At 36.1% G+C, this 42,363-nt stretch carries 41 protein-coding genes and 1 riboswitch; of the genes, 6 read left to right on the top strand and 35 right to left on the bottom strand.

The genetic code is table 11. The features are described from left to right. From BAU17_RS07435 to BAU17_RS07390, 10 genes are all read right to left on the bottom strand, one after another. Positions 1-608: glycosyltransferase family 2 protein (locus BAU17_RS07435; protein ID WP_161902179.1), on the bottom strand; the 608-nt coding region annotated here is incomplete at its 3' end. Between the two features lie 6 nt (positions 609-614). Continuing rightward, entirely contained in the window at positions 615-1,925 is a 1,311-nt protein-coding gene (locus BAU17_RS07430; protein WP_161902178.1) for a glycosyltransferase, read from the bottom strand. After that, positions 1,922-3,115, bottom strand: coding sequence for a beta 1-4 rhamnosyltransferase Cps2T (cps2T, locus tag BAU17_RS07425; RefSeq protein ID WP_161902177.1), 1,194 nt, complete (start codon positions 3,113-3,115; stop codon positions 1,922-1,924). Before cps2T ends, BAU17_RS07430 begins: the two co-directional genes overlap by 4 nt. 26 nt (positions 3,116-3,141) lie before the next feature. Next, a complete protein-coding gene (locus tag BAU17_RS07420) occupies positions 3,142-3,789 on the bottom strand; it encodes a sugar transferase (protein ID WP_420022104.1) in 648 nt (215 codons plus the stop codon). Between the two features lie 54 nt (positions 3,790-3,843). Then, positions 3,844-4,608 carry a tyrosine-protein phosphatase gene (locus BAU17_RS07415; RefSeq protein WP_161902175.1) on the bottom strand — a complete coding sequence of 255 codons (765 nt, stop codon included), beginning with the start codon at positions 4,606-4,608 and terminating at the stop codon, positions 3,844-3,846. A 30-nt stretch (positions 4,609-4,638) separates the two neighbouring features. Continuing rightward, positions 4,639-5,334, bottom strand: a complete 696-nt coding sequence (locus BAU17_RS07410; protein ID WP_161902174.1) for a CpsD/CapB family tyrosine-protein kinase — start codon at positions 5,332-5,334, stop codon at positions 4,639-4,641. A gap of 9 nt (positions 5,335-5,343) precedes the next feature. Beyond that, a complete protein-coding gene (locus tag BAU17_RS07405) occupies positions 5,344-6,126 on the bottom strand; it encodes a YveK family protein (RefSeq protein WP_161902173.1) in 783 nt (260 codons plus the stop codon). Positions 6,127-6,143: 17 nt separating this feature from the next. After that, positions 6,144-7,091, bottom strand: a complete 948-nt coding sequence (locus tag BAU17_RS07400) for an LCP family glycopolymer transferase (RefSeq protein ID WP_161902172.1) — start codon at positions 7,089-7,091, stop codon at positions 6,144-6,146. 36 nt (positions 7,092-7,127) lie between these two features. Next, positions 7,128-8,207 (bottom strand): hypothetical protein, encoded by a 1,080-nt coding sequence (locus BAU17_RS07395; RefSeq protein ID WP_161902171.1) that lies wholly within the window; start codon positions 8,205-8,207, stop codon positions 7,128-7,130. 208 nt (positions 8,208-8,415) lie between these two features. Next, positions 8,416-9,597, bottom strand: coding sequence for a 3D domain-containing protein (locus BAU17_RS07390; RefSeq protein WP_161902181.1), 1,182 nt, complete (start codon positions 9,595-9,597; stop codon positions 8,416-8,418). A 316-nt stretch (positions 9,598-9,913) separates the two neighbouring features. Here BAU17_RS07390 and BAU17_RS07385 point away from each other — a divergent pair, with 316 nt between their 5' ends. Both BAU17_RS07385 and BAU17_RS07380 read left to right on the top strand, forming a co-directional pair. Continuing rightward, entirely contained in the window at positions 9,914-11,629 is a 1,716-nt protein-coding gene (locus BAU17_RS07385; RefSeq protein ID WP_161902170.1) for an ABC transporter ATP-binding protein, read from the top strand. Next, positions 11,626-13,374, top strand: a complete 1,749-nt coding sequence (locus tag BAU17_RS07380; protein WP_161902169.1) for an ABC transporter ATP-binding protein — start codon at positions 11,626-11,628, stop codon at positions 13,372-13,374. Before BAU17_RS07385 ends, BAU17_RS07380 begins: the two co-directional genes overlap by 4 nt. Before the next feature lie 103 nt (positions 13,375-13,477). Here BAU17_RS07380 and BAU17_RS07375 read toward each other — a convergent pair whose 3' ends face one another. From BAU17_RS07375 to BAU17_RS07265, 23 genes are all read right to left on the bottom strand, one after another. Beyond that, positions 13,478-14,506, bottom strand: coding sequence for an oxidoreductase (locus tag BAU17_RS07375; RefSeq protein ID WP_161902168.1), 1,029 nt, complete (start codon positions 14,504-14,506; stop codon positions 13,478-13,480). 8 nt (positions 14,507-14,514) lie between these two features. After that, positions 14,515-16,353 (bottom strand): BglG family transcription antiterminator, encoded by a 1,839-nt coding sequence (locus tag BAU17_RS07370; RefSeq protein ID WP_161902167.1) that lies wholly within the window; start codon positions 16,351-16,353, stop codon positions 14,515-14,517. A 37-nt stretch (positions 16,354-16,390) separates the two neighbouring features. Then, positions 16,391-17,485 carry a PTS fructose transporter subunit IIC gene (locus BAU17_RS07365; RefSeq protein WP_161902166.1) on the bottom strand — a complete coding sequence of 365 codons (1,095 nt, stop codon included), beginning with the start codon at positions 17,483-17,485 and terminating at the stop codon, positions 16,391-16,393. A gap of 11 nt (positions 17,486-17,496) precedes the next feature. Next, positions 17,497-17,802, bottom strand: a complete 306-nt coding sequence (locus BAU17_RS07360; RefSeq protein ID WP_161902165.1) for a PTS fructose transporter subunit IIB — start codon at positions 17,800-17,802, stop codon at positions 17,497-17,499. A 14-nt stretch (positions 17,803-17,816) separates the two neighbouring features. Further along, entirely contained in the window at positions 17,817-18,257 is a 441-nt protein-coding gene (locus BAU17_RS07355; protein ID WP_161902164.1) for a PTS sugar transporter subunit IIA, read from the bottom strand. Positions 18,258-18,411: 154 nt separating this feature from the next. Beyond that, entirely contained in the window at positions 18,412-18,618 is a 207-nt protein-coding gene (locus tag BAU17_RS07350; RefSeq protein WP_161902163.1) for a helix-turn-helix domain-containing protein, read from the bottom strand. Positions 18,619-18,629: 11 nt separating this feature from the next. Next, positions 18,630-19,103, bottom strand: a complete 474-nt coding sequence (locus BAU17_RS07345; RefSeq protein ID WP_161902162.1) for a DUF2975 domain-containing protein — start codon at positions 19,101-19,103, stop codon at positions 18,630-18,632. Positions 19,104-19,245: 142 nt separating this feature from the next. After that, entirely contained in the window at positions 19,246-20,409 is a 1,164-nt protein-coding gene (locus BAU17_RS07340) for a glycoside hydrolase family 3 protein (RefSeq protein ID WP_161902180.1), read from the bottom strand. Between the two features lie 132 nt (positions 20,410-20,541). Beyond that, positions 20,542-21,069 carry a folate family ECF transporter S component gene (locus BAU17_RS07335; RefSeq protein ID WP_161902161.1) on the bottom strand — a complete coding sequence of 176 codons (528 nt, stop codon included), beginning with the start codon at positions 21,067-21,069 and terminating at the stop codon, positions 20,542-20,544. Positions 21,070-21,107: 38 nt separating this feature from the next. Further along, positions 21,108-21,205, bottom strand: a riboswitch (THF riboswitch). 102 nt (positions 21,206-21,307) lie between these two features. Next, on the bottom strand, positions 21,308-21,874 hold the full coding sequence (locus tag BAU17_RS07330) for a hypothetical protein (RefSeq protein WP_161902160.1): 567 nt from the start codon (positions 21,872-21,874) through the stop codon (positions 21,308-21,310). A 125-nt stretch (positions 21,875-21,999) separates the two neighbouring features. Further along, positions 22,000-22,932: a DUF1177 domain-containing protein gene (locus BAU17_RS07325; protein ID WP_161902159.1), complete on the bottom strand. Its 933-nt coding sequence runs from the start codon at positions 22,930-22,932 to the stop codon at positions 22,000-22,002. A gap of 4 nt (positions 22,933-22,936) precedes the next feature. Next, complete coding sequence (locus tag BAU17_RS07320; protein ID WP_161902158.1) at positions 22,937-23,617, bottom strand: AroM family protein; 681 nt, start codon at positions 23,615-23,617, stop codon at positions 22,937-22,939. Next, entirely contained in the window at positions 23,610-24,710 is a 1,101-nt protein-coding gene (locus BAU17_RS07315; RefSeq protein ID WP_161902157.1) for an S-methyl thiohydantoin desulfurase domain-containing protein, read from the bottom strand. Before BAU17_RS07315 ends, BAU17_RS07320 begins: the two co-directional genes overlap by 8 nt. 51 nt (positions 24,711-24,761) lie before the next feature. Next, positions 24,762-25,592, bottom strand: a complete 831-nt coding sequence (locus BAU17_RS07310) for an ATP-binding cassette domain-containing protein (RefSeq protein WP_161902156.1) — start codon at positions 25,590-25,592, stop codon at positions 24,762-24,764. Positions 25,593-25,608: 16 nt separating this feature from the next. Next, positions 25,609-26,442: an ABC transporter ATP-binding protein gene (locus BAU17_RS07305; protein ID WP_161902155.1), complete on the bottom strand. Its 834-nt coding sequence runs from the start codon at positions 26,440-26,442 to the stop codon at positions 25,609-25,611. An 11-nt stretch (positions 26,443-26,453) separates the two neighbouring features. Further along, entirely contained in the window at positions 26,454-27,317 is an 864-nt protein-coding gene (locus BAU17_RS07300) for an ABC transporter permease (protein ID WP_161902154.1), read from the bottom strand. Positions 27,318-27,344: 27 nt separating this feature from the next. Next, complete coding sequence (locus BAU17_RS07295) at positions 27,345-28,346, bottom strand: ABC transporter permease (RefSeq protein WP_161902153.1); 1,002 nt, start codon at positions 28,344-28,346, stop codon at positions 27,345-27,347. Between the two features lie 93 nt (positions 28,347-28,439). Next, positions 28,440-30,044, bottom strand: coding sequence for an ABC transporter substrate-binding protein (locus BAU17_RS07290; protein WP_161902152.1), 1,605 nt, complete (start codon positions 30,042-30,044; stop codon positions 28,440-28,442). A gap of 21 nt (positions 30,045-30,065) precedes the next feature. After that, positions 30,066-30,791, bottom strand: coding sequence for an IclR family transcriptional regulator (locus tag BAU17_RS07285; protein ID WP_267913777.1), 726 nt, complete (start codon positions 30,789-30,791; stop codon positions 30,066-30,068). 276 nt (positions 30,792-31,067) lie between these two features. Beyond that, the gene (locus BAU17_RS07280; protein ID WP_161902150.1) at positions 31,068-31,796 is read right to left on the bottom strand and encodes a class I SAM-dependent methyltransferase; all 729 of its coding nucleotides are present in this window, start codon (positions 31,794-31,796) and stop codon (positions 31,068-31,070) included. 2 nt (positions 31,797-31,798) lie between these two features. After that, positions 31,799-32,686, bottom strand: a complete 888-nt coding sequence (rsmA, locus tag BAU17_RS07275; RefSeq protein WP_161902149.1) for a 16S rRNA (adenine(1518)-N(6)/adenine(1519)-N(6))-dimethyltransferase RsmA — start codon at positions 32,684-32,686, stop codon at positions 31,799-31,801. After that, positions 32,683-33,249 (bottom strand): ribonuclease M5, encoded by a 567-nt coding sequence (rnmV, locus tag BAU17_RS07270; protein ID WP_161902148.1) that lies wholly within the window; start codon positions 33,247-33,249, stop codon positions 32,683-32,685. Before rnmV ends, rsmA begins: the two co-directional genes overlap by 4 nt. After that, positions 33,246-34,016: a TatD family hydrolase gene (locus BAU17_RS07265; protein ID WP_161902147.1), complete on the bottom strand. Its 771-nt coding sequence runs from the start codon at positions 34,014-34,016 to the stop codon at positions 33,246-33,248. Before BAU17_RS07265 ends, rnmV begins: the two co-directional genes overlap by 4 nt. A gap of 164 nt (positions 34,017-34,180) precedes the next feature. On the opposite strand from BAU17_RS07265, the gene BAU17_RS07260 reads away from it, so the two are divergent. Next, complete coding sequence (locus BAU17_RS07260; protein WP_161902146.1) at positions 34,181-34,825, top strand: hypothetical protein; 645 nt, start codon at positions 34,181-34,183, stop codon at positions 34,823-34,825. 154 nt (positions 34,826-34,979) lie between these two features. Then, positions 34,980-35,834, top strand: a complete 855-nt coding sequence (locus BAU17_RS07255; RefSeq protein ID WP_161902145.1) for a metallophosphoesterase — start codon at positions 34,980-34,982, stop codon at positions 35,832-35,834. 18 nt (positions 35,835-35,852) lie between these two features. Here the strand turns inward: BAU17_RS07255 and BAU17_RS14295 are convergent, their stop codons facing one another. Both BAU17_RS14295 and BAU17_RS07245 read right to left on the bottom strand, forming a co-directional pair. Beyond that, positions 35,853-37,604: a metal ABC transporter permease subunit gene (locus tag BAU17_RS14295; RefSeq protein WP_161902144.1), complete on the bottom strand. Its 1,752-nt coding sequence runs from the start codon at positions 37,602-37,604 to the stop codon at positions 35,853-35,855. Continuing rightward, complete coding sequence (locus tag BAU17_RS07245) at positions 37,597-38,328, bottom strand: metal ABC transporter ATP-binding protein (protein WP_161902143.1); 732 nt, start codon at positions 38,326-38,328, stop codon at positions 37,597-37,599. Before BAU17_RS07245 ends, BAU17_RS14295 begins: the two co-directional genes overlap by 8 nt. A gap of 287 nt (positions 38,329-38,615) precedes the next feature. Here BAU17_RS07245 and BAU17_RS07240 point away from each other — a divergent pair, with 287 nt between their 5' ends. After that, positions 38,616-40,130, top strand: coding sequence for a flavocytochrome c (locus tag BAU17_RS07240; RefSeq protein ID WP_161902142.1), 1,515 nt, complete (start codon positions 38,616-38,618; stop codon positions 40,128-40,130). Positions 40,131-40,266: 136 nt separating this feature from the next. Then, positions 40,267-42,324, top strand: coding sequence for a methyl-accepting chemotaxis protein (locus BAU17_RS07235; RefSeq protein WP_161902141.1), 2,058 nt, complete (start codon positions 40,267-40,269; stop codon positions 42,322-42,324). Positions 42,325-42,363: the final 39 nt, after the last annotated feature.

Genomic DNA, 42,363 nt, shown 5'->3' with positions numbered 1-42,363 from the left:
TAGTTATATAGTTGTTCTTGGATATAAGTACAACTGTTGGCGTATTGCAGATAGTTTAAGTTAAAATCTAGGTCTTCCACTGCTTTCATATTGGGATTAAATTTTATATCATTTTCTATAATAATATGCTTTTTATATAACCTATTCCATACAAACCCTTGTATATCAGAGTTATATAAAGAAGCGTTTAAGACATCATTTTGATTTATATATTCAGTTTCACCTACTAATTTTGGCAATGTATCTGATGTACTAAAATTACAAATAACTAAATCAATATTTTCCATAATTAATTCAGTACTCATTTTAAAATACATTTCTTTATGAATAGTATCATCTGCATCTACAAATCCTACAAATTCGTTTGTTGATAATGATATCCCCACATTTCTTGCATTAGATACTCCACTATTAAAAATTTTATGAATTATTAACTTAGGATACAAGGCTTTTAAGCCACATAATACCTCCCATGTATTATCTGTAGAACCATCATCAATACAAATTAATTCAATATCTATTTTTTCTTGATTCAATATACTTATACAACATTTTTCGATTGTCGTGGCACAATTATAACATGGAACCACAACGGATACTTTGTTCATTAGCATCTACCTCTTCATAATAATATCTGTATATAATCCTTCTATTTCATATGCATGTTCTTTCATAGTCTTAACCATTTCTGTCTGATCAAGATATTCTATTTTATTATCTACTATTTTTTTTAATTTTACTTCTAGCTCTTCAATATCTTCAAATACCCACTCTGAAGGGACCAATTCTTTTGAACCTACATTCGTACTAACAAAAACTATTTTATTGTACGACAATGCTTCTACTACAATCAACCCAAATGTTTCTTTCCATAGACTAGGTACAACTAATATATCAAATGAATTAAATACAGTATCTATATTACTCGAATTGTATCTACCATGTTCAATAACCAACTGATTATCGTTATTTTTCGTAGGCTCATATCCAAAAGTATGAAATTCTACATCATTTTCTGGATATATTTGAGTTAAACGTAAAAAGTCAAAATATCCTTTGTATTTCTTATCTGGACCAATATATGCTACTCTAAGTTTACTTCCTCTAGTATCTTTTGTAATTTTTCTTAATTTGATTTGATTATTGGTAATAGAGATTACTTTATGTGGAATTTCTTGTCGTAAATTAAATCTAAAAACTTCTTTTGCGAGAGTGCTATTAAAATGGAACATATCTACACAATAAAATATTGATTTATAATATTCTTTTAATTCCTGATATTTATTCACTTTTTTCTTATCAAAACTATCTATTTCTTCTTTTTGCAAATTTTGTTTATTCACTTTTGTAATTATTTTTTTGAGTTTTCTTATTAGAGGATAAATTCTTGTCTGAAACATTCTAAGTTTTTTAGTACCTAATGCTCCTCTTGAAGCCAAATACCAATTTTCAGCTGTAGATTCTCTATCATAACTTCTTTCCTTCAAAAAGAAGTTGGGTTCTGGTGCTAAACCAAAGTAATCATGTGAAGTAAAAACTATCTGTATATTCAATTTTTTTGCAACTTCAAAAAATTCTTTATGGACACCTAATAAAGAATGTATATGAATTATATCTGGTTTAATAGTGTTAAAAAATTCATAATAGATAGATGGATCTACTTTGGTCATAAAATCTTCAGGTGTTGCTATCCCTCCAAATAATGCCAAAGGTAAACTATTTATAATTTTATACTTTAAAATTTTTTCTTCTTTTTTCGACTTGATGATATACGTTCTCTTAGTAAATATATTAATTTCTCCAGGATGTAACGATATTACTTGGTGCCCCATTGAAATTTGTTGTTCCATTAAATCGATAGCATATCCTACTAATCCTCCAGTTCGACTGGGAGGATATCCTAAAGTATAGTGAAGAATCTTCATATATATTCTCCTTCATTAAACAATATTTCATATTCCCCTACTATTTTATTCCAATTGTAATTCTCTTTTACTCGGTTACTCGATTTTTCTCCCATCATTTGTCTATCACTTTCATCAATACTATCTATCTTATTAATTAATTCTGAAAGAGAGTTTTGAATTTTTCCCCAATAAAATGCGCTATTTTCAGCAACCTCTTTATTAAACTTAACATCTAATAATAAGTTAAGGTTAGTATAATATAGACTTTCCAATAAAGAAGGATTTGTGCCTCCTACTTCATGTCCATGAAAATAAGCAAAAGCATTTTGACGAATATATTTTAGGAGATCTTGATTATATACAGTACCTACAAATTTTATTCGAGAATCCTGACTGAAATTAGTTTCATTTTCTAATTTTTCATAAAATTTATTCTGTTCCACATTTGTAATTAGTACAAAAGATTTCTTTGTTTTTGATTTCATAAATTCTTTTATCATAATTTCATAATTATTTTCTGGAACAAATCTTCCTACAACTAAATAATATTCATTTTCTTTGACTTTTTTACTACTATACCATTCTTTTACTATGTTATTATCTGATTTCAATGTTGTTGATTGCATGTCTGTTCCATATGAAATATATTTTGTTTTAGGAGCAAATTTTCCATACTCGTTATGAATGTATCCTTCAATATTCGTACTATCACAAACCAACAAATCAGAATCTTTTACCATTAACATTTCCGAGTACTTCCAATATTTTCTAACTGGATAGCTCCATTTTTCACGAAGCCATTCATGTCCATCTGGATTGACAAATAGTTTCCCACCTATATTAGCTACTTTTTTCTTCAATTGAGATATAAATGGACCTATTCTACATGCTAGTACATAAAAAATTGGATTTTTATCTTTATTTTGTGTAGCTAATTGTATCGCATAATTTAAAGACTTTATATCGTAATAGATAGCTTTGGCAGGCCCAATAGAAGGAACTGCTATATTAAAACAATCAGCACCATTATGTTCAAAATGTTTGTCAGTTATATTTGACTTTGCTGAATTTTCTTCCATACAAGCAATATGATATTTTATATTTTCTGATTTTTGGTTTTCAGTCAATTTCTCTACAAAAGTTTCAAATCCACCATATTTTGCTGGTATTCCCTTACTTCCAATAATATATACATGTTGTTTTTCCATAATTTTTTTAATACTCCTACCTAGTTTTAATAAGCACCATTCGGTTTTATCATAACCAAAATAGTCTTAAACATTATCTTAACGTCATTCCAAATGCTTCCATTTTGGATATACTCAATATCCAATTCAACCATCTCATCAAATCCGACTTCATTGCGACCACTCACTTGCCATAAACCAGTACATCCAGGTTTGACTAATAATCTTTGTTTATCGTATTCAGTATACTCTGCTACTTCTCTCAACAAAGGTGGTCTTGGCCCAACTAAGCTCATATCTCCTTTTAAAACATTCCATAATTGAGGTAATTCATCAATACTTGTTTTACGAATAAATTTTCCAACCTTCGTAATACGTGGATCGTCCTTCATTTTGAACATCGCACCTTCAACCTCATTGTGCTTCAATAACTCTGCAAGTTTTTCCTCTGCGTCAACACACATCGAACGAAATTTAAACATTTTAAATTTTGATTCATTTTTCCCCACTCGTGTTTGAGAAAAAAAGATGGGTCCATTAGGTTCTTCTTTTTTCATTAAGATCGCTACAACTAAAAATATGGGTGATAATACAATCAATCCTATTGAACTCCCCAAAACATCAATTATACGTTTAATGAATCGATAAACATATTTTTTCTCTACTTTTTCTCTATCAATAAAGTTTGATTTAATGTCTTTTTTCTCTATATATACGTCTTCTTTTTCTAAGTCCAACAATTTCTCCCCCTAAAATAACCCAAATTTTTTCTTTTTGATTTCTTGATAGTTTGGATAACTTATTGAATCACCATTCAGTAAATCTTTCGAGACTTGCTTCATTAAGTTTACTTTTTCTTGTCCAAATTCTTTTCTGATAATTTCATAGGCTTCTTTCATATAAAACGTTCGTTTTTTTACTCCATGTGCATCTGAAGCTACCATTTGAACTAAATTGTGTTTGACCATTTCTAAAGCAGTCTTTTTAATTGATTTACCAAATACTCCTACGATACTAGGTGCTGTTAGCTGCGCTAAACAGCCCATTTCAAGGAATGAGATTAATAAATTGGGCTCTTCACGGAACTTGGCATTCCGTTCGGGATGAACAATAACTGGAATTTTTCCTGCCGCTCGCAATTCAAAAAATAATTGTTCCGTATAAGCAGGTATATCCATTGTTGGAAATTCGATTAAAATATATGTATCATCCAAATCGGTGAAAAGGATGCGTTCTTGTTGGATTTCTTCCATTAAGTCACCAGTGATTCGGACTTCTTGTCCTTCTAATAAGGTTAAATCTAAATTTCTACGATCAATTTCAGCTTGCAATAAAGAAACCGAATGAATGACAGATTCTTTCGGATTCTCATATCGCCCATTATTATGATGAGGGGTACATAAAATATGGGTAATTCCTTGGCTAATGGCTTTTTCAACCATCGCTAAGCTTGCTTCCATATCTTCGGCTCCGTCATCAATTCCTGGTAAAATATGACAATGTAAATCAATCATTTCATTCGACTCCTTCAAACTTCTTATCTATTAACTTGAATAATAATAATAACCTTGGTCTTTACTTTGTTCAGCACCATTGTAAACAACGCCTAACATTCTGGCTTGTACTAAACTTAACAACTCTTTTGCTTTCATTGCATCTTCTTTTTTCGTGACATTCTCACGAATTACTAACAGTGTACCATCCACTTTTGAAGACATAATCTGTGCATCGGTTACGGCAACAACAGGTGGCATATCAAAAATCACAATATCATATAACCCTTTTACTTCTGTAATCACTTGGTCCATTCGTACAGAACCTAGTAATTCCGATGGGTTCGGTGGTTTTGGTCCACTCGTCAAAACAGTTAAATTGGGTATGGTTGTTTCTTGGGCAACTTCTCGGACGCTTGTCCCTGTACTCAGTACGGTACTCAATCCTGAATGATTAGATAATTGGAAGGTTTTATAGACGGTTGGTTTACGCATATCCGCATCGACTAGTAAAACTCGCTGCCCTGATTTTGCAAAAACCACTGCTAAATTAGCTGAAGTCGTTGATTTCCCTTCCCCCGGTCCTGAAGAAGTAATGACAATTGTTTGCAATCGTTGATCTGCCGATGAAGCAAATTGTAAGTTCGTACGAATCGTACGATATTGCTCGGAAACTGGTGATGAAGGATCAACTAATGTAATTAGACTGACTGGATTGGTTTGATTTTCTTTTCTCTCTCTTGCCATAATTTCCTCCTACACACGTGAGCGCGAACGTCGCGTCGCTGTTTCTGTTTTCTCTAATTTTTTAATTTCTTTTTTAGGCATTTTTTGTGTTGTTGCATTAATTTCTTTTTGTGTCATTTGTGGCACAGTACCTAAAATTGTAAATCCTAAAGTGTCAGTAACAAATTTATTATCTTTTACTGTACGATCAAATAACTGCATTAAGAAGGCTAATCCAATACCAACCATCAACCCTAAAACTAAGCCAATAACTAAGTTTAATTTGTTATTTGGGGAAACTGGCGTTGAACTTGCTGTAGCTTTAGACACGATGGTCGTTTTATCAACTGTTAATACATCTGCAACCGTCTCTTGGAAAACTTCTGCAGCAGTATTAGCAATGTGTTCGGCATTGATTGCACGATCACTCGTTGCTGAAATAGAGAACATTTGCGAATTTTGTGACTGTGTCACTTCTAAAATTGCCTTGATTTCTTTCGGTTCTAATTTAATATCATAATCGTCGGCCAAACGTTTTTGAACTTCTAAAGCTAATGCATCGCCTTCTTTGATGATATCTTTGTAGGTATTCAACATTTGTAAATTATAATTAATATCATTGACGTTACCTGCTGTTCCTTCACTTTGTGGTAACGTAACAATTAACTGAGCCCGTGAACTATATTGCGGTGTAATCACAAAAAAGGTAACTGCACCAGCTAAGCCTAACCCTAAGAACATACTGACAAAAATTGTTGCCAAATGTTTTCGCAAGACTTCAAAAATCTCTTTTAAACTAATCGTCTCTTCCATTATCTCTCCACTTTCTTCTACTTAATATCTAATTGTTGTTTCAAAGTTGATTGCACTTTTTGTAATTCTTCTTCACTGACACGTTGATAAGAAACGCCATCTTGCATGAAGCCCTCACCGGTCATTTGTAGTTGATCCATTTTAGAGAAGGCATCCCGATAATCCAGAGCAATTTTTTGCATGTCACCGAAGCTCATATCAGTCTTCATGTTGCCTTCCATAGTATTCAGAATTCCCTGATATTGCGTCACACCATTTAGAGATAGGGCTTTTTTCATAATTCCTTCAACCACTGCGCGTTGGCGTAATTGACGACCGTAATCTCCACGGCTGTCTTCATAACGCATTCTTAGATACGTTAATGCACGTTCACCTTCTAAATGAATCGGACCAAAGGCAAAGTGTTCGCCACGACTTTCAAACTCCAAATCATTATTCACATCAACTCCACCAACTGCATCAACTAACTCTTTAATCCCCATCATATTAATCGACACATAGTGATCAATGGGAATATCTAAATAGTTCTCAACCGTATCCATTGCCATCGCTGCACCGCCAAAGGCATAAGCATGGTTGATTTTGTCTTGGGTGCCATGACCAACAATCTCCACATACGTATCACGTGGAATACTCACTAAAGTTGTTTTATTTGTTTCTGGATTAACAGTTGCGACCATTAAGGTATCAGAACGGCCTTGTTCAGTCCGACCTAAATCTCCCGTATCAATTCCGAGTAATAAGACACTGAATGGTTCGTTCTTGCTTAAATCAACGGGTGCTTTTCGTTTAGTAGACTCATTGCTTCGCTCCACTGACTCATAGGTTTCTTTAATTGAGCCTGACAAGTCGAAATAAACTTTTGCTCCGACACCTAAACCAATAACCAGCAATCCTACTACAATACTAAAAATCGTCCAAAATATTTTCTTTCCAACAGAACTTTTTCTGCGTCGTCTTGCCATTTTCTATTCCTCCATTAGCTTTACATTTCGTCTATTTTATTCAGTGGTTGTTTCTGGATTATTTATGCTTGGTTCTTGTGTTGGCACTTCTGGTGTTTCTGTTTCCTCAGGGTTTGTTATTTCTTCTGGTGTTGTCGGCTCCTCAGAATTTTCTGGTATCGGTGTAACATTTCCATCAGAATTCCCCTCTGTACTTCCACCACCATTAGTAACTGGTGGTGCAGGTTGCCATTGTTGCTCATATACTGGTTCTTCATAAACCGGTTCTTCATAGCTTTCTGACTCAACCGTTTCTTCAATCACTTCTTCTGATGATTCTGTGACTTCTGGTTCTTCGATGCTCTCTGTTGATTCTTGTACGAGTCCAACCACCATTGAAACTTGGTCTGCTAGTTTCATGAATTTTTCTTTAAGTTTTTCATTACGGATTTTTTCAATATCTGCTAAAACCCCCATATAATCTTCATAAGTGACAACAGCGCCCTCTTTAAGAAGCTCATCGAATTTCTTTTGCAAAGCAGTGGCTGTTTTGACTTGTTCATCTGCTGATTTGACATATTCATCAATTACTTTGCGCCAAGCATCTTCTTTAAAGGAAGATACACGTTCTTTGATTTCTTTTATCGTCTTTTCTTCTACGTTTTCTTGAACAGCTAATGTATCATCAACTTTTTGCCAATCTTTGACTTCTTTTGTAAAGAGCTTATTTACGCGTCCTTGCATACGCACCTTATCTGAAACTAAAGTCAGCTCTTTAGTTAGCCCTTCTTTTTTCTCGGCTAGTTCTTGAATCTCAGGCGGTAATGCTTTGTCTTTGATATCAAAATCTTCTGCTGTGACGCGAATCGATTCTAAATCTGTTTGAATTTTAGTGACTTCATTCGTTGTCACTTTATTCTTTACAAAGACGTGTTGCTTTTTATCTGTATATAAGTCAGCGATTTTTGTTTCGATTGTTGCTAATTTATTTTTTTCACTGACAACAGCTGTTTCAGCGTAAGCCACTCGTTGTTCATACTGACGATGCTCGTTGATTTTATAACCTACTACACATACACCACCAGCTACCACAGCTGTTGCGAGTATCCCTAAGCCTTTCAGAAATGATTTGTTCATTTGCTGATTCCCACTCCTTATAATTTATGTACGAATATTTTTGAAAAAAGTCTAAACCAATTCTACCCTAAATGTAGTTTAATTAAAAGGTGTTTTTTGTCATTAAAGCGCATCATTCATCGCTTTTTTGAATAAAAGGTAGGTTTTTGACATGTCACAAGAAAACAATCATCTACATTGCCATGAAGATGATTGTTTTCTCGCGTAATTATTCTAAAATTGTAACTTTGACATTATGACGTCGGCCCCATTCAATACATTCTTCTCTTGTTTTGAAATGAACATCAATGATGTTGCCTTTAATTGCACCACCAGTATCGGCTGCAATTGCTACGCCATAGCCTTCAACTTCCACAAGTGTTCCTAATGGAATGACACTTGGATCGACAGCAATCGCTTGTGGGTTTTGTCTTAAATCAAGTCCTGAGGCAGTAAAGAAGCTTGCGCCGCTTTCTGAATAAGAATAGGCCGTTGATTCCATATACATCACTCTGCCACTTGATTTGTTTTCACTGCCCCCATTGTTTGTTGCTGGTGGATCTTGTTTCGGTGGCGCTGGTGTATTTGTCACGTTATTTGTTGATTCTTTGGTTGTTTCTTCAGCTACAGTTGATTCACTGCTTGCTGATGATTTTGGTGTTTCACTAATTGATTCTTTTGCTGCTTCTTGCTCAGCTTGACGTTTTTCAGCTTCAGCTGCTTCCTTTGCTTCTGCCTCAGCTTTTGCTTTACGTTCTGCTTCGGCTTTCATGCGTTGCTCTTCAACTGCTTTGCTATTCGCAACTTCTGCTAAAGCAGTTTGATTGTCTGCTAATTCTGCTTGTAATGTTGTGATTTTGCTATCTAATGCATCTGCTTGACTTACTAAAGTAGCTTGATCAGTTTCAAGCGAACTTTGTGTCTCGCTGACTGTTTTTTCTAGTTTTTGTAATTTATCGGTTTCAGCTTGTAAAGTCTCAATTTCATCATTGGCAGCTGTTTGCATCACAGTAATTGCATAGACACCATTAATAAAATCTTGAATACTTGATGATTCTAAAAGCATTGCTAATTTGTCTTCAGTAGACGCATTTAATTGTAAAGATTTCAAACGATCTGTCATTAGCTCTTTGCGTTCCGCAATCGTTGCTTCTGTCGCTGCAATTTCTTTCTGCGTTTTCGCTAATGTTTCTTCGTTCTCTTTGATTTGTCCTTTTAAGTCTTCAACTGCTTGATATGTCTCATTGATATCCTGTAAAGCAGCTTGAACATCCGCACTGATGGTTTGACTTTGTTGTAAAAGTGCATTTTCTTTCTTATCTAACGATTCCATTGTTTCTGCACTAACGGCAATCGGTCCTGCTAACGTTACCCCTAACAAGCAGGTCGCTAAAAATTTCTTCGCCTTCAAATTGAAGTCCACACCTTCCCCTAAATTGTCTCTAACTTTGTTCATTATACTAAAATCTAAAACGTCATTTATTTCATTTCATTTACATAATGTTACATTTCACTGTAAAATAAGGTTTTTTTGAAGAATAAGGAGTTTTACTAAAGAAAAATCCTTATTAAATTAGTATTTACAATCTTCCTGCACGTAACAAAACTGTAACATCCATTCGTTTTTTGTCTATTTCGGTACTACATCAACTATCAGTAGCAACAACTTTCTTTCATTAGATGTTTCCGTTACAATGTTCTTATCAAGTAGTAATTAGGAGGTTATGATGGTTCATTTATTACAATATGCAAAAAAATACCAGAAACAAATTATTCTTGGGCCTGTCTTCAAATTTTTAGAAGCCGTTTTCGAACTTATTCTTCCATTATTAATGGCCATTCTGGTTGATGAAGGAATTCAAAAAAATGACTGGTCAAAGGTCCTTTCGATGACACTATGGATGATTGCCATGTCGGTGATTGGTTTGGGGTGTGCGATGGTTTGTCAATATTTCGCTTCCTTTGCCTCACAAGGTTTTGGAACGGAATTGCGTAATCGTTTGATGCGTAAAATCAATCAATTGTCCCATCAAGAATTGAATCGATTTGGGACGGATACGTTGATTACTCGCATGACCAATGACATTAATCAAGTGCAGATAGCTTTAGCGATGTTAATTCGTTTGGTTGTACGGGCACCCTTTTTAAGTATTGGTGCGGTTGTAATGTCATTTTATATTGATTGGCAAATTGGGATTATTTTTTTATTGGTCTTACCTCTCTTTTGTCTTGTCTTATTTTTCATTATTGGTCGTTCTGTTCCTTTATATAAACGTGTACAACAACAACTCGATCGCCTCAACGAATTAGTGAGCCAAAATTTAAGTGGTGTACGTGTCATTCGTGCATTTGCACGTCGAAAGACTGAAATCAATCGTTTCAATCAGTCGACAGACGAACTTTCTAAAGTCTACTTACGTGTCACGAATCTCTCCGCATTACTGACACCAGCAACAACCTTGATTATGAACGTTGGTGTACTCGCGATTTTTTATCTTGGTGGTTTTAAAGTAAACACGGGACATCTACAACCTGGGCAAGTTTTAGCGCTTGTTAATTATATGAATCAAATGTTGTTGGCATTGATTGTTGTATCTAATTTAGTGATTATCTTTACACGCGCGGCTGCTTCGGCTAGTCGAATTAGTGAAGTCTTGGATGCAGAACCTGTCATTCAAGAGACTGCTGGTGAGTTACCTACTAAGAACACACGTGGTGAGATTTCTTTTGAACATGTAGATTTTCGTTTTGCGCCAGAATTTGGTTTGGCTTTGCATGACATTACACTAACGATTCCAAGTCAAACGACGGTCGGAATTACTGGTCCTACAGGTAGCGGAAAAACGGCTCTCACACAATTAATTCCTCGTTTCTATGACGTGGCAGCTGGGAGTGTCCGTATTGAGGGACTGGATGTCCGCCAATGGGAATTATCAACCTTACGCCAAAAAGTAGCAATGGTTCCTCAAACCGCTGTCTTGTTTACCGGAACCATTCGCGATAACCTGCGTTGGGGTAAAAAAGATGCGACCGACGAAGAATGTTGGGAAGCTTTAAAAATCGCTCAGTCCCTTGATTTCGTTCAATCATTACCGGAAGGATTGGACACGCCTATTTTTGAAGGCGGGAAAAATTTCTCTGGTGGCCAAAAACAACGGCTAACGATTGCACGTGCATTAATTGCTAAACCAGAAATTTTAATCTTAGATGATTCCTTAAGTGCTTTAGATTATCAAACCGATTTAAATCTACGTAAAGCATTGAAGCAACTTCCTGGGACCGTCATTATTATTTCGCAACGCATTCGTTCGATTCAAGATGCGCAACAAATTCTAGTCATGGATTCAGGTCGATTAGTTGCGAAAGGAACACACGACGAATTATTGCAAACATCACATGAATATCAAGAAATTGTTGAATCACAAGAGGAGGGAATCGAATGAATAAAAAATCTTTTGATTGGAAAAGTATCAAACGCTTCTTTCCTTACCTATTAAAATATAAAAAAGAAAATATTGCCGCTATCTTTTTAGGGGTCATCGCTGGGTCCACGTCAGTCTATATGACTTATTTAATCGGACGAGCGGTGGATCAGCTGATTGTCCATCGAGTTGACTTCTCTACTTTGTATCGAATTATCTCATTATTTATTGGCATTGTCCTTGTAACAGTAATCAGTCAGTGGTTGATTCAACGATTAGGCAATCGGGTCGCTTATCTGGCGGTAGCTGATTTACGAAAAGATGCTTATCAACAATTAAATCAATTGCCACTTCGCTATTATGACCAGACATCACACGGGAATATTGTCAGTCGCTTTACAAATGATATGGATAATGTTTCTGTGGCAGTGTCAGCGATTTTTAATCAATTGTTTTCAGGGCTATCTGTTGTTTTATTAGCTTTTGTGATGATGATTCGGATGAGTGTCGTCTTAACAATTGTCGTCTTAGTCTCAACACCCATTATCTTTCTTGTAAGCTGGGCAGTTGCCAATGCGTCACAAAATAATTTTCGACGCCAGCAAGAAATTGTCGGTGAAGTTTCTGGTTTTGTGACTGAAATGGTTGGAAATCAAAAAATCGTCAAAGCTTTCCAACAAGAAGAAGTCAATCAAACTCGTTTTGAAACAATCAACCAAGAACTCTATATTCGTGGGCAAAAAGCCCAATTCTCCTCTTCATTAACTAATCCACTGTCTCGTTTTGTTGATCATTTAGCTTATGTAGCAGTGGGTTTCACGGGTGCTTATTTGATTCTTTCGGGTAGCGAATTAGTAACAATTGGGGTCGTTTCAAGTTTTACAATTTATTCAACACAGTTTTCAAAACCATTTATTGAAATTTCAGGGATTACGACCCAAATTCAAACGGCATTGGCGGGCTTAACACGCACGTTTGATTTATTGGATCAACAAGCAGAATCATCCGATGAAGACGGACAAGAATTAACCAATGTGCAAGGAGAAATCCGCTTTGAAGCTGTTGATTTTGCGTATACGCCAAATCGCCCATTGATTGAGGATTTCAATTTTACGGCGAAACCGGGTGAGTCGATTGCTATCGTTGGAAAAACAGGCGCAGGAAAATCTACTTTAGTGAATTTGTTGATGCGTTTTTATGATGTAGATAAAGGAAAAATTACGATTGATGGTGTCGATATACGTGACCTTAAGCGCGACAATTTACGCAAACACTTTGGGATGGTCTTACAGGATACATGGCTATTTGATGCTAGTCTGCGTGAAAATCTAACTTACGGAAACGCTGATGCGACTGATGAAGAAATTTATACTGCATTGAAAAAGTCGTATATGTATGATTATGTGATGCGTTTGCCACAAACATTAGATACACAAATTGGCCAACAAGGAATTAAAATTTCTGACGGACAACGACAACTTTTAACTATTGCCCGTACTATGATTAGCAATCCTGCGATGTTAATTTTGGATGAAGCAACTAGCTCCGTCGATACATTGACTGAAAAGAATATCCAATCTGCTTTTCTTGAAATGATGAAAGGACGAACGAGCTTTGTTATCGCCCATCGTTTATCTACGATTCAATCAGCCGATAAAATCCTAGTAATGGAAGCTGGCCATATTATTGAACAAGGTACACATGAAGAATTACTCGCTGCGAAAGGAGCGTATTACCAATTGCATCATGCACAGTTTGAACAATAAGCAGTTTTGCCGGTATCTGGAAGGATATCGGCTTTTTTATTTAGAAAAAGGACTTAAAAAAAGGAACCCCGAAATAGCCATTACGACTATCTCGAGGGTTATTTTATAATTCAAAAATAAAAGGTGTTGGATGTTGTACGCCGTCTGCAAGAATGCGAATGTTAGCTATCGCACTCTCATCACTGACTAGTTTAGGTTTTCCTTCTTTGATTGTTGCGTACATTGCATCATAGACTTTGCCATAATCCCCAATGGGTGTTAGTCGCTTCTCAACCGACAATTCTTCTCCATTTGCAAGTGTAACGGTAATTGGTTGTTGATCTATGCCAAAGCCATCTTGATTAGGCAAGATATTTTGCTTCAAGTATGTTTCTTGCATATCCATTCCATATTTTACTAAACTACCTTTTTTCCCGTTAATACGAAGGCTTGGATATTCACTAGCAATCAGTTGATTCACCTTTAAGATAACTTTTTTATCTGGGTAAAACAATTGCATTTCAAACGTATCATCTGGATTTTCTGGCTTTCTTAATGTTCGAATATCATAAAAGACTTTATCAGGTATACCAAACAATGAAATTCCCTTATCTAGCAAGTGAATGCCTAATCCATAAAACTCACCGTCATATACCGTTCCTTGTGGTCGTTCATCTTCTGGACGGAAACGATCAAAATGAAATTCCACTTCAAAAACATCTCCCAATTCGCCAGAATGGACAATTTCACGGGCAGCAATCATTTCACTATCAAAACGACGATTTTGATACGGCATAGCAATTAGTTGATGGGCTTTGGCATAGGCAAAGATTTCCTCTGCTTCTTCCACAGTACTACAGAATGGCTTTTCAACTAGTACATGCTTGCCCGCACGCAACACTTTCATTGCTAATTCATAATGTGTGGTAGGAGGCGTACAGATGGTAATCATATCTAGCTCTGGACTTTCTAACAATTCCTCCAAGCTTTCACAAAAATCCGTAGAAGCTAATTCCAACGGCTCAAGATATGATTCATCCACGCTAGGAGAATAAATTTTACAAACTTTTATTGTCTCTTTACGAGTCAATAAATATGGTAAATGGTACCTCGTTGCACTTTTTCCAAATCCAATAAATCCTATATTTAACATTTTTACACCTAACCTTCGACTAAAATTTGTATGAATTCCTCATATGTTTTGATGTGATTCATTTTTTTGAGGATTGTTTCTTGTTGAAACTTTTTTATTAAATAGGGGAAGAGTTTTTTACTTTCCTTTTCTTGAACGTTAATCCCTCCAAAAAAGATGTAGGATACTTGTTCAGTGGACCATAAAATCGGTTCTTGTAACTTCATAAAGAAGAAAAATGATTTACCGCTTGTCACAAAATGCGGCAAGGCAACACCTGAAACCACATCTGTTGGTGCATATTTTTCACGTTCTAATAACTGCTCTTGTTTTTCGGTCGTAATTCGATTTTGTCCTTGTAAAATATTCCCAATCGCATGTAATACTTCTTCCTTGTCTTTCAACTGAACATCACAAATAAATAGCTCCTTATGAAACAATGACTTTATATATCCAGTACTCAATGAAGAACGAATATGCCGATGAACTGTTTTAAAGTCTTGCTCTGTCAATACAGGACTGACATAGATAATCTCTTTGGGTAAGTCTATTTGAATATGATGTGTTGAAATAATAAAATCAATGTCACGGTAATCTTGTTGTTCTGCCAAATATCTAGGAATTACTTTCAATACTTGTAAATTAGTAAAGCGAGCTTCTAGTTGCATTCGAACTAATGATGACGTGCCTACACCATTCTCGCAAATAACCATCACATGATAGATTTCATCTTCTTTTTTCTCTTCTAAATACGTTTGAAAATGTAAAGCAAAGTAGCTAATTTCCTCATCTGTGAATTGAATAGATAAGATTTTTGATAGTTCATTAGAAAAGAAGGTTGCATATTCGTATGCTAAAAAATAACGTGTTTTAATCATTTCTTTTAAAGGATTTTGCATAGAAAGCCCAATGGTTAATCGTTGAATACTAATGATTGCATGCGATTGTAAATTCCTAGTCATTCGACTGTTTTCTAAAAACTGCTCGTTGTATTGTTTATCCAATTTTTCTAAACAATAAAAAATGGCCATTCGTATTTCGCGTTCTCGTTCTTCAGTAAATGTCGTATTTCCAAATAAAATAGATAAGTAAAACAAATCCGCTTCACTAATTTCTAATTGGAAGGCTTCTGAAATTTGTTTCGCAATATTGTTTACTACCATGTAATTCTTATACACAAGCACATCATTCTCATAAATTTTGTCATTTGGATATTCCGCTCGAATCAATACAATTAAAATATTTTTCAAAATTAGTAAAATTTGTTCTTGTGAAAACGAGCTATCATTATCGATTAATTCACGGATAATGATTTGATGAATTTGTTCAATAAATCGAGCTTCATGAAAATATTCTTCAACTAATTGCTGGCTGTATTTATTATCTAATTCTAAAAAATGAAACAGCGCTTTACGTAAAGCAGATTCTTTTCCAATCAGTGTTAATCCTTTAGTAGAACGTCGAATCTGGATATCAAATTGCGTAATTTCGGCCCTCACATCTTCAATTCTTTTAGCAATTGTATTTCGAGCATAATAAAAGTAGTCTGATATCTCTTCAATCGTGGATTCTCCATGAAACACTAAATAAAGAAAAATATTCGCTCCCACCGCATCATTTTCTTCTCCATCTAAATTGCCCAAAACTTCCAATAATTTAATTTTCTCTGATGTATCAATGATTAACTGATACCCATTTTTATCAGCCTGTATGGTAAAAGAAACACCCGAAAACGAATCAGGTATTTCTTTAATATATCTTTTAATTGTTCGTTGGCTAACCCCAATAATTTCAGCTAAACGACTGCTAGAGATTGAGTGATTGCTTCTTAAAAGAACTTCGATCATTTTTTTTAACTTCTTATTCATTCGCTTCCCTCATTTTCCAGTTTTCAGTCACTAAAAATTACACAGTTGGCTTTATTTCATTCTTCTTTGCTAGCTGACTTCCTCGATACAATGCACCGATACACACGATAATTGATCCTACTGCAACCGCCAAGACCCAGCCAAACGGATTAGTTGATAAAGGCCATCCCCAAATTGCTGCCGGAACTCCAGTTACTGCACTCGTTCCTAATAAAGCCGCAATTCCACCACCAATTGCTGAAGCTATGACATTCAAAGGAATCATAAACAACGGGTCTTTAATCGCGAAGGGAATTGCTCCTTCTGAAATCCCCATAAATCCTAAAATGAAACAAGCAATCCCATCTGTTTTCATTTGATTATCATAGACAGCTTTTTTCAAAACAATTTTATCTAATAACGTTGCTAAGCCAATTCCAACTGCCGGAATAACGGCACCAATCATTGCAGGCACCCAAGCATTTGCATTTGTATCCGTATTCAATTGCATAGACAAAGCTAACGCCGTTTTATTTACTGGCCCTCCTAAATCGAATGCCATTGAACCGGCAATCACAGAAGCTAGTGCAACTTCACCTGTTTCCCCTACTGCATTGATAAAAGCAGTAATCGCATTTACTAATATAACACCAACTGGACCAATAATAAAATAACTCACGATAATCACTAATAATGTAGAAAACACAGGTACAATAAACATATTTTTAACTGGTCTGAATGTACGACTAAATTTAATATGATCATTTAAAAATTGCACGAAAAATCCTGCAAATAACCCTACAGCAACAGCACCTAAGAAGCCTGACCCCATCACATTTGCCAAGTAGCCACCAATAAACCCTGGTGCTAACCCTGGTTTATCCGAAATACTGTAAGAGACATAAGCGGCAAATACTGGGAACATCAAGCTCATCATGCCTGCACCAGCAATCTGCGTAATCCAGCCCACAAATTTTTGCACATTGTTACTGCTATCTAATAAAGCAGTATCCCAAGCATCAAATCCTGACACTTGACCAATCATAATACCAATTCCCATAATAATCCCAGCTGGAACGATAATTGGAATCATATAGGAAATACCAGTCATTAAATGCTGCTGTAAATCCTGTAATTTTTGTTTATTCATCATTTTTCTCCTCTTTACATATTTTCTGTTATAATTGCTTCACTATTATTGATGGCTTCTTTTAAGGTCACGCGTACCAATTTGCCCTCATACTCCTCAAAGCGTTCAATTTGGCTGACTTTAACAGCTGTTGCAAAAATAATTAAATCCGCTTCGGCAATTTCTTTTGGTTTTAATTTATCTTCAATTCCTCCGGCCCCTTGCGTCTCTACTTTAACGCTCATTCCTAATTTTTTACCAGCTTCTTCAATAGCATCTGCTGCCATATACGTATGTGCAACCCCCATAGGACATGCACAGACTGCAACGATTTTTTTCATTTTTCTCCAGCTCCTTAATTTAAAATAGTTGTTAATTGTTCATAAATTTCTTCAGATGATGTTGCTGCTTTAACTTTTCCTAAAAAAGTTTCCTTTAGTAAATTTCTAGATAATTTCGCTAAAATAGATAAATGATCTGAGTTGTCACTATTGGTTAAAATGGCAAAAACTAGCGATACAGGTTCATCTTCGTCCCAATTGATTTCTTTAGATAGACGGTATAAAAATATTTTTGATGATTTTACGTTTTTTGATTTACAATGCGGAATAGCAATACCTTTTCCTACAGAAGTAGATAACATGTTTTCACGCGCAACGAGTTCCTCTAGAATAGCTACCTCAGAATCAGCTATATTAAGATGGACCGATGTTTTGGCGATTACTTCTAATACTTCTTGCTTATTTGAAAATGTTTGGTCTAAAAATATCGTTCGCTTATCAATTATTTCATTCATACGCTTCCTCCTTTGAACAATTTCATTGTACAGCGTTTACATTTTTGGTGCAGTACATCCTTTGTCACCACGAAGTGACAAAAAATATTCGATTAACTATGTAGTCAATCGAATATTCCTTCTATCTATTTAGTTAAACAGTAATATGATTCCATTACTCCTCCACATACTCCAACAAATCCTTTGGCTGGCAGTTCAAAGCTTTGCACAATGCTTCAAGTGTGGAAAAGCGAATCGCTTTGGCTTTTCCGTTTTTTAAAATAGAAATATTTGCCATGGTGATTCCTACTTTATCTGCTAATTCGGTGACGGACATCTGTTGCTCGACTAGCAAGCGGTCGATATTGACTTTAATTGGCATATTCGTCCCTCCTAGACAGTTAAGTCGTTTTCTTGTTTGATTTGAATGACGCGCATTAATAGCTTTTCAATAGTTGCAACGAAAATAGCTACTGCCAATGGAAGACTGACAATGCCTAAACCAATAATCATCACGCCAGGTGCATCGCCATTGTCTGCAATATAATAAAACATGGGTAAAATACCTAGCAATGCGACAAATAAACCGATAATTAATTTTTTTACTCCTGAGACGATTTGCAATGCTTCAGTTGTAAATGGTTTGTCTTTATCAATTAAACGAAGCATTCGATAAATAAATACAATCACAGCTAAGGCTAAAAAGGCAGCAATATATAATGCAATATAAGCGATAATTTGTTCTAAAAATAAATCATGATTAAAATAAGAACTCAACGCTCCCATCGTGACAAGCAGCCCCAAGAATAGAATAAATAGCGTCATACCTCCTAGCGCAATTTTTAAAAATGTTGTTTTTATCTTCATTGATTTTCTCTCCTTTTATTCTGTTTTCTTGATTCTAGCCACAAATATATCGATATTCAATCTTTTTTTATCGTTTTTCGATAAAATTTAAAGAAATTTAGTATTTAAAAAGAACTTTCTTCTCGAAAGTTCTTTTCCTTTATTATTCAATTAACCCTAATTTTTCTTTCCATTCCAACACGCGACGAACGGAGATATCTAATTGTTCTTCACTGTATTCTCCTGATTGTACAGCTTGAATAACTGCTGGAATCTGTACTTGATATGTCGAGGACATCACCAAATCATTGCCTGCTTGTAAAGCAGCTAAACCGGCTTCTTCTTGAGGAATAAAATCAGCTAAACCTGCCATATCCATATCATCGGTCATCACGACGCCATCAAATTGCAATTCCTCTCGTAGTACTCGGTGGACTTCAGGTGAAATAGACGCTGGTACATCGGTATCCATGCTATTAATGATATTATGAGATACTAAGATGCTATCTGCACCTGCCTTGATTCCGGCAATAAACGGCACAAAATCGGTTGCTCTTAATTCATCTAACGAGCGATCGTCCACGACAATTTCGACGTGTGAATCACGGTTATTGCCATAGCCTGGAAAATGTTTCAGCGTTGAACCACTTTGTTCTTCTTGAAGTGCTTTGACAACTGTTTCAACAAATTCACTGGTACCTTGTGCATCCTGACCAATTGTTCGGTCATAAATGAAAGCTTGCGGATCGGTCGCCACATCGGCGATTGGAAAGAGTCCGGTGTGAATTCCTAAGTCTTTTAACAGCTGGGCTTTTTCTTTGGTATCTTCACGAATCGCTGACCAACCCCCATTAGCATAAAGTGTTTGCGGTGATTCAAATGGTGCCTGTGCTAATTCTGGATTATGACTAATTCGTGTAACCGTCCCGCCTTCTTCATCTGCGCCAATTAATAATGGAATATCACTAGCTGCTTGGTAATCAGCAATTTTCTGTGTCAAACTGTCTTTCGTTTCATTCTCAACATCTCGGCCGAATAATACGTAGCCCCCTAAATGATAGGTTTGAATATCTTCTAATTGATTGGCTTCTGGTACCCGGACAAAAAAGAGTTGCCCAACTTTTTCTTCTAAGGTCATCTCGGATAGTAACGCATCAATTTTCGATGGCTCTATTGTTTCACTAGTTGTTGTTTCGGTGGTGGATTCACTTGTCGAACTGTCTGATTGACTTGATTCTGTCTGTTTGGATGACCCACCAAAATATACAAAGCTAAATAGCCCTAGTCCTATAATTATAATCAAACCGAAAACAATGAATAAACTCATTCGTTTCATTACTATTCCTCCCTTTGCTCTCTACTCTACCGTATTTTTGGCTAAAAAGACAACGAAATGAAAAAAAGAAACCATCAAGCGATGATTTCTTATTGGATGTTTGTTTCTATCTATTTTCACTTATTATTGAAGTTTCAATTTTCTCGTTAATTGGTCGATTGGTAACATATTACCAATCACATACATCGTACCTGCCTCGATTGGAATCATAATAGCAGCCTTAATTAAACGAGGTACCCAAAGTTGCCACTGATTTAGCGGAACATGGTACATCATCGATAGCCAAATCGGCGTCAAGCATAGACTTAGTAGCAATGTGAGCGTTACTGTACAAAGAATGGTATTTTTCCATGTGACTTTTTTATTGTAAAAAAAGTAACCATAAATAAGTCCGGCAATAATCTTATTCAATGTAAATCCAATGAAAAAAGGGGCCTTGGCAAACATTGTATTCCCAATTAAATCGGCAATAACAGCACCAACTGCTGACCAGAAAGGCCCAAACAGCATCCCCATAATCATTTGGGGAACGAAAGCAAAGGTCACTTTCAATAACTGGGTTTCAATCCCCAAAATGTTCGATAAAACAACTGTTAAAGCAATCAACAAGGCCATTACAGTGATCATCTGTGTACTAATTTTTCTTTTCATTTCTAGCATCTCCTTATCGAGCTGCTACACAAAAAATATGCAGCGAATGCGAAAACAAAACCGCGAATTTTCATCCTTCGTCCAAAAGGCAACATCCCATCCTTCTAGCACTTAACGCTTTGCTTCCTACTCTGATTTTTATTTATAGATTTTCATCTACGCCTTGAATATAGCACAGGACTACGAACAACACAATCAAAGATAATTGTTGCTTGTTATTTTTTCGTCAATTGTTCGCTTATCGTTTAAGCTTCATTTCTTTTGCTTTTGCGAAAACAGGAATATCAAATGTTTTACTTAATGCTCGCATGACAAATAAAGCAATATTATAATCAATTAAACTATGAATAAAGCCACCAACACCAATAAAGCCAAAGATAAATAGTAACATATTATCTGGTTGCGTTTGATTTCCACTGATTAACACAATGGCCACAACAATCAATTCAGCAAGTGCATGAATCAAACCAATCCAAACATTGTACCATTGAAATTTTTTGTTATTATTCACAATTTCCGGATGCTTTTGTAAATAAAGTGAGCCGATTATTGCAAATATCACATGAGACAATGCGCGCAATGCGATAATGAATGGTGCAGTCAAAAGAAAACCAAACGCTGTTCCCAATGCGACAGCAACTGCTATTTGTGGGGAAAAGAACATCGCAGCAAATAATGGTACATGACTAGCTAATGTGAATGATGCTGGACCAATCACAATTTTTGGCATAATCATCGGAATAATCACTCCCATCGCAATTAATAAGGCAGCGATAGTTAATTTTCTAACGGAATTTTTTCTCATTTTTTCTCCTCCATATGTGTCAAGACACATCAAACTGCACTTAGTGTATCTATTTAAAGAAGATATGTCAAGACACATATGGAAAATAAAAAGACAACCTTCCATACGAAAAGGTTGTCCCTGTTTTATGCTTTCCCCATAGTTTGTAAAATAGTCATTTTTCCATATAACTTTTCTAAGTGTGAAAATTCTTCTGAATCATAAAATTTACATTTTCCCTGAACAAATTCTTTCGCCACTTCTAAAACAAAACGGACTGCACTTGCAATATCCACTTCATGATTGGCACCTGTACCACAACCTGGAACAGCTGATTCAGCAGTCAAAGCAAGACCTACAACTGGGGCACTTGTTGCTGTCGCTGGTTGTAAAATACTATTTATATGATAGACATCGTTACCATATGGTGTGATATCTTGCATGGTAATTGGAAATGTTACAGCTAATTGCCCAGTGGTCATAGTCATTAATCGAACTAAATCATCGGATATGCGTAAGATGTACCCTTCTTTAACTGTTGGAGAAATTGCAAAACCACGATGATTGATGATATTATTGCCTTTTGTTGCATCAATTGAAATAATTGCATCCATCTCAGGTAAAATTTCATACTCGTTCATATCACTCATTTCAACAGGTGAGCCCATAAAATCAACTGGTTCATGCGGTTGCGTAGGCGCATTGGGACAAATATGCGTAGTAACAATGATATCTCCCTCAAGAGGCATTTCTTTTTTACGCATCTCTGTTAATTTCAAAGCAGAAGCTAATGCACCAATTGCTCCATCAGCATCAGATACTAGCCCTTTGCGACTTGGATGAGCAGCAATCCCTCCTAGACGTCCAATAATTCCTAACGTAGGTGCTGTTCCCCCTTGAGTTTTACCATTTGTCCCTTCGATAATAATTTTGACAAAATCCGTAGAGCCCTGATTACCTTGTAAAGTTGTACTAGTTGCAGTGACACCAGCTACTCCTTGAAAAACTGCAATCACTTTTTCCCCAGTAATTTGGGGATTATCTAATAAATCAATCATTTCAATCACTTGTTTTAACATATTTTCACTCCTCGAACATTGTTTGTACATATTCAAATAATAATTCATTACTTTGATACACAGGTAGATTCGTAACAGTCATAAGAAATTCTCTCATGGAGCGACTGTATCCCATACAATCTAAAACAATTACTTCAATCCCTTCTGATTGAAGTAGTTGACCAACTTCCATAAATTGCTTCTTCGAAAACTTATACGGAGACGCAGCTTCAAATACTGGATTCATCCCCTTTGCTCGCCATTTCTCACGAGCTGATTCGATTTGATTGCTTAATGGTAAAATAACACCTAACGATTGATTAAAAAATTTTTCATGTATATAAGGCAATAAAACTTGTTCTGGTTCAATCAATACTGCATTTTTCGTTACCAATTTTTCAAATTCTGCTGTACATAGAATAACAATCACATCCACGCCCTGTTCTTCAAGGCTAATAATTTTTTGTTGCAATCGTTGCTGTACTTTTTCTTTCGACATTTGAATCCCTTGTCCATTACAAAATGTACTAACCAGAACTTCTTCTTGTTTTTCTGGCTGAAATTGCTGAAAAGCTTCCTCTACTGTCAATCCATCAAGTATTCCTACTTGTGAGACGTTTGAATTATCATTAAAAAAAGCCAGAAAAGAGTCTTCAATATCTCTACGTGGAGCTTCACCGATAGTGATAAAGACAATTTTATTCATAATAATCATTTCCTATCAATTCTTGAACATATGCTACTATCTCAATGCCTAAAACTTGTTCAATCCGTTTGTAACCTGATATTTCAAACATTCCTGCACCTAAAGCTAATTTTTGATAAGGTACTTGCAAGACGAAGATAGCTTGTCCTTCCTTTAATTCAGCGGTAGTAATGGGTAAACCCGTCTCTTGATCAAATGACATCAATAAATCTGGAAACGTACTCTGACGTTCTCCATTTTTATCTAATGCCATATATTCATTCCATATATATAGAACATATTCATCATCTTTTTGTCTTACAATGAATTTTCCTTCATCCAATCCACCGTTCATTGTTAATTCAAATTCTTCTACAATTCCTTGACAAACCATTGTTCCACCAAGGTAATCTGCAACATTCATCACTTTTTCTCGTGGCGTCACGCCTTGTAAAAACGCACTCCCAACCTCATATGATTGTGTTAATGTACCTAATGCTGCATTTTTTTGGATAAATTCTTTATTAACAGGATTTCTTGCTACGACTACTAAACCGCCTGCTTCAACAGCTGCTTGTCGAATTAAAGTAGACGTTGCATTAACAGAGCCTTGTGTGACTAACTGAACTTCTTTATTCTTTAAGGGATTTCCACCAACTGCTGATTGTTGCGTGATGTATCCTTTTTTTTCAGATAATCCCATAGCTCCCATAGTTCCCAATGGATGTGCACGACCATTGCAAGAGGCATCTACCATAGGAATTTGTTTTAAAGCTGATGGTATAAACGCATTAAAACTAGATCCTCCCCCCATCTCATTTGTAATTAAAGCATCAATGGTTAAATCATAATTTTTTTCTAACAACTCAATAATTTCTACAAAATTTTGTTCTACTACATATTGATCTGTTGCAGAAGGTGCTCCTACTGCTGAAATTGTTAATACCGTCGCATTTTCAGGCAGTTCATCCACTGGAATCACCTGTGGTTGACGACCATTGGCCAAAGAAATTTTGGCATTTTCTATGCCGTAATCCATGCTGCCACCACCGCCACCACCTAGGATAATCCCCCCTAGTGCTAATGCTTCAATTTTCGTTTCATCAATATACAAACCCGTTCCTCCTTCTCCATAATCACAAAATAGACTCGATCAATACCTTTTTTAAATCACAATACTATCCAAATATGCTTGTTCTGCTGGTTCTACCACTGGAATAGACTTTAATAATTTCTTTGTATAAACTTCTTTGGCATGATGAAAAATTTCCTCAACACTTCCTTGTTCTACTAAATTACCTAATTGCATTACAATAACATTATTTGAAAAATTCTTTACCAATGCCAAATCATGTGTAATAAATAGATACGACAAGTGATATTTTTCTTGTAAATTTTCTAACAATTGAATAATTTTAGCTTGTACAGATACATCTAAAGCTGATGTTGGTTCATCCAAAATAATTAATTCTGAATCTAATGCAATTGCTCTAGCAATTCCTACCCGCTGTTTCTGCCCCCCACTTAACATATGTGGATATCGTTCTAAAAAATCAATTGGTAATTCAACAATCTGAATTAATTCCTTCACTTTTTCCAAACGTGCCTTGGAATCCCCATACCGATGAACAAGTAATGGTTCTTCAATAATTTCACGAATTGTTTTACTTGGATTCAAAGAAGACGTTGGATCTTGATGAACCATTTGAATTTGTTTACGAAATGCTTTCAATGCATCTTTTCCTTTGATTTGACTAATATCGTTGCCATTGAATAGAATTTTTCCTGCAGTAATTGGTTCAAAACGCATAATCATTTTTGCTAATGTTGTTTTTCCACTCCCGGATTCTCCGACCACAGCCAAAGTTGTTCCTCGTTTCATTGAGAAAGAAACATTATTTACAGCATGAACGGTCTTCTTTTGTCCACGTTTTTTGCCATTCACAATAAATTCTTTGTTTAGCCCTTGCACTTCTATAATTGGCTGATTCTCCATTCCGTTTGCCCCCTCTCTAGACAAGCTTCGGTAATGCTTGAAGTAAATCTTTGGTGTATGCTTCTTGAGGTCGTAAAAATACCTCTTCTGTCGTTCCTTCTTCCACTACTTTTCCATATTGCATGACATAAGTTCGTTCACCCATTTCTTTTGCAACACCTAAATTATGAGTAATATATAGCATGGAAATTCCTTCCTCTTTTACCAATCGTTGTAATTCTCTGTTAATGCTATTTTGGACAGTAACATCTAATGCTGTTCCTGGTTCATCAGCAATTAACAGTTTTGGTGTATGCACGAGTGCCAACGCAATCACAATTCGTTGACGCATTCCTCCACTCAATTCAAAAGGATAGCGTTCCAGTAAACCTTCTGGATCAGGCAAACTCATTTTATTTAATAATTCAATTGCTCGATTTCGAGCAGCTTTTCGCTCTTCTTTTGATGGTTTAGAAAACCATCTTCCGGCTCGTTTTTTCCCTTGATACAAATAAACATTCATCATTTGTTCACCTATTGTAAACACAGGATTCAATGCTGTCATAGGATCTTGAAAAACCATTGAAATTTCTTTCCCACGAATTGCACGCCAATCTTTTTTCTTATTTTTCAATAAATCTTGCCCTTTATAAAGAATGCTTCCTCCTGTATAAATAGTTGGTGGAGTTTTTAATAGACCCAAGATTGATCGAACCGTAATTGTTTTTCCACTCCCTGACTCCCCAACAATTGTCACTAGTTCTCCGGGTTTTAAGGAGATACTGACATTATGAAGCGTTGGTACAGCTTCTGGGCCATTTTTAAAACTAATCGATAAGTCTTTAATTTCTAATAAATTATCAGCTGCCATCTTCTGCCCCCCTAGTCTACTTTCACATCAAAATAATCTCTTAAGCCATCTCCTAGCAGATTGAATCCTAAAACTGTCACTAATATTGCTAATCCAGGAAATGTTGTTTGCCACCACATCGTAGGTAAATAAACACGTCCCTCTGCAACCATCGTTCCCCATTCTGGTGCTGGCGGTTGTGCACCTAATCCTAAAAATCCTAAACTAGCACCAGTTAGAATTACAAATCCAATATCTGTGGATGCTTTAACAATAATCGTTGATAAACAATTAGGTAAGATTTCTATAAACGCTATGCGCCATTTACTCGCACCAATACCTTCTGAGGCTAAAATAAATTGTTCGTTTTTGATTTTTAATGTTTCTGCCTGTACTAGACGAGTAAACCATGGCCACCAACCAAAAGAAATTGCCACCATTGAATTAATCAATGAAGGTTCCATAATGGCGGCTACAGCCATTGCTAGAATAATTGAAGGAATAGATAAAAAGATATCTGTCAATCGCATAATAACAGCATTCACTTTCCCTCCCCAAAATCCTGCAATCAATCCTAAAGGCACTCCAATCACAATCGCAACAGTTAACACAATAACCCCCATCACTAATGAGTAGCGAGCTCCAAATAATACACGGCTAAAGATGTCTCTTCCAGCTTCATCTGTCCCAAATAAATACTGACCGCTTGGTGGTTGATTCATTAATGAAAAATCAATGGACCCTGTCACATCGTCTGGGTGTGGTGCAATAAAATCAGCAAAAACCGCAGCAATGATGACTACGAATACAATAATCAAACCAATAAGTGTCAATTTATTTTTTAGGAGTTTACGAATCTTTCCCGGAGCTTTTCTTTTTTTTATATTTGCTTCCATATGAACCTCCCATAGTATTCCAGTTACTTAACCTTCCAATTTAATTTTTGGATCAAAGAATCCATACAATAAGTCCACAATCACATTAATAACCACAAAGAATAAACCAATAACTAATGTCACACCGATAATCGCGTTGTAGTCTTTGTATAAAATACCTTGAATCGCATACTGAGCCATCCCTGGCCAACCAAAAACTGCTTCTACTAAAAAAGCATTTCCGATTAATGAACCAAATTGCATCCCAACCGTTGTTAGAACAGAAATAAAGGCATTTTTCAACATATAGCGTTGATATACTAAATTTTCTGGCAATCCATAAGATTCTGCAGCAAGTACATAATCTTTATTCATTTGATCAATCATATTCGTTCGGGTCATTCGAATAATTTGTGCTGCTGTAGCAATAGATAATGCAATTGCTGGTAATAAGATATGTGTAAAACTATCTGTAAATCCTGCAAAATTACCTGTAATTAAACTATCCACTAATCGCATGCCCGTAATTGTATCGACAGGCACATCCCCACGTCCAATAACAGGAAATAAACCTAACCAATAAGAAAAAATTAATTGCAGTAAAATCGCTAACCAAAATCGTGGCAAAGCAATTCCCGATAATGAAACAATACGAATAATATGATCTGAAATTTTGTTGTTCTTAACAGCTGAATAAATCCCCAAAGGAATCCCTACTGCTACTGAAATAATCATTGACACAAGCGACAATTCGAAGGTTGCTGGAAAAGTATCTTGAATGTCTAACCATACATTTCGACCAGAACGTAGAGAAAGTCCCATATCTCCTACAAATAATCCTTTTATATAATTAAAAAATTGTATAATCAACGAATCATGTAGCCCTAACTTGTTTTCCATTGCTAAAATCTGTTCTTGCGTTGCTTCGGGTCCTAACGCTAAACGAACCGAATCCCCAGGCATAATTCTAGATAATAGAAAAATCAGTAAAATTAATCCTAGAATTGTAGGAATCAATCCAATAATACGTTTACCTATAAATCTTCCCATTTCACTAACTCCTCTCTTATAATGATTGAAAAGGAAGACAGCACCTGCAGATAATCAATAAATGAACATCTACAGAATAGCTGTCTCAACAGTTTACTTCATGTTTAAATTGTAAAAAGCAATATCATATCCCATCAATCCCACAAATTTGTACCCTTCCACATAGTTTGCGTAAGCAATATGGTGCGTAGGATTTGCCACATAAATCGATGGTGCTTTTTCAGTAATTAATTTCTGTGCTTCTTTGTATAAATCTAATTGTTTATCAATATCAATTTCTTTACGAGCAGCTTCCAAAACTTCAGTTGTTTCTTGATCGTCATACCAACTCATACTACGGAAACTTCCCTGCGTTGATGGATGATAAATACCATACGTATGACTATCTACGTGAGGGTATTTCAATGAATCAGAAATTAATGTTAAGTTTGGTGTTTTTTCTGCAGAGGTTGCAGCCTCTGTGATTTGAGGCCATGTTGCATTAATAATATTGACTTTAATACCAATTTTCGCTAAATTATCTGAAACCAATTGGCCATATTGACGTTGCTCTGGATTTTCTCCCATAATCATAAAGTCGACACTTAAATCTTGACCTGCATATTTTGAATCAGCTAAATATTCTTTTGCTTTTTCTAAGTCCTGTTGATAAACTGTTGCATCCGGATTATTCCCTGTAACAACAATTGGAACTGGACCAACAGCTTGTGTTGAGTCACCTAAAATATCTTTATTTGCCGTATTATAATCAAATGCTGAGGCAATTGCTTTACGCACGTTCTCATCATCAGTTGGTGCTTTTTGCATATTCATTGGAATGTGTTGCAATTTAGCACTTGGATCTTTTTGAACAACTAACTTATCATTGCCTTCAAATTCTTTATAAGCAGAGATATTTAACCATTGATGAACCATATCTGCCTGACCTGAAGCTAAAAGTGTTTTAACGGTAGCTTCCTCTGTAATGATTTTCATTTGAATATCTTTGAACTGATTATCTTCCCACCCCTTCCAATAATCTTCATAAGATTTATAATCTAGCTCCGATTCACGATCCCATTTGGTTAATGTATATGGACCTGAACCAGCCTCTTTACTTTCTAAATAGCCTTGACCATAATCATCGGCTTTAGTGTTTTCTTGTAATAACTTACTATCGACTATAAATAATTGAGTCATTGAAGAAATGAAGGGAGCATAAGCATTGTTCAATGTGAATTCAACTGTATAATCATCAATTTTTTTCACATTTTCTGGATTTAATACACCGTTCCACAACCAAGAATTTCCTTCCCCAATTGCTATCATTCGTTGAATTGTATACACTACGTCATCTGCAGTAAATGCATTGCCTGAATGGAAAGTTACATCATCTCTTAGCTTTATTGTATAAACTAATCCATCATCAGAAACTTCATACTCTGTTGCTAAGTGTGGAACTGGATCCATTTTGTCATTTTCTACATCTGGATAAAATAAAGGATCGTATAAATTTACAGCAGCAATAATTTCTGTCTCGTCAATTACTTTCGCTGGATCAATTGATCCTACAACTTGTTGCGCAACATAAACAAAGGGTCTGTCCAGAGTTTTCGTTTCATTTGATTCCCCTTCTGAATTGCCACTTTTACCACCACAAGCAGCTAATAAAGCAGTTGCTGTTAAACAAACCATGAGTGTTTTAAACCTTTTTTTCATTGTCATTCCTTCTTTCTTTTTTTAAAAATAAATACTTGAACGTTCTAAAATAAGTTCAATTTTTTGTTGTATTTTTGCTCCTAATTGTAATGCTAATTGCTGTTTTTCATCAGAAATACGATAAATTGGTCCAGAAATAGTCAACGATGCACGAACCTTTTTGCTAGCATCTTTAATCGGGTAAGCAATTGCACACACGTCTTTGGTATACTCCCCATAAGAAATAGCGTACCCTTTTTGCTTTATCTCCTCTAATTTTTTATAATGAACGGTTTTGTCTAAAATTGTTTTTTCTGTGTAAGGAATCATTTTTTCAGACAATATCTCATCAATAAATGTTTCTTCTTGATATGCCAAAATAGCTCGATAAGATGCACCTGCATAGAGAGGTTCTAAACTCCCTTCAAATGCTGTAAATTTTACACCTTGCTGTGAATCAACAGCTAGTAACGTTCGTCCTTGATTTTTATTTATAACTGTTAAAAAAATCGATTCATCTAATGCATCTCTCAATTCAATTAAGCATGGGCGTAAGGCTTCTTCTAAATTAAACTGTTTTTTAGCAACGTTACCTAATTCAATAAAAGGGCTCCCTAAACTATATTTTTTTGTTTCAGGATTTTGAATGACAAAACCTTCTTCTTTCATTGTTTCCAATATTCTGAAAATTTTAGTATGACTTTGTTCAAGTTCGCGTGCTAACTCTCTCACACCCCAAACTGTTTTTTTAGTAGTAAAACTTTTCATCACTTGTAGTGATAACTGTACACTGCTTAAAATTTTGAATCACCTCATTTTAGTGGTTCTTATAGCGAACCATCGTTTCGTTTATTCAATTTTCTGAATCTTATCATAATAATCTCATCAAGTAAACATTTTTGAAGTCTTAAAAATTTACAAACAGTTAAAAAAAGCGCGAAAACCCTTTTAAAACAAACAATACAAAAATTAAAAAAAACTCATTTAAAATTCATTTTACAAAAAAACGTCACAGAAATTTCTGTGACGGAATCTAATTATATATTATTTTCTCGCACGCACAATCAGCATCATTGGTCGGCGCATTTCATCTGGCATGCCTGGAATGTCTAACATATCCTCAGGTGGCATCGGTTCTACGATATGTTCCAAGGTAAAATTATTTTTCAATAATACTTCCAAATAAGTGGTTAGCGTGCGATGGTACTTCGTCATCTCTTCTCCTAGAAACCGAACGTTCCGTCTTCCCTCGAAGAAATAATTATCGACAGGGAAATTGACAATTGTTCCGGTTTCATCACGTGTCCAATCTTGCGAACCTTCTGCCGTGAAGACGGGATGTTCCACTGAAAAAATAAATGTTCCTCCCGTTGTTAATGCTTGATAGACTTTCTGAACGACTTGCTGAAAGTCCTCGACATAATGTAGTGCCAAAGAGCTAATGACTACATCGAACGTTTCCGGATTTGCATGGAATTCTTCCATGCTTTCTTGCTTATAAGAAACATTCGTCGCTGATGTTTTTTCACGTGCTACAGCTAACATTTTCTCTGAAATATCGATACCAATTACTTCCTTCGCACCATTTTCTGCGGCATACATACTATGCCAACCATAGCCGCAACCTAAGTCTAAGACTCGTTTTCCTTTAAAATCTGGTAAAAGCTTTTGTAGCGTGGACCACTCACCTGCCCCTGATAAACCTTGGAGACTGCGTGACATTTGGCTATATTGTTCAAAAAATTTTGGATGGTCATAAGGATTTTCCGGCATAATTATCCCTCTTTTCTTGCCACCATTTCATTACTTAATGCGGCAAATTCTGCTAATGACAAGGTTTCTCCTCGTCGTGATGGTTCAATTCCAGCAGCAGCTAAACTATCTTGTAGCCATTGTTTGGTTGCTGGATCTTTTCCATAACTGTTTTGTAAGTTGTTCCATAACGTTTTACGACGTAATTGGAAAGCTGATTTGGTTAATTTAAAGAATTCTTTTTCGTTTGTCACTTGGACAGCTGGTGTCGCACGACGTGTTAATTTCAAAATCGCTGAATCAACATTTGGTTGTGGAACAAAAACGGTCTTTGGTACGATAAAGGCAAGTTTGGCTTCCATGTAATATTGGACGGCAATTGATAATGAACCATAAGCTTTTGTACCAGGTTGAGCTGAAATTCGATCTGCAACTTCTTTTTGCATCATAACAACCATTTCTGCCACTGGTAAATTCGATTCTAAAAAGTGCATCATAATGGGTGTCGTGATGTAATAAGGTAAGTTTGCCACTACTTTGATTGGTAGTTCTTCTTGGAAGATGTCATTGGTTATCGTTAATAAATCCGCTTGTAAGACATCTTGATGAACGACTGAGACATTAGGATAATCCGATAACGTATCTGCCAATACGGGAATCAAACGATCGTCAATTTCAAATGCCAATACTTGGCGTGCATTTTGCGCTAAATGCTCGGTTAAGGCACCAATTCCGGGACCAACTTCAATCACATTGGTATTTTCGGTAATTTCCGCTGTTTCCACAATTTTGCGTAAAACATTTGGTTCTGTCAAAAAGTTTTGTCCTAAACTTTTTTTGAATGTAAAGCCATGCTTGGCAAGAATTTCCTTGGTTCTAGATGGTACTGCGATTTCTTTTTTATCGTTCACTTGTTTTCCTCCACTATTTTCATCGCTGCGATAAGTTCTTCTTCTGTGATTCGGAACATCGCCAATCGTTTGGTTAACTGTTTGCCATTTGTATAGCCAATACGTAATTCATCACCTAATTTTTCGCGACGTTCTTTGGCTTGTGCACCAGCAATTAATCCTAAATCTAATAATTTTTGACGGGAAATTTCAGGTACATCGGTCGTTGTTATTGGGGTAACTACTTTTCCCAAGGCTTCTAAAATAGCTTCATCACTGGCGTGTTCCACACCTAAACTAGCTCTTTTACGTTTGCTTTGTGCTTGCTTTCTAGGTAAAAAAGCATGTTTGGCTTGCGGGACGACTTCCATAATCGTTTTACGGATTTTCTCCCCTGAAAAATCAGGATCGGTAAAAATAATGACCCCACGGGTTTCTTGGGCATGTTCAATTTGCGCTAAAATTTCGTCATTAATCGCCGAACCAATCGTCTCAATCGTATCCGCATCAACTACTTCTTGAATGCGACGTGTGTCGTCTTTGCCTTCAACAACAATAATTTCTTCAATCGCTAACTTACTCATGATTGGATTCCAAATAATTGATGAGCATTGATAGTTGTTTGTTTGGCTACTTCTTCAAAAGGCAACTCACGTAATTCAGCAATTTTCTCGACAACATAACGTGTGTACCCTGGTTCATTGCGTTTGCCACGATATGGAACTGGTGCTAAATAAGGAGCATCCGTTTCAACCAATAATTTATCCATTGGTACAATTTTCGCTGATTCTTGGACTTCTAAAGCTTTTTTGAAGGTCACCACACCACTGAATGATAGGTGCATACCTAGATCTAAGAATTTTCTTGCCCATTCATCATCGCTACCAAAGCTATGCATAATCCCACCAATATCACGCACATCTTCGTCTTTCAAAATACGATAGGTATCCTCTACTGCATCCCGCATATGGATACTAATCGGTAATTTATGTTCTTTCGCAATGGCAATTTGTCGGCGAAAAACTTTTTCTTGGACATCTTTGGGATCTTCCATCCAATAGTAATCTAAGCCAATTTCACCATATGTGACAACTTTGGGATTTTCTAAATGGCTTTGAATAAAGGCTTCCGCTTCTTTGTCGTAGCTTCCCGCTTCAGTTGGATGCCAGCCGATAATGCTATAAATATCTTTGTATGCTTGGCTTAAAGCCAGTGATTTCTCAATCGTTGGGTAGTCAAAACCAACCACCGCCATTTCGGTCACGCCTAATTCATTGGCACGGGTAATTGTTTCTGGAATATCGTCATTAAATTGTTCTGCATTTAAATGCGTATGTGAATCAAAAATCATCTTTTCTTCCTCCTAGTACTCTCGTCTACAATAGCACATTTTTGCTATTTCATAAACGAGGAAACCTTCTTTTTTTCTGCTTAAGATGTAGGAAAACATCCGCCTTTAGTTGGATACATTTCTTCATTACTTTTTTTATACTAATATACAAGGAGTGATTTCAAATGGAACGTTTACGAACACAATATCATTTTTATGCTCGACGTAAAAAACAGGCGCATACACAAGCAACTTCTTTTCAAAGAGATTTTCCTGAATTTGCCCAGTTTCGTCGCAACGTATCTGAAAAAAATCAAGTCAATACATTGACACATTGGTTATTGTTAGCTGTTTTTGGCTTATTGACATTTGCTAGTTTCCCTCAACAATTACTAGTTATTGGCATATTTACTGTTATTACTGCTCTAATTAAAGGTCCAGGCATGATATTATTTGGCATTGTCTATTCGTTCTTAGTTGGTTTATTCCCACCATTAGGGATGCTTTTGTCGGCAGTGTTCTTTTTCTTAAGTCTCTATCAATTAACACGTAACTGGCGTTTTGGTCTGACTGCGGCATTTTTCTACTTGTATCCAATGCTTTTAGTTGCTTTACGTTTCTTTGACTTTGGTCAAACAACATGGTTTTCACTTCTAGCCAGTGGTATAGGTTTAATGGCTTTACACTTCCTTATCCGAGGTGTCTATCAAGAGCAACCATCTAGTAAAGGCTTGGCGTGGTCATTGGTCAGCTTGCCTTACGACTGCTTCTTGTTTTTACTTCCTTCAAAAAGAAAAAAAGCAACTCGTTTAAGCAAAAAAATGAGATAATTATTCAACTACTAGAAAGATTTTTTCTAGTAGTTTTTATGTCTCTACTGTCTGATACCTACATTTTTAAGTTTTTGTTCGATTGCTTTTTTAACGACAATCCTCTATTCTATACATAGATAACTTATGATTGGCAAAGGAGGCCTATCCCCACATGTACATACTTTACGGAATACTTATTCTATGTGTTCTCTGCCTGTTTTATATGCTTGTCATTGAGCCTCGCCGATTAAAGAAAAAGCATTATTTTATTCGAAAAAACAAACTACATGTTTTGGATATTTCCAACGCTTACGATTTATATCGTAACAAAACTGATGTGACGATTGCACATATTAGTGATACGCACTTTTCAAGAAGCTATCATCCACGACGAATGAACGCCATTATTCGTTCGATTTTACAACAATCTCCAGATATGATTGTTTTTACTGGAGATTTAGTAGACAATTACAAAAATTGGCCACATCGTTATACAAAGTCATTAATTGAAAAGCTAACGAAACTATCCGCACCTATGGGAAAATTTGCTATTCTTGGCAATCATGATTATAAAGAAAATGGCGAATATTTTATCGCAGAAGTATTTAAAGAAAGTGATTTTATCTTATTGAAAAATCAACAATTTTTTGGTGCAAATGAAAACATATCTATCGCTATTTCGGGAACTGACGATGCCTTACATGGTAAACCTAATTATAAATTCGCGCGAACAGCTGCCGATTGGCACCTCTTGCTCATTCACGAACCAGATAGTGTCAAAAATATTGAGCTACCAGAAGCATACGATTTAATTTTAGCTGGTCATAGTCATGGCGGCCAAGTTCGCCTACCCTTTGTTCATTTCAAACATCCTGGCGCTATTCACTATACAAGAGGACTTTATCTTCTGACAGAAAAAACGTTGCTGTCTGTCAATCAAGGTTTAGGAACAACTGTCTTACCCATTCGCTTTGGCGCTCCCCCAGAAATTATTTATTATCATTTAGCACAAGACGAGCCTGAATAATCAGGCTCGTCTTTTTGTTTATTCTGTTAATCCTTCATAAATCTTCTCTAAATTCCATTTCATCATCGCATAGTAGCTATCGCCTTCATTCCCTGCTTCTGCGACAGAATCGGTGAAAATTTCAGCATGAATAGGAATTCCAGTATCTTTAGCCACACTTTGCATAGGTTTCGGGTTCACACTACTTTCGACAAAAAGACTTTGGACATCCAATCCTTTTAATCGATCGACAAGTAAACGAATTTGGTCAGGGGTTCCTTCTTCTTCTGTGTTGATTTCCCAAATGTAAGCCGATGGAACACCGTATGCTTTAGAAAAATACTTGAAGCAACCTTCACTCGTGACAATTAGTTTGCGATTTTCTGGAATCTGAGCAAACTTGGCTTTGGCTTCTTGGTCAAGCGCATGTAATTTTTGCGTATATTTTTCTAAATTCTCCTGATAGAGTTGGGCATGTTCAGGATCTTTTTCGCTTAATTGTTTCGCAATATTCTCTGCATAAATGATACCATTTTCTAAATTTAACCAAGCATGAGGGTCTTCTTTTCCAGCTTCTTCGTCTTCTAAATACAAGACATCCACGCCGTCACTGACCGCAAAATAATCTTCGTTGACTATTTTCTGCGCATTGTTCATGAGTTTCGTGAACCACGCATTTCCACCCGTTTCTAAATTTAGACCGTTGTAAAACAAAAGATCCGCATCGGTTGCTTTTTGAATATCCTCGGGTAAAGGTTCATACTCGTGTGGATCTTTACCAACTGGCACGATACTATGCAAATCAATGACATCGCCGGCAATTTCTTCCGTCATATCTTTTAGAATCGAGTTAGTCACAACGACCTGTAATTTATCGTTCTCTTCTACAGCATGGGAATCAGCGTATAAGGCAATACCACCGGCAACAAGTCCAATAACAAGTGCGGCAATCCCCCAGACTTTTTTCCCATGTTTCGCTTGTTGTTTCGGTGACAATAAGAAACCTAAAACAAATAAGACAGCGGCGGTTAACACAATACTTGAACCAGCAGCAATATTGAAGCTATACCCAATAAACAAACCAATGACTGAGGACAGACCACCTAAAAATGAAGAGAGTAACACCATTTGACTTAAACGTTTGGTAAAAAGATAAGCTGTCGCAGCAGGTGTTACTAACATAGCAACCACTAGAATTGTTCCAACACTTTGCATCGCAGTCACTGAAACAAGTGTCAACAACATCATTAATAAATAGTGGTATCGTTCAACTTTCATTCCAAATGCTTTTGCCATCATCGGATCGAATGATGTAATCAATAACGGACGGAAAAATAAGGCAACTAGACCTAATACCACGACCGTGATAATTAAAGTAATCCACTTATCTGAATCTTGCACAGCTAACACATTCCCAAAGAGAATATGGAATAAATCTGTTGAGCTGTTAGCAACACCAATTAAAATAACACCTAATGCTAGAAACGAACTAAACGTAATCCCAATAGCTGTATCACTTTTGATAACACTATTTTGTGAAATATACGTAATTAATACTGATGCCAACAAGCCAAAAATAATTGCACCGATAAAGAAGTTGACACCCAAAATGTAAGACAATGCGACGCCAGGTAAGACAGCATGCGAAATTGCATCCCCCATTAAAGACATGCCCCGTAAAATAATAAAACAGCCAATTGCTCCTGCTACGACACCAATAGCCACAGAAGTAATTAAAGCATTTTGTAAAAAGTGATAATTCATTAGTCCATCAATAAAGTTACTAATCATTTGCCACCTCTCCTTTCACAAAAATTGAATCACCAAATGCTTGGCGTAAATTTCGCTCTGTAAAAGTTGTTGCGACCGGTCCATAAGCAATCAATTGATGATTCAAAATCACCACTTCATCAAAATAAGTATCCACCTTGCTTAAATCATGATGCACAATAAAAATAGTTTTTCCGGCTGCTTGTAGTTTTCGTAAAATCGTCATAATAATCCCTTCACTAGTTGCGTCAATACCTACAAAAGGTTCATCTAAAAAGATATATTGCGCTTCTTGTACAAAACTACGTGCAATTAACACACGTTGAAATTGCCCACCAGATAGTTCGCCAATTTGTCGTTCACTAAATTCAGACATTTGCACTAAATCTAATGCTTGTGCCACTTTTTCCCAATCTTGTTTTGTCAGTCGTTGTAACATCTTTTTCCCTGGATAGAGTCCCAACGATACACATTCCTTGACCGTAATTGGAAATGTATGGTCAATTGCTGTTTTTTGTTCAACATAAGCAATTTGCTTTTGTACTTCTTTCAATGGCTGACCGTCCATTAAAGTCGTTCCTGTTGACGAAATTAAATGCAATGCAGCTTTAATAAAGGTTGATTTTCCTGCCCCATTTGGTCCGATGATGCCAATAATTGCTGGCTGATTGATTGAAAAAGTAATCTCTTCAATTACTTTTGTTTTACCATCATAACTTGCGCTGATATTTTCAAATTGAATCATAGTGCTCCTCCTTTTTGTTTTCGGCATGCCTAAAAATTAATTTAAGTGTATTATAAACATAAAATTTAAGGAATGCAACTAAAAACAAAATGATTTGAATGCTTGCTTTTTTCAATATGTCTTACAATTGTACCTTTTTTCACCTTCTATCATAAAAAATGATGAAATAGTAAAAAAAACTTTATTTTACAACAAATAAAAAAGATAAAACATTCACAAAATACTATCCAAAAACTTTGTGATAGTTTATACTATGTATGAAATTATTTATTTTTGGAGGGTTTACTATGAAAAAAATATTACGTCATGCCGTATTGCTGACCTCTGCTTTGTTACTAGCAGCGTGTGGAAGTAACAATCCGACAGCAGAAACAACAGCTACATCTGAAAAAACAGCTACATCCAGTTCTGATGCCACTTCGGGTGCTTCGCAACAAGAATATACGGATCCAACTGAATTAAAAGATAGCTACGACGTCATTATCATCGGTGCGGGTGGTGCCGGTATGGCCGCAGCAATTCAAGCTAAAGAAGATGGCGCGAATCCAGTTGTTTTAGAAAAAATGCCCATTGCTGGTGGAAATACATTAAAGTCTTCAGGAGGAATGAATGCCTCTGAAACAAAATTCCAAAAAGAACAAGGAATTGAAGATAGTAACGATACCTTCTTTGACGATACACTTAAAGGTGGACAAGAAACTAATGACCAAGAATTATTGCGTTACTTTGTCGATCATTCGGCTGACGCAATTGACTGGTTGGATAACATGGGAATTACCTTAGACAATATTAGCTATAGTGGTGGTGCGAGTGTCAAACGAATTCATCGCCCAACAGATGGTTCAGCTGTTGGTGGCTATTTAGTAGATGGGTTAATTCGCAACGTCCATGAACGAGAAATTCCATTATTTGTCAATGCAGACGTTACAGCAATCAATGAAAAAGATGGCCGTGTAAATGGTGTCACTGTCAAAATTGCTGGAGAAGAAAAGACAATTTCTGCTGATGCAGTCGTTGTGACAACTGGTGGTTTTGGTTCGAACGAAGAACTAATTACCAAACATCGCCCTGACTTAAAAGGCTACGTTAGTACCAATTCTGAAGGTAGTACTGGCGATGGTATTAAGATGATTGAAGATTTAGGCGGACAAACGGTTGATATGGATCAAATCCAAGTGCATCCAACTGTTATTCAAAAAAATGGCATGCTGATTAGTGAAACGGTTCGTGGTGAAGGTGCGATTTTAGTCAACCAACAAGGCAAACGCTTCTTCAACGAATTAGAAACACGCGATAAAGTATCTGCTGCTGAAACAGCTCTTCCTGAACATTATGCGTATTTAATTTTTGACAATGCGTTAGCAACACGGGCCAAACAAGTTGATTTCTACAAAGAGCAAGGTGTTGTAGAAGAAGGTGCCACAATTGAGGAATTAGCGAAAAAAATCAACGTTCCTGAAGCTGATTTGAAAGCCACATTAGATACTTGGAACCAAGCTGTTGCTGATAAAAAAGATGCTGAATTCGGTCGCGAAACGGCAATGGATTATGATTTAACAGAAGGTCCTTTCTACGCGATTCAAATCGCTCCTGGTATTCACCACACAATGGGTGGTGTAAAAATTAATACCAATACCGAAGTTCTATCTAAAGACAACAAAGCTATTCCTGGTTTATATGCAGCTGGAGAATTAACAGGTGGTCTTCATGGAAATAATCGTATCGGTGGAAATGCTGTAGCCGATATTATCATTTTTGGGCGTCAAGCTGGTGCCAAAGCAACAGAGTTTACACAAAAATAAATTTGATTGGATAGAGGGCAAAAATTGTCCTCTATTTTTTTATTTTTCTTAAATTTCTCTCAATAGTAGCCGATAGAAAATGATTGGGTGGCTTTTTGAGCTACACCTCACTATAGAATAGAAATGGAGAGAAATCATGAAGTTACAAAAAAATGGCAAACAAAAAAGTATCGGAACACTTATTCTTTCTGTTTTGGTTTTGATTGCATTACTACCAATGATTGCTACGTTATTGAGTTCTTTTTCAATTTCGAATAACTTGTTAGAAGAACGCAATCTAGTCAGTCAAGTAAGTGGCACGCAAGCTGTCTTAAAAGAAAAAGACAATTTATTAAATAATGCTCAATCCAGACTAGAAGCAACTGCTGAATTAGACGCATTTAAGAATAAATTTAATTTAACTGATATTCGCAACGTCATGCGCACAGCTATGGCTGGGGATACCAATATTTTAACAATGACCTTCGCTACAGAAGATGGTCAAGCCATTGCAACCAATGAATTACCAGCAGATTATCAAGCAACCGAGCGCCCGTGGTTCAAAGATGCTATGGCTGAAAATGGGGCGTCTATCTGGTCTACTCCCTACCAAGATATCAAAACAGGTGAGTTCGTTAATACCATTTCCAAAGTTGTCACTAACAAAGACGGTACTAAAGGCGTGTTAACACTGGATGTGTCTTACCAAAATGTTACTGGATTATTGAAAGAACTAGCTATCGGTCGGACAGGATATGTTACCTTAGTTTCTAAAGATGGGATTATTATCGCTGATGTTAATCCTGAACGAGTAGGTGTTGATATTTCTGACGATCCACTCTATGATCAAATTATGAACGCAACAGAAAATGAAGCGAGCTTAGAAGCTACTTCTGACAACGATATGGCAAGCATTTATTACAATCGTGGTGAAAAAGACAGTAATAGTTGGGCTTTTGCAACGATTCGCGACAATGAATATACAACCGAAACAAGAGCTCTTCTTTTATCTACACTTGCTGTTGCTATCGTGGTTTTTGTACTTATTCTACTTTTCTCTTTTATCGTTCGAATTGCAATTCGCGAAATTATCTCGGTATTTATGGAATTATTTGCTGAAATGGGGAATAAAATCTACCGTAAAATACCAACCAAACAAAAACATACAAGCTTCTGGAACTTAAGAGAAAACGCACGAAATTACGTCTATCCAGATGCACATGGGACAGAAATCCATCGCATGGCCGATAGTTATAACGATATGATTGATTCAACTGGTAGCTTAGTTGAATTGGTCACGCAAGAAAGTAATCATGTTGCCGAAATGTCTTCTTCTTTATTCGAACTTTCTCAACAAACAAGTTCTGCAGCTAGTGAAGTTACCGAAACAATTACTGGGATTGCTGAAGTGACTAGTACTCAAGCAGAAGAAACAGAACGCAGCGTTTCTCAATTGCATCAATTATCTGATGTCGTTCAAGAATTAACAACGAATGTCACAACGATGAATGAACAATCACAAGAGTCCACACAAATTAATAAGCAAAGCATGCAAGTAATGGGTGAAGTCCAATCAAGTTGGCAAGCTGAAATGACCCAAATGAGTACACTTGTCCACAACATGGAAAGCATGAATCAAAGTATTCAAGATATCAACCAAATTATTAATGTCATTAATGATATTTCTTACCAAACAAACTTACTTGCTTTAAATGCCTCTATTGAAGCAGCTCGTGCGGGTGAATCTGGTAAAGGCTTTGCTGTCGTTGCTTCAGAGATTCGTCAATTAGCTGAGCAAAGCAAAAGCTCAACCAAAGAAATTGAAACGATTATTTCAACTATCCAAGGACAATCGATTGAAATGGTTGAACAAGCTTCCCGTTCATTAGATGGCGGCGAAAAACAAACGCAATTAATCAACCAAGCAATTTCTGCATCCGAAGAAGTATTTAAACGTAGTACTGCAATGATTCAAGGAATTCGTGAAGTGGAAATGGCGACAAATCAAGTCGTCAGCATCCAAAATACCGTCTTAGAAAATCTAGAAAGTATGTCTGCTTCAACGGAAGAAAATGCAGCTGGTACGCAAGAAGTCTCTGCAAATTCAGAAGAAGTTCTTGCAACGATGGAAGAATTCGTCGGACATGTCGATGATTTACAAGCCGTTGCGGATAAATTACGTAACATTATGAGTACGTTGCAGATTATTCAGTGAGGATGACTCTCTAAAGATTAAAACATCCGAGCCATCAAT

The organism is Candidatus Enterococcus willemsii, assembly GCF_009933335.1.
Classification (GTDB): domain Bacteria; phylum Bacillota; class Bacilli; order Lactobacillales; family Enterococcaceae; genus Enterococcus_F; species Enterococcus_F willemsii.
Note: the sequence above shows the minus strand (reverse complement) of the source record. Positions and strands in the feature narration are given on the sequence as shown.

Excerpts from the sequence above, each read along its gene's own strand:
- BAU17_RS07430 (WP_161902178.1), bottom strand. The coding sequence starts at position 1,925 with ATGAAGATTCTTCACTATACTTTAGGATATCCTCCCAGTCGAACTGGA.
- cps2T (WP_161902177.1), bottom strand. The coding sequence starts at position 3,115 with ATGGAAAAACAACATGTATATATTATTGGAAGTAAGGGAATACCAGCA.
- BAU17_RS07415 (WP_161902175.1), bottom strand. The coding sequence starts at position 4,608 with ATGATTGATTTACATTGTCATATTTTACCAGGAATTGATGACGGAGCC.
- BAU17_RS07410 (WP_161902174.1), bottom strand. The coding sequence starts at position 5,334 with ATGGCAAGAGAGAGAAAAGAAAATCAAACCAATCCAGTCAGTCTAATT.
- BAU17_RS07405 (WP_161902173.1), bottom strand. The coding sequence starts at position 6,126 with ATGGAAGAGACGATTAGTTTAAAAGAGATTTTTGAAGTCTTGCGAAAA.
- BAU17_RS07400 (WP_161902172.1), bottom strand. The coding sequence starts at position 7,091 with ATGGCAAGACGACGCAGAAAAAGTTCTGTTGGAAAGAAAATATTTTGG.
- BAU17_RS07395 (WP_161902171.1), bottom strand. The coding sequence starts at position 8,207 with ATGAACAAATCATTTCTGAAAGGCTTAGGGATACTCGCAACAGCTGTG.
- BAU17_RS07385 (WP_161902170.1), top strand. The coding sequence starts at position 9,914 with ATGGTTCATTTATTACAATATGCAAAAAAATACCAGAAACAAATTATT.
- BAU17_RS07380 (WP_161902169.1), top strand. The coding sequence starts at position 11,626 with ATGAATAAAAAATCTTTTGATTGGAAAAGTATCAAACGCTTCTTTCCT.
- BAU17_RS07375 (WP_161902168.1), bottom strand. The coding sequence starts at position 14,506 with ATGTTAAATATAGGATTTATTGGATTTGGAAAAAGTGCAACGAGGTAC.
- BAU17_RS07370 (WP_161902167.1), bottom strand. The coding sequence starts at position 16,353 with ATGAATAAGAAGTTAAAAAAAATGATCGAAGTTCTTTTAAGAAGCAAT.
- BAU17_RS07365 (WP_161902166.1), bottom strand. The coding sequence starts at position 17,485 with ATGATGAATAAACAAAAATTACAGGATTTACAGCAGCATTTAATGACT.
- BAU17_RS07360 (WP_161902165.1), bottom strand. The coding sequence starts at position 17,802 with ATGAAAAAAATCGTTGCAGTCTGTGCATGTCCTATGGGGGTTGCACAT.
- BAU17_RS07355 (WP_161902164.1), bottom strand. The coding sequence starts at position 18,257 with ATGAATGAAATAATTGATAAGCGAACGATATTTTTAGACCAAACATTT.
- BAU17_RS07350 (WP_161902163.1), bottom strand. The coding sequence starts at position 18,618 with ATGCCAATTAAAGTCAATATCGACCGCTTGCTAGTCGAGCAACAGATG.
- BAU17_RS07345 (WP_161902162.1), bottom strand. The coding sequence starts at position 19,103 with ATGAAGATAAAAACAACATTTTTAAAAATTGCGCTAGGAGGTATGACG.
- BAU17_RS07340 (WP_161902180.1), bottom strand. The coding sequence starts at position 20,409 with ATGAGTTTATTCATTGTTTTCGGTTTGATTATAATTATAGGACTAGGG.
- BAU17_RS07335 (WP_161902161.1), bottom strand. The coding sequence starts at position 21,069 with ATGAAAAGAAAAATTAGTACACAGATGATCACTGTAATGGCCTTGTTG.
- BAU17_RS07330 (WP_161902160.1), bottom strand. The coding sequence starts at position 21,874 with ATGAGAAAAAATTCCGTTAGAAAATTAACTATCGCTGCCTTATTAATT.
- BAU17_RS07325 (WP_161902159.1), bottom strand. The coding sequence starts at position 22,932 with ATGTTAAAACAAGTGATTGAAATGATTGATTTATTAGATAATCCCCAA.
- BAU17_RS07320 (WP_161902158.1), bottom strand. The coding sequence starts at position 23,617 with ATGAATAAAATTGTCTTTATCACTATCGGTGAAGCTCCACGTAGAGAT.
- BAU17_RS07310 (WP_161902156.1), bottom strand. The coding sequence starts at position 25,592 with ATGGAGAATCAGCCAATTATAGAAGTGCAAGGGCTAAACAAAGAATTT.
- BAU17_RS07305 (WP_161902155.1), bottom strand. The coding sequence starts at position 26,442 with ATGGCAGCTGATAATTTATTAGAAATTAAAGACTTATCGATTAGTTTT.
- BAU17_RS07300 (WP_161902154.1), bottom strand. The coding sequence starts at position 27,317 with ATGGAAGCAAATATAAAAAAAAGAAAAGCTCCGGGAAAGATTCGTAAA.
- BAU17_RS07295 (WP_161902153.1), bottom strand. The coding sequence starts at position 28,346 with ATGGGAAGATTTATAGGTAAACGTATTATTGGATTGATTCCTACAATT.
- BAU17_RS07290 (WP_161902152.1), bottom strand. The coding sequence starts at position 30,044 with ATGAAAAAAAGGTTTAAAACACTCATGGTTTGTTTAACAGCAACTGCT.
- BAU17_RS07285 (WP_267913777.1), bottom strand. The coding sequence starts at position 30,791 with ATGAAAAGTTTTACTACTAAAAAAACAGTTTGGGGTGTGAGAGAGTTA.
- BAU17_RS07280 (WP_161902150.1), bottom strand. The coding sequence starts at position 31,796 with ATGCCGGAAAATCCTTATGACCATCCAAAATTTTTTGAACAATATAGC.
- rnmV (WP_161902148.1), bottom strand. The coding sequence starts at position 33,249 with ATGAGTAAGTTAGCGATTGAAGAAATTATTGTTGTTGAAGGCAAAGAC.
- BAU17_RS07265 (WP_161902147.1), bottom strand. The coding sequence starts at position 34,016 with ATGATTTTTGATTCACATACGCATTTAAATGCAGAACAATTTAATGAC.
- BAU17_RS07260 (WP_161902146.1), top strand. The coding sequence starts at position 34,181 with ATGGAACGTTTACGAACACAATATCATTTTTATGCTCGACGTAAAAAA.
- BAU17_RS07255 (WP_161902145.1), top strand. The coding sequence starts at position 34,980 with ATGTACATACTTTACGGAATACTTATTCTATGTGTTCTCTGCCTGTTT.
- BAU17_RS14295 (WP_161902144.1), bottom strand. The coding sequence starts at position 37,604 with ATGATTAGTAACTTTATTGATGGACTAATGAATTATCACTTTTTACAA.
- BAU17_RS07245 (WP_161902143.1), bottom strand. The coding sequence starts at position 38,328 with ATGATTCAATTTGAAAATATCAGCGCAAGTTATGATGGTAAAACAAAA.
- BAU17_RS07240 (WP_161902142.1), top strand. The coding sequence starts at position 38,616 with ATGAAAAAAATATTACGTCATGCCGTATTGCTGACCTCTGCTTTGTTA.
- BAU17_RS07235 (WP_161902141.1), top strand. The coding sequence starts at position 40,267 with ATGAAGTTACAAAAAAATGGCAAACAAAAAAGTATCGGAACACTTATT.